General features: G+C 72.0%; 51 protein-coding genes. 35 read left to right on the top strand and 16 right to left on the bottom strand.

Annotated elements, in window-relative coordinates; genetic code table 11:
* Both AB0K05_RS43070 and AB0K05_RS43075 read right to left on the bottom strand, forming a co-directional pair.
* Positions 1-900: AAA family ATPase (locus AB0K05_RS43070; protein WP_364237420.1), on the bottom strand; the 900-nt coding region annotated here is incomplete at its 3' end.
* A gap of 179 nt (positions 901-1079) precedes the next feature.
* Positions 1080-2081, bottom strand: coding sequence for an LLM class F420-dependent oxidoreductase (locus tag AB0K05_RS43075; protein WP_148034354.1), 1002 nt, complete (start codon positions 2079-2081; stop codon positions 1080-1082).
* 81 nt (positions 2082-2162) lie between these two features.
* Here AB0K05_RS43075 and AB0K05_RS43080 point away from each other — a divergent pair, with 81 nt between their 5' ends.
* Positions 2163-3587, top strand: a complete 1425-nt coding sequence (locus AB0K05_RS43080; RefSeq protein ID WP_364237422.1) for a sulfatase — start codon at positions 2163-2165, stop codon at positions 3585-3587.
* Between the two features lie 3 nt (positions 3588-3590).
* Here the strand turns inward: AB0K05_RS43080 and AB0K05_RS43085 are convergent, their stop codons facing one another.
* The gene (locus AB0K05_RS43085; RefSeq protein WP_364237424.1) at positions 3591-4277 is read right to left on the bottom strand and encodes an FCD domain-containing protein; all 687 of its coding nucleotides are present in this window, start codon (positions 4275-4277) and stop codon (positions 3591-3593) included.
* 75 nt (positions 4278-4352) lie between these two features.
* On the opposite strand from AB0K05_RS43085, the gene AB0K05_RS43090 reads away from it, so the two are divergent.
* The 3 genes from AB0K05_RS43090 to AB0K05_RS43100 are packed head-to-tail and all read left to right on the top strand — an operon-like array spanning position 4353 to position 7052.
* Positions 4353-5084, top strand: a complete 732-nt coding sequence (locus AB0K05_RS43090; RefSeq protein ID WP_219552497.1) for a (Fe-S)-binding protein — start codon at positions 4353-4355, stop codon at positions 5082-5084.
* Complete coding sequence (locus AB0K05_RS43095; protein ID WP_364237426.1) at positions 5081-6481, top strand: lactate utilization protein B; 1401 nt, start codon at positions 5081-5083, stop codon at positions 6479-6481. Before AB0K05_RS43090 ends, AB0K05_RS43095 begins: the two co-directional genes overlap by 4 nt.
* Positions 6468-7052, top strand: coding sequence for an LUD domain-containing protein (locus AB0K05_RS43100; RefSeq protein WP_364237429.1), 585 nt, complete (start codon positions 6468-6470; stop codon positions 7050-7052). The genes AB0K05_RS43095 and AB0K05_RS43100 overlap by 14 nt, the downstream gene beginning before the upstream one ends.
* Here the strand turns inward: AB0K05_RS43100 and AB0K05_RS43105 are convergent.
* On the bottom strand, positions 7042-8052 hold the full coding sequence (locus AB0K05_RS43105; RefSeq protein WP_148029874.1) for a Vms1/Ankzf1 family peptidyl-tRNA hydrolase: 1011 nt from the start codon (positions 8050-8052) through the stop codon (positions 7042-7044). The genes AB0K05_RS43100 and AB0K05_RS43105 overlap by 11 nt on opposite strands.
* Before the next feature lie 6 nt (positions 8053-8058).
* Positions 8059-8436: a DUF2795 domain-containing protein gene (locus AB0K05_RS43110; RefSeq protein ID WP_148029875.1), complete on the bottom strand. Its 378-nt coding sequence runs from the start codon at positions 8434-8436 to the stop codon at positions 8059-8061.
* A gap of 70 nt (positions 8437-8506) precedes the next feature.
* Here AB0K05_RS43110 and AB0K05_RS43115 point away from each other — a divergent pair, with 70 nt between their 5' ends.
* The 14 genes from AB0K05_RS43115 to AB0K05_RS43180 all read left to right on the top strand — a co-directional run bounded on the left by AB0K05_RS43115 (position 8507) and on the right by AB0K05_RS43180 (position 26239).
* Positions 8507-9586, top strand: a complete 1080-nt coding sequence (locus AB0K05_RS43115; protein ID WP_219552507.1) for a GNAT family N-acetyltransferase — start codon at positions 8507-8509, stop codon at positions 9584-9586.
* Positions 9587-9649: 63 nt separating this feature from the next.
* Positions 9650-10825, top strand: a complete 1176-nt coding sequence (locus AB0K05_RS43120; RefSeq protein WP_364237433.1) for an SAM-dependent methyltransferase — start codon at positions 9650-9652, stop codon at positions 10823-10825.
* A gap of 68 nt (positions 10826-10893) precedes the next feature.
* Positions 10894-11742, top strand: a complete 849-nt coding sequence (locus tag AB0K05_RS43125) for a sirohydrochlorin chelatase (RefSeq protein ID WP_219546971.1) — start codon at positions 10894-10896, stop codon at positions 11740-11742.
* A 15-nt stretch (positions 11743-11757) separates the two neighbouring features.
* Positions 11758-12846, top strand: a complete 1089-nt coding sequence (cobT, locus tag AB0K05_RS43130) for a nicotinate-nucleotide--dimethylbenzimidazole phosphoribosyltransferase (RefSeq protein WP_148029879.1) — start codon at positions 11758-11760, stop codon at positions 12844-12846.
* A gap of 37 nt (positions 12847-12883) precedes the next feature.
* Positions 12884-13897 (top strand): agmatinase, encoded by a 1014-nt coding sequence (speB, locus tag AB0K05_RS43135; RefSeq protein WP_148029880.1) that lies wholly within the window; start codon positions 12884-12886, stop codon positions 13895-13897.
* Positions 13898-13981: 84 nt separating this feature from the next.
* The gene (cobA, locus tag AB0K05_RS43140; RefSeq protein WP_364237437.1) at positions 13982-15214 is read left to right on the top strand and encodes a uroporphyrinogen-III C-methyltransferase; all 1233 of its coding nucleotides are present in this window, start codon (positions 13982-13984) and stop codon (positions 15212-15214) included.
* A gap of 8 nt (positions 15215-15222) precedes the next feature.
* Positions 15223-17736 carry a dynamin family protein gene (locus AB0K05_RS43145; RefSeq protein WP_364237439.1) on the top strand — a complete coding sequence of 838 codons (2514 nt, stop codon included), beginning with the start codon at positions 15223-15225 and terminating at the stop codon, positions 17734-17736.
* Positions 17733-19358, top strand: coding sequence for a GTP-binding protein (locus AB0K05_RS43150; protein ID WP_148029882.1), 1626 nt, complete (start codon positions 17733-17735; stop codon positions 19356-19358). The genes AB0K05_RS43145 and AB0K05_RS43150 overlap by 4 nt, the downstream gene beginning before the upstream one ends.
* 129 nt (positions 19359-19487) lie before the next feature.
* Positions 19488-20057, top strand: a complete 570-nt coding sequence (locus tag AB0K05_RS43155; RefSeq protein WP_148029883.1) for a single-stranded DNA-binding protein — start codon at positions 19488-19490, stop codon at positions 20055-20057.
* Positions 20058-21079: 1022 nt separating this feature from the next.
* Positions 21080-22273, top strand: a complete 1194-nt coding sequence (locus tag AB0K05_RS43160) for a GGDEF domain-containing protein (RefSeq protein ID WP_246640523.1) — start codon at positions 21080-21082, stop codon at positions 22271-22273.
* 86 nt (positions 22274-22359) lie between these two features.
* On the top strand, positions 22360-24024 hold the full coding sequence (gene ettA / locus AB0K05_RS43165; RefSeq protein ID WP_219546977.1) for an energy-dependent translational throttle protein EttA: 1665 nt from the start codon (positions 22360-22362) through the stop codon (positions 24022-24024).
* 120 nt (positions 24025-24144) lie between these two features.
* Positions 24145-24654: a VOC family protein gene (locus AB0K05_RS43170; RefSeq protein ID WP_364237443.1), complete on the top strand. Its 510-nt coding sequence runs from the start codon at positions 24145-24147 to the stop codon at positions 24652-24654.
* A 56-nt stretch (positions 24655-24710) separates the two neighbouring features.
* Positions 24711-25112: a Zn-ribbon domain-containing OB-fold protein gene (locus AB0K05_RS43175; protein ID WP_148029887.1), complete on the top strand. Its 402-nt coding sequence runs from the start codon at positions 24711-24713 to the stop codon at positions 25110-25112.
* Positions 25109-26239 (top strand): thiolase, encoded by a 1131-nt coding sequence (locus AB0K05_RS43180; protein WP_148029888.1) that lies wholly within the window; start codon positions 25109-25111, stop codon positions 26237-26239. The genes AB0K05_RS43175 and AB0K05_RS43180 overlap by 4 nt, the downstream gene beginning before the upstream one ends.
* Positions 26240-26282: 43 nt before the next feature.
* Here the strand turns inward: AB0K05_RS43180 and AB0K05_RS43185 are convergent, their stop codons facing one another.
* Positions 26283-27437 (bottom strand): acyl-CoA dehydrogenase family protein, encoded by a 1155-nt coding sequence (locus AB0K05_RS43185; protein ID WP_148029889.1) that lies wholly within the window; start codon positions 27435-27437, stop codon positions 26283-26285.
* Between the two features lie 104 nt (positions 27438-27541).
* Here AB0K05_RS43185 and AB0K05_RS43190 point away from each other — a divergent pair, with 104 nt between their 5' ends.
* Positions 27542-28144, top strand: coding sequence for a TetR/AcrR family transcriptional regulator (locus tag AB0K05_RS43190; RefSeq protein ID WP_364237447.1), 603 nt, complete (start codon positions 27542-27544; stop codon positions 28142-28144).
* On the opposite strand, the gene AB0K05_RS43195 is transcribed toward AB0K05_RS43190, so the two are convergent.
* Entirely contained in the window at positions 28131-29036 is a 906-nt protein-coding gene (locus AB0K05_RS43195) for an SDR family oxidoreductase (protein WP_148029891.1), read from the bottom strand. The genes AB0K05_RS43190 and AB0K05_RS43195 overlap by 14 nt on opposite strands.
* 151 nt (positions 29037-29187) lie before the next feature.
* Between AB0K05_RS43195 and AB0K05_RS43200 the strand changes: the two genes are divergently transcribed.
* Positions 29188-29562 carry a thioesterase family protein gene (locus AB0K05_RS43200; RefSeq protein ID WP_246640532.1) on the top strand — a complete coding sequence of 125 codons (375 nt, stop codon included), beginning with the start codon at positions 29188-29190 and terminating at the stop codon, positions 29560-29562.
* Positions 29559-30740 (top strand): MFS transporter, encoded by a 1182-nt coding sequence (locus AB0K05_RS43205; protein WP_271278053.1) that lies wholly within the window; start codon positions 29559-29561, stop codon positions 30738-30740. Before AB0K05_RS43200 ends, AB0K05_RS43205 begins: the two co-directional genes overlap by 4 nt.
* Here AB0K05_RS43205 and AB0K05_RS43210 read toward each other — a convergent pair.
* From AB0K05_RS43210 to AB0K05_RS43225, 4 genes are all read right to left on the bottom strand, one after another.
* Entirely contained in the window at positions 30733-32253 is a 1521-nt protein-coding gene (locus tag AB0K05_RS43210) for a glycoside hydrolase family 13 protein (RefSeq protein ID WP_271278054.1), read from the bottom strand. The two genes, AB0K05_RS43205 and AB0K05_RS43210, sit on opposite strands and share 8 nt — an antisense overlap.
* Positions 32254-32258: 5 nt before the next feature.
* Positions 32259-32639, bottom strand: coding sequence for a globin (locus tag AB0K05_RS43215; protein ID WP_364237451.1), 381 nt, complete (start codon positions 32637-32639; stop codon positions 32259-32261).
* A 15-nt stretch (positions 32640-32654) separates the two neighbouring features.
* Positions 32655-33632 (bottom strand): mechanosensitive ion channel family protein, encoded by a 978-nt coding sequence (locus AB0K05_RS43220; protein ID WP_271278055.1) that lies wholly within the window; start codon positions 33630-33632, stop codon positions 32655-32657.
* Positions 33633-34037: 405 nt separating this feature from the next.
* Positions 34038-34316, bottom strand: a complete 279-nt coding sequence (locus AB0K05_RS43225; RefSeq protein ID WP_148029896.1) for a hypothetical protein — start codon at positions 34314-34316, stop codon at positions 34038-34040.
* A 306-nt stretch (positions 34317-34622) separates the two neighbouring features.
* Here AB0K05_RS43225 and AB0K05_RS43230 point away from each other — a divergent pair, with 306 nt between their 5' ends.
* The 4 genes from AB0K05_RS43230 (at position 34623) to AB0K05_RS43245 (ending at position 40043) form a co-directional block, all read left to right on the top strand.
* On the top strand, positions 34623-36164 hold the full coding sequence (locus AB0K05_RS43230; protein ID WP_271278057.1) for an XRE family transcriptional regulator: 1542 nt from the start codon (positions 34623-34625) through the stop codon (positions 36162-36164).
* Positions 36161-36640, top strand: coding sequence for a GNAT family N-acetyltransferase (locus AB0K05_RS43235; RefSeq protein WP_271278058.1), 480 nt, complete (start codon positions 36161-36163; stop codon positions 36638-36640). Before AB0K05_RS43230 ends, AB0K05_RS43235 begins: the two co-directional genes overlap by 4 nt.
* Positions 36641-36919: 279 nt before the next feature.
* Positions 36920-38143, top strand: coding sequence for a DMT family transporter (locus AB0K05_RS43240; protein WP_364237455.1), 1224 nt, complete (start codon positions 36920-36922; stop codon positions 38141-38143).
* A gap of 193 nt (positions 38144-38336) precedes the next feature.
* Positions 38337-40043, top strand: a complete 1707-nt coding sequence (locus tag AB0K05_RS43245; RefSeq protein ID WP_364237457.1) for a tetratricopeptide repeat protein — start codon at positions 38337-38339, stop codon at positions 40041-40043.
* A gap of 69 nt (positions 40044-40112) precedes the next feature.
* Here the strand turns inward: AB0K05_RS43245 and AB0K05_RS43250 are convergent, their stop codons facing one another.
* Complete coding sequence (locus AB0K05_RS43250; protein WP_364237460.1) at positions 40113-41057, bottom strand: zinc-binding dehydrogenase; 945 nt, start codon at positions 41055-41057, stop codon at positions 40113-40115.
* Positions 41058-41146: 89 nt separating this feature from the next.
* Here AB0K05_RS43250 and AB0K05_RS43255 point away from each other — a divergent pair, with 89 nt between their 5' ends.
* Positions 41147-41776 (top strand): TetR/AcrR family transcriptional regulator, encoded by a 630-nt coding sequence (locus AB0K05_RS43255; protein ID WP_271279710.1) that lies wholly within the window; start codon positions 41147-41149, stop codon positions 41774-41776.
* A 49-nt stretch (positions 41777-41825) separates the two neighbouring features.
* Complete coding sequence (locus AB0K05_RS43260) at positions 41826-42602, top strand: hypothetical protein (protein WP_148029901.1); 777 nt, start codon at positions 41826-41828, stop codon at positions 42600-42602.
* Between the two features lie 53 nt (positions 42603-42655).
* Here the strand turns inward: AB0K05_RS43260 and AB0K05_RS43265 are convergent, their stop codons facing one another.
* Positions 42656-43102, bottom strand: coding sequence for an NUDIX domain-containing protein (locus AB0K05_RS43265; RefSeq protein ID WP_271279711.1), 447 nt, complete (start codon positions 43100-43102; stop codon positions 42656-42658).
* Positions 43099-43452 carry a helix-turn-helix domain-containing protein gene (locus AB0K05_RS43270; protein WP_148029903.1) on the bottom strand — a complete coding sequence of 118 codons (354 nt, stop codon included), beginning with the start codon at positions 43450-43452 and terminating at the stop codon, positions 43099-43101. The genes AB0K05_RS43265 and AB0K05_RS43270 overlap by 4 nt, the downstream gene beginning before the upstream one ends.
* A 34-nt stretch (positions 43453-43486) precedes the next feature.
* On the opposite strand from AB0K05_RS43270, the gene AB0K05_RS43275 reads away from it, so the two are divergent.
* A complete protein-coding gene (locus AB0K05_RS43275; RefSeq protein WP_364237464.1) occupies positions 43487-44371 on the top strand; it encodes a TIGR03620 family F420-dependent LLM class oxidoreductase in 885 nt (294 codons plus the stop codon).
* Between the two features lie 61 nt (positions 44372-44432).
* Here the strand turns inward: AB0K05_RS43275 and AB0K05_RS43280 are convergent, their stop codons facing one another.
* Entirely contained in the window at positions 44433-45083 is a 651-nt protein-coding gene (locus AB0K05_RS43280) for a DUF47 family protein (protein ID WP_261808368.1), read from the bottom strand.
* Positions 45080-46024 (bottom strand): inorganic phosphate transporter, encoded by a 945-nt coding sequence (locus tag AB0K05_RS43285; RefSeq protein WP_364237467.1) that lies wholly within the window; start codon positions 46022-46024, stop codon positions 45080-45082. Before AB0K05_RS43285 ends, AB0K05_RS43280 begins: the two co-directional genes overlap by 4 nt.
* Before the next feature lie 133 nt (positions 46025-46157).
* Between AB0K05_RS43285 and purU the strand changes: the two genes are divergently transcribed.
* The 7 genes from purU (at position 46158) to AB0K05_RS43320 (ending at position 51539) form a co-directional block, all read left to right on the top strand.
* Positions 46158-47009 carry a formyltetrahydrofolate deformylase gene (gene purU / locus AB0K05_RS43290; protein ID WP_364237469.1) on the top strand — a complete coding sequence of 284 codons (852 nt, stop codon included), beginning with the start codon at positions 46158-46160 and terminating at the stop codon, positions 47007-47009.
* Between the two features lie 41 nt (positions 47010-47050).
* Positions 47051-47914 (top strand): SDR family oxidoreductase, encoded by an 864-nt coding sequence (locus AB0K05_RS43295; protein WP_148029907.1) that lies wholly within the window; start codon positions 47051-47053, stop codon positions 47912-47914.
* A 70-nt stretch (positions 47915-47984) separates the two neighbouring features.
* A complete protein-coding gene (locus AB0K05_RS43300) occupies positions 47985-48332 on the top strand; it encodes a hypothetical protein (protein ID WP_345483140.1) in 348 nt (115 codons plus the stop codon).
* Between the two features lie 12 nt (positions 48333-48344).
* On the top strand, positions 48345-49727 hold the full coding sequence (locus tag AB0K05_RS43305) for a HAMP domain-containing sensor histidine kinase (protein ID WP_364237472.1): 1383 nt from the start codon (positions 48345-48347) through the stop codon (positions 49725-49727).
* On the top strand, positions 49724-50398 hold the full coding sequence (locus AB0K05_RS43310) for a response regulator transcription factor (protein ID WP_271279716.1): 675 nt from the start codon (positions 49724-49726) through the stop codon (positions 50396-50398). Before AB0K05_RS43305 ends, AB0K05_RS43310 begins: the two co-directional genes overlap by 4 nt.
* Positions 50399-50493: 95 nt before the next feature.
* On the top strand, positions 50494-50958 hold the full coding sequence (locus AB0K05_RS43315; protein ID WP_364237477.1) for a hypothetical protein: 465 nt from the start codon (positions 50494-50496) through the stop codon (positions 50956-50958).
* Between the two features lie 2 nt (positions 50959-50960).
* Positions 50961-51539 carry a class F sortase gene (locus AB0K05_RS43320; protein ID WP_364237479.1) on the top strand — a complete coding sequence of 193 codons (579 nt, stop codon included), beginning with the start codon at positions 50961-50963 and terminating at the stop codon, positions 51537-51539.
* The last annotated feature ends 129 nt before the right edge of the window (positions 51540-51668 follow it).

Consider the following 51668-nt stretch of genomic DNA (forward strand, 5'->3'; position numbering starts at 1 on the left):
CAGCCCCAGGTCACGGACGTAGGACAGATCGTCGGACAAGGCGGAGTCGGTGTAGAGGTCGCCGGCCACGATCGGTTCCATCACCCGCTTGACCCAGGGCTCGTGCAACCGCGCGGCCAGGGAGTCCAGGTGGACGGCGCGCGCCCTGATCAACCGTTCCTTGGCCTCGTCCACCTGCCCGGCGGTGACGGCGCCGGTCACCCCCATCTCGAAGATGATCTCGTGGGCCACGGCATTCACCAGCCACGGCTGACCCTGCGTCAGCTCGAACACCCGCTCCACCGCGTCCTTGGTGAACTCCTGACCGGTCGCCTCGGTGTGCTGGCCGTACAGCTCGCCGATCTGGCCGGCGGTGAAGTCGCCCAGGCGCAGCGACTTGGTGACGATGTTGAACGGGCTGGTGGGGTTGCACCGGCCCGGGTCGGCGCCCACGGCGGTCTTGTAGTCGCGGACGTCGCGCAGCCCGCACAGGATCACGGACGCGGGGAACGGGTGCCCGTCCGGGCGGGCGTTGTGACCGTCCCTGAGCTGGCAGAGGAAGCTGACCAGGCTGCTGCCCTGCAGGGCGTCGATCTCGTCGAAGAACAGCACCACCCGGCGCGGACTGCGGCGGCACCACGCGCTCAGGCCCGTACCGAATCGGGTGCCCGGCGTAGCCTCCGGCCAGGGGTCCGGCGGGAGCAGTTTCTTCGGCCAGCCCGATCGCTCGGCGGCCTCGCGGATGGATTGCAGCAGGATCGACTCCGCGGCCGCGTAGTCGTCACCGGCCACCTTGGCGCGCTCGCAGGAGAACGCCAGGGCCGCGATGTCCCTCTCGGCCGTCAACTCCGACGCCAGGGTGCGCAGACCCGTCGTCTTGCCGGTCTGCCGAGGCGCGTGGACCACGAAGTAGCGATCCATGTCGATCAGCGTCCGAGCCTCGGGAAGCCGGGGCGTGGGCGGGATCATGTAGTGGAGCCGGGGGTCACACGGGCCCGCGGTATTGAAAGATTTCGCTCGGGGTGCGCGCATAATCACATACTGTCATCACTCCTGTGTTGAGCGATGACGATTCAGCCCGCTGCGGTGGGGTCCTCCGCTCAGCCGAGCACCAGGTCGCGGATGGTCCGTAGGGACGGCTCGTCGCGCGGGCCCATCACGAGCAGCGACGTGACCGGCGACTTGTGCCACGGCTCCAGGCGTTCCTTGATCCGCCCCGGCGGGCCGACCAGGGAGATGCCGTCGGCCAGCTCGTCCGGGATGGCGCGGAACGCCTCGTCCTTGCGGCCCGCCAGGTAGAGGGCCTGGATGTGCTCAGCGGCCTCGGCGTAGCCCATCCGGCCGATGATGTCGGCGTGGAAGTTGCGGTGCCTGGCCCCCATGCCGCCGATGTACAGGGTCAGCATCATCTTGACCCCGTCGAGCGCGGCCCGCACGTCGTCGGAGATGATCACCATGACCATGGCCGCGATGTCGAAGTCGGGGTCGCGCGAGGCGAGCGCGTCGCCGTACATCTCCTCGATCTTGGAAGGGAACGCGAAGAGCGGGAGCCAGCCCTGGGCGACCTCGGCGGCGAGTGCGACGTTCTTCGGGCCCTCGGCGCCCAGGTAGACGGGGATGTCCTCGCGCAGCGGGTGGGTGATGAGCTTGAGCGGCTTGCCCAGGCCGCCGGGCAGGGGGAGCGGGTAGTGCGGGCCGTCGCTGGTCACGGGCTCCTCGCGGCGCCACACCTTCCGCATGATCTCGACGTACTCGCGCGTACGGGCCAGCGGTTTCGCGAACGGCTGGCCGTACCAGCCCTCGACCACCTGCGGCCCGGACGCGCCCACGCCGAGCAGCAGCCGGCCGCCCGTCAGGTGGTCGAGGGTCATGGCGGTCATGGCCGTGGTGACCGGCGGGCGGGCGGAGAGCTGGGCGACGGAGGTGCCCAGCTTGATCCGCGACGTGCGCGCCCCGTACCAGGCCAGCGGCGTGAACACGTCGGTGCCGTACGCCTCCGCGGTCCACACCGAGTCGTAGCCGAGCCGTTCGGCGGCCAGCACCGACTCAGTCGCGTCGTCGGCGTGGCGCTGCCAGTAACCGACGTTCAGGCCGAGCTTCATCGACACCTCCGGAATCTAGTTCTATTACCCCCGGCCGCGGCGGGGGTGTCAATGCGTCGTCGGCAGGGGAAGCCTGACCCTGTGCTCCTGCGCTGTCTGGCCTGCGTCCTGCTCCTGCTGTCGCTCGCGGCCGAGCCCACGGGCGCCTCCCGGAGGTCGCCGAACATCGTGGTCATCATGGCCGACGACCTGGAGGCCGGGACCCTCGCGCACTTTCCCCAGATCACCCGCCATCTGGTGCGGCAGGGCATGTCGTTCGACCGGTTCTTCACGGCCGACTCCTGGTGCTGCCCGTCGCGCTCGTCCATCCTGCGCTCCCAGTACGTCCACAGCCATGGCGTATGGACGAACACCGCCCCGGAAGGGGGATTTGAGCGCTTCAACGGCTTGGGTCTGGAACGTTCCACTATCGGGACTTGGATGCAGGATGCCGGGTATCGCACCGCGTACATGGGCAAGTACCTCAACCACTACCCAGGCCCGATGCCCGAGACGTACGTGCCGCCCGGCTGGGACACCTGGCACGTGCCCGTGCGCGGCCTCTACAACGAGTACGGCTACCGGCTCAACAGCGACGGCCGGCCGGTCGAGTACGGCTGGGGCGAGCATGACCACCTCGCCGACGTGCTGGCCGGCAAGGCGAGCGACTTCATCGCCGCGGACGGGCGGCCGTTCTTCCTCTTCCTGGCGCCGGTCGCGCCCCACCTGCCGGCCAACCCTCCGGTACGGCACGCGGAGGCGTTCACCGAGGCCACGGCGCCCAGGCCGCCGTCGTTCAACCAGGAGGACGTGAGCAAGGAGCCCGCCTGGCTGCGCGACCGGCCCCCGCTGAGCCAGAGCGAGATGGACAGGGCCGACCAGCTGTACCGCACCAGGCTGCGGGCCATGCTGGGGGTGGACGACCTCGTGGGCTCGGTGATGGACGCGCTGGCGAAGACGGGCCGGCTGCGTGACACGTACGTGTTCTTCACCTCCGACAACGGGTTCCACCTGGGCACGCACCGGTTGGCCCAGGGCAAGACCACGCCGTTCGAGGAGGCGATCCGGGTGCCGCTGGTGGTGCGCGGGCCCGGCGTGCCGGCCGGGGCGTCGGCCGGGGAGCTCAGCGCCACCGTCGACCTGGCCCCCACCATCGCGGAGCTGGGCGGGGCGCGGGTGCCGTCGTTCGCCGAAGGCCGGTCGATGACGCCGCTGTTGCGCGGCGGGCGGCCGGCCGGGTGGCGGGAGAACGTGCTCGTCGAGTTCGCCAGACCGGCCAACCGCCGGTCGGCCGCGCAGACGCCGGTGCCCGGCTACCGTGCCGTGCGGACCCGCCGCCACCTCTACGTCGCGTACGAGACGGGGGAGGAGCAGCTCTACGACCTGCGCAAGGACCCCTACGAGCTGCACAACCTCGCCGCCTGCGCGAAGCCCGGGCTGCTGAAGGACCTGCGGGCACGGCTGGACGCGATGCGTTCCTGCTCGGGCGCGGCCTGCCGGGTCGCCGACACCCTGACCCCCGGCTGACTGTCAGAACAGCGACGGGTAGGCGTCCGCCAGGTGGTCGGCGACCGCGCGGGCCGCTTCCTCCGGGTCGGCCGCGCGGATCGCGGCGAGGATGCGCACGTGCCCGGCGCGCAGCACCGTCGTGTCGCCCAGCTGTTCGACGGCTTCCACCGCGTGCCGCCGCATGGAGTCGCGCAGCGAGCGCATGAACGCGGCGATCAGCCGGTTGCCGGACGCGTCCGCGATCGCGCAGTGGAAGGCGGTGTCGTGCTCGACGAACTCCTCCGCCGACCGCGCCGCGTCCATCCCCGCCAGCGCGACGGCGAGCGCGGTGGTGTCCGCGCCGGCCGAGGCGGCGCGGGCGGCCGCCCAGCGCTCGATCATCAGCCGGGTGTCGATCACCTCGCGCGGCTCCAGGCTGGCCAGCCCGAGGTGCAGCCTCAGCAGGTCGGTCAGCGTGTGGTCGGGCCGGGAGATCAGCACCGCGCCCGCGTCCGGCCCCCGCCCGACCTGGGACGTCACCACGCCGAGCGTCTCCAGCACGCGCATCGCCTCGCGCACCGACGAGCGGCTCACGCCGAGCTCCTCGGCGAGCTGCCGCTCCGCGGGCAGCCGGTCGCCCGCGGTCAGCCCGTCGTCCGCGATCCGGCGCTCCAGCTGGGCGAGCACGTCCTCGAACGTGCGGGTCCGCTTCGGGCGGGTATCAGACAACGGGACCTCCTTCGAGGATTGCGTTCCTCTATGGTCCGACCATACTGTGGTCAGACCATACCCGGAAGGAGAAGCGTGCGAGTCGCCCTGTTTCTCACGTGCGTGAACGACACGCTCTTCCCCGGCACCGGCAAGGCCGTCGTGTCGCTGCTGCGCCGGCTGGGCTGCGAGGTCGACTTCCCGGCCGCGCAGACCTGCTGCGGGCAGATGCACCTCAACACCGGCTACCCGCAGGAGGGCGTGCGGCTGGCGCGCCACTTCACCGAGGTCTTCGCCGGCTACGAGGCGGTGGTCGTCCCCTCCGGGTCCTGCGCCGCGATGATCCGGGAGCAGTACCCCAAGCTGGTCAAGCCCGGCAGCAAGGGAGCGGCGGCCGTCGGGCGGGTGGTGCCGCGGGTGCACGAGCTGACCGAGTTCCTGCTGGACGTGCTGAAGGTCGAGGACGTGGGGGCCTACTTCCCGCACCGGGTGACCTACCACCCGACCTGCCACTCGCTGCGCGGGCTCCATCTCGGCGACCGCCCCGTGCGGCTGCTGGGCCGGGTGCGCGGGCTGGAGCTGGTCCAGCTCCCGGGCGCCGAGGAGTGCTGCGGCTTCGGCGGCACGTTCGCGATGAAGAACGCGGCCGTCTCCGCAGCCATGGGCGCCGACAAGGCGCGCAACGTGCTGGGCACCGGCGCCGAGGTGCTGTGCGCGGCCGACAACTCCTGCCTGATGCACATCGGCGGCACGCTGGCCCGCCAGAAGACGGGGGTACGGGTGATGCACATCGCGGAGATCCTTGCCGCCACGGAGGCGGGCGGATGAGCGCCACGTTCCTCGGCATGCCCGGGAGTTTCCCGAAAAACGCCGAAAAAGCCGTACAGAACTCGCAGCTTCGCTACAACCTGCGCAAAGCCACCCACACGATCCGAGGCAGGCGCGCGAGCGTCGTCGGCGAACTGCCCGACTGGCAGGAGCTGCGCGCGGCCGGCAAGGCCATCAAGGACGAGACGCTGCGCCACCTCGACCGCTACCTCCTCCAGCTGGAGGAGGCCGTCACGGAGGCGGGCGGCCACGTGCACTGGGCGCGCGACGCCGCCGAGGCCAACCGCATCGTCACCGATCTGGTCAAGGCCACCGGCGAGACCGAGGTCGTCAAGGTCAAGTCGATGGCCACCCAGGAGATCGGCCTGAACGAGGCGCTGGCCGAGCACGGCATCGCCGCCTACGAGACCGACCTGGCCGAGCTGATCGTCCAGCTCGGCGACGACTTCCCCAGCCACATCCTGGTGCCGGCGATCCACCGCAACCGGGCCGAGATCCGCGAGATCTTCCTGGACCGGATGGGCGACGCCCCCGAAGGGCTCACCGACGAGCCCGCCGCGCTGACCGAGGCCGCCCGCCTCCACCTGCGCGAACGGTTCCTCAGGAGCAAGGTCGCCATCTCCGGCGCCAACTTCATGGTCGCCGAGACCGGCACGCTCGTGGTGCTGGAGTCCGAGGGCAACGGCCGCATGTGCCTGAGCCTGCCCGAGACGCTCATCAGCGTCGTCGGCATCGAGAAGCTGGTGCCGTCCTGGCGCGACCTCGAGGTGTTCCTGCAACTGCTGCCGCGCAGCTCCACCGGCGAGCGGATGAACCCTTACACCAGCACCTGGACGGGCTCGGCCGAGGGCCAGGAGTTCCACCTGGTGCTGCTCGACAACGGCCGCACCGGCGTGCTCGCCGACGAGGTGGGCCGCCAGGCGCTGCGCTGCATCCGCTGCTCGGCCTGCCTGAACGTGTGTCCCGTGTACGAGCGGGCGGGCGGTCACGCCTACGGCTCGGTCTACCCGGGCCCGATCGGCGCCATCCTCACCCCGCAGCTGCGCGGCATGGGCTCCGACCTGGACGCCTCGCTCCCGTACGCGTCCAGCCTGTGCGGCGCCTGCTTCGAGGCCTGCCCGGTGGCGATCGACATCCCCGAGGTGCTCGTCCACCTGCGTGCCGAGGCACCGCACGGGGCCGCGGAGCGCGCGGGCATGCGGCTGGCCGGCTGGGTGTTCGGCGACCGGGCCCGCCTGGCAGGGGTCCAGCGCCTGGCCTCGCGGCTGCGCAAGCTGGTGCCGAAGAGGCTGCCCGGCCCGCTGTCGGCCTGGACCGACACCCGCGACCTGCCGGACATCCCGGAAGAACCGTTCAGGGACTGGTGGGAAAGAGAGGAGCGGCATGGGCGCCCGTGAGGAGATACTCGGCCGGATCCGGCAGGCCGTGCGCGGCGCGCCCGAGGTGGAGATCCCGCGCGGCTACCGCACCGCGCCGCCGGTGGACGACCTGGCCGGCCTGTTCGCCGAGCGGGTGCGCGACTACCGCGCCATCGTGCACGTGCTGCCCGCCGCCGAGGTGCCCGCCGCGATCAACGAGCTGGTACGGGGGCGCCGCATGGTGATCCCCGACGGACTCCCGCCCGAGTGGTCGGAAGGCGCCGAGCCCGCCGGCGGGTCGCTGGCCGAACTGGACGCCGCCGACGGCGTGGTGACCGGCTGCGCGGTCGCCATCGCCGAGACCGGCACCATCGTCCTCGACACCGGCCCCGGCCAGGGCACCCGCGCGCAGACGCTGGTGCCCGACTACCACCTGTGCGTGGTGCTGGCCGGCCAGATCGTGGCGGGCGTCCCCGAGGCGGTGGCCCGGCTGGACCCGTCCCGCCCTCTCACCTGGATCAGCGGCCCGTCCGCCACCAGCGACATCGAGCTGAACCGGGTCGAAGGCGTGCACGGCCCCAGGACCCTGGAAGTGATCGTCAGTACCTGAGCACCGCCGCGACGTCCTCCACCTGGTCGGTGAACCAGATCTCGGCGTCGGTCATCGCCGCCGCCCTGACGAGGGCCGAGTCGGCGCGCTCCTGCACCGGGTGCTCCACCCCCCACGTGCGGAGCTCCCCGGCGTCGCGCGACACCTGCGTGGCGCCCTCGCCGATCCAGACGGTGCGCGGCAGCTCGCCGGGCATCAGCAGCGCGTGCACCCGGCCCTCGCGCAGCGCCTGCGCCACCCGGGCCACCCCGGTCGGGCCGTCCTGCTCGCCGTGGCGGTTCAGCAGCTCGGCCCTGCGGTCGTCCAGCCAGCCGCCGAGCGCGGTCTCCACGTCCTGCTCGAACCCGCCGGTCGCGTTGCGGTGGCCGCGCTCCAGCATCTGGATGCGGCCGGTGGACCGGGGGCCGAGATGGTCGCAGAGCAGCGAGCGCGAATGCGGCTCCCCCGCCACCAGCACGAGCTGGGCGTCGGTGCGCCGCACCTGCTCGTCGACCTCCTGGGCGACGGCCACGGCGTTCTTCTCCCAGGTCTCCTCCACCGCCTTCTCGTAGTGCCGCTGGGAGAAGCCGCCCTGCGCGGTCTTCTGCAGCGGCCACTCCTCGGCCTCGACGGTCGTCTTGCGCGGCGAGCCGTTCCCGTGCACCGAGACGTCCGCGCCGGCGTGGTCGATGATCACCCGCAGGTGCGGCACGCTCTCGCCCCGCTGCATCAGCATCGGGGTGACGAGCGGCAGCGGCGAGAACGCCGCCAGCGGGCGGGGCGCCTCCGGCAGCGGCTCCGACAGCACCACGTCGCCGTGCACGGCGAACACCGCCCGTCCCGGTCCCGGGCTCAGCACCTCCTCACGCAGCGCCTCGGACTCGGTGCCGCCGGCCCGCTCCAGCTCGTCACACAGGCTCGTCCACAGGGCGGACCGGTCCCGCGCGGTGAGCCCGCCCACGTACACCGACGCGTACGGCCCCGGGCGCTCGTAGAGCGGCCGGATGAAGTCGAGTCGCACGTGTCATCACCTCCGCCTTGCCGCGCCGGGTCCCACGGCCCGGCACACCTCGGGCACGGTCATGTAGCGACGGGCCGGCAGCGCGCGCAGCAACGTGACCACCTCGTCGGGGGCGCCCATCCGCTCGGCGTGCCGCATCAGGTCGTAAGGGGTGGCGGGGAAGTCGGCGTCGCTCAGCCACGCGGCCAGGTCGCCGCGGACGCCTGCGGGGCCTCCCTGCCCGGGCGTGTAGCGGTGCACGCGCTCCAGCTGGCCCGGCTCGGGCTCCCGCCACTCCTCGGCGGGCACCGTCCCGACGCCGCGTGGGTTGCCGTCGGGACCGTCGAACCCGTCCGGCTCGTGCCTTCGCTGCTCGTCCATGCGAGGGCTGTGCTCTTTCATCATCGCTCCTCCCGTTGCGCCCCCCTACCCCCGCTTTCGTGGGCAAACATGGCTGATTGTGTACGCTGCCGACGTGTTCGATCCCCGGCTGACCATCACCACCGAGCGGCTCGTTCTGCGCCCGTTCGGCCTCTCGGACGTGGACCGGATCAGATCCGTCGTCGAGTCGGGCGTCCGGTTCCTGCCTCCCGGCGCCCCGGGTCACCTGGCGTCCGTCTCCCAGTGGCTCGCCAACGGCGTGCACGAGCTCCAGCGCTCAGGCCAGGGCATCCACCTGGCGATGACGGACGGGAACGGGCTGATCGTCGGCGCCATCAGCCTGTTCAAGACCGCGTGGGGCGCCGGCACCACCGAGGTCGGCTACGGCGTGCACCCGCTCCACCGGGGGCGCGGGTTCGCCACCGAGGCGCTGCGCGGGCTGGTGGCGTACGTCTTCGCCGAGACCACGCTGCGCCGCGTCGACCTGACAGCCAACCTGGACAACCTGCCGTCCCTGCACGTGGCCAGGAAAGCGGGCTTCACCTGGGAAGGCGTGCTGCGTGCCGCGGTGCTCGAAGACGACGGGCCGCACGATCTGGTGATCTTCGGGATGCTCCGCGACGACGGCCGGACCCCTGGCGAGACCCTGCCCAGGGCCGAGCTGCGCACCGAACGGCTGCTCATCCGCCCGCCCGCCGAGAAGGACGTGCCGGACCTGGCCGCCACCGGCGCCGACCCGCTCACCCAGGCCATGACCGGGGTGCCGCGCCGCTACGGCCAGGCCCACGCCCGCGCCTTCGTCGCCACCTCCGAGCGGATGCGGCTGCGCGGCGACGGCATCGCCTGGGCCGTGGAAGAGCTGGCCGGCGGCCGGTTCGCGGCCAACGTCGACCTCAGGGACGTGGACTGGGCCAACCGGTCGTGCGAGATCGGCTACATGGCCGCGCCGTGGGCGCGCGGCCGGGGCTACACCACCGAGGCCGTCGCCGCCATCGCCCGCTGGCTGCTGCGCGAGCAGCGCTTCCAGCGGCTCAAGCTGCGGGCCGCGGTGTCCAACCCCGCCTCCCAGCGGGTCGCGGAGAAGGCGGGCTTCGTCCGCGAGGGCGTCGAACGCAACGCGCTGCGCGGCGAGGACCTCGTCGTCTTCAGCCTGATCCCGTCCGACCTTTCCTGAGCGGGACCTCTTGGTGAAACGGTGGTGCAACCGTCAATCTGGTGGGTGAGGACGGTGAGGCCCATGATCACGGTTGTCGGGTGGGACGGTTCGGGACTGTCGGCCAAGGCGGTCGACCGGCTGAAGGCCGCCAGGCTGGTCATCGGCCCCGACCACCTGACCCGGCGGCTCGCCCCGTCCGCCGCCACGGCCTCTCCCGGCGGCCTGCTCGACGCCCTCGACGCCCACATGGAGCGGGGCGAGGGCCCGGCCGTCGTGATCGCCGAGGGCGACCCCGGCTTCTTCGGCGTGGTGCGCACGCTGCGCGGCCACGGGCTGGAGCCCCACGTGCTGCCCGCCACCTCGATCGTCACCCGCGCCTTCGCCTGCGCCGGGCTCGACTGGGACGACGCCCTCGTGGTCGCCCCGGCCGGCCCGCACCAGCTCGCCCGCGTGGTCAACGCCTGCCGGGCGCACCCCAAGGTCGCGCTGCTCGTCACCCCCGGCGTCGGCCCCGGCGAGATCGCCAGGGAGCTCGCGCCCACCACCCCGCGCGCGCTCGTCGTGTGCGAGGACCTCGGCGGGCCCGACGAGCGCGTCACCCACAGCCGCATGGGCGAGGCCACCACCCGGCCGTGGAAGGACCCGGACGTGGTGCTCGTGATCGACCCGCTGCACCGCCGGAAGGAGCCCGGCTGGGTGGCGGGCGCCCAGCCGGGACCGGCCGGATGGGCGCTGCCGCTGGAGTCCAGGCTGCCCGCCGAGGTGCGCGCGTACGTGCTCGCCAAGCTCGGGCCCCGGCTCGGCGACCTGGTCTGGGACGTGGGCGCGGGCAACGGCGAGATCGCGGTGGAGTGCGCCAGGTTCGGCGCCGCGGTGATGGCCGTCGAGCGCGACGCCGACGCCTGCGCCCGGCTGCGCGAGAACGTCCTGAGCCACGGCGTCAAGGTGGCGCTCACCCGGGGGCAGGCGCCGCCCGCGCTCGAACCGCTGCCCGACCCCGACGCCGTCTTCGTCGGCGGCGGCGGCCCCGACGTGATCGTCGCCTGCGCCGCCCGCCGGCCCCGCTCGCTGGTGTGCGCGCTGAAGACCGTCGAACGCGTGTCCGCCGTGCTCGACCTGCTGCGCGAGCACGGCTACCGCGCCGAAGGCACCCAGATCCTGGCCTCCGGGCTCGTCATCGGCCCCGACGGCGCGCACAGCCTGAGCTCCGCCGACCCGGTCTTCGTCGTGCACGCGACACCCGCGCGCACTTCCTGACCTGTCGCTCAGCGCCGCACATCGGTTATCCTCGCGTGTCCTCTTCTACGCACCGGAGAACCTTCCCCATGAAGCCGCCGCTCCTGCTTGTCGGGCAGGGCTCCAACGACGACGCCGATTCCGCCGAGTTCGGCAGGTTCGTGCACCGGCTCCGCTGCCGGCTCGACCAGACCGCCGCCGACGTGTCGGGCGGCTACCTCGAGCGGGCCACGCCCCTGCTGAGCGAGTCCGTCGCCTCCCTGGTCGCCCGCGGCCACCACCGCCTGGTGGCGCTGCCGCTGACCCTGAGCCGGACCAACGGCGAACTCCCCGCCGCCCTGGCCCTGGAGCAGCAGCGGCACCCCACCCTCGTGTACGACCACGGCCGGCCGGTCGGCCCCGACCCGCGCGTGCTCGCGCTGCTCGCCGAGCGGCTCAACGACGCCGCCACCGAGATGCCGAGGCCGCGCCCGCTGGAGCTGGTCGGCGCCCGTCCCCGGCTGCGCGCCGTCGACGGCGCCGCGTCCGACGGCGTCCCGCCGCACGTCGAGCCGGGTGAGACCGCCGTCGTGCTGGTCGGTGACGGCTCCACCGACCCGGCCGCCAACGCCGACGTGCACCGCGTGTCCCGGCTGTTCTGGGAGACGCACGCGTACGACTTCATGACCGTGGAGACCGCGTTCGTCTCCCTCACCCCGCCCGGTGTGCCCGGCGGGCTGGAGCGCTGCCGCCGTCTCGGCGCCAAGCGCGTCATCGTCGTGCCCTACCTGCTGTTCGCGGGCGGCACGCTGGAGCGCGTGTGGGCGCAGGCGCTCGCGTACGGCGCCGGCCACCCCGAGCTCGACATCCGCTGCGCCGAGGTGATCGGCGACTGTGAGACGCTGGCCGACGTGGTCATCGACCGCTACGAGGAAGCCCTCCAGCAGCTGGTCCCCTGAACCCCCGGAGGTTCCGTGCTCGCCGAGACACTCGCCGCGCTCCGCCCCGCCGACCCCCGCGCGATCGCCGACGCGCGTGCCCACCAGGACCGGCTCACCAAGCCGCGCGGGTCCCTCGGCGCGCTGGAGGAGGTCGCCGTGCGGCTCGCCGGGGCGGCCGGGGTCAGCCCGCCGCCCATGCCGGAGCCGGCCGCGCTGGCCATCTTCGCCGCCGACCACGGCGTGCACGCCCGCGGCGTCACCCCGTGGCCGCAGGAGGTCACGGTGCAGATGGTGCACAACTTCCTGGCGGAAGGGGCGGTGGCCAACGCCTTCGCCGCCCAGATCGGGGCGTCGGTCACCGTGGTGGACGTCGGCGTCGCCGCCGACCTGCCCGACGACGCCCGCCTGGTCAAGCGGAAGATCGCGTACGGCACCGCCGATCTGTCGCGGGGCCCCGCGATGACCGGCGAGGAGGCTGTACGCGCGCTGGAGGCGGGCATCGGCGTGGCCCGCGACCTGGTGGCGTCCGGCGCCCGGTGCCTGATCACGGGAGACATGGGCATCGCCAACACGACGGCCTCGGCGGCGCTGATCGCGGCCTTCACCGGCCGCGACCCCGCCGCGGTGACCGGCCTCGGCACCGGCGTCACGGAGGAGACCCACGCCCGCAAGATCGCCGTCGTCCGCGAGGCGCTCCAGGTCAACGGCATCCTCATGGAGGGCCGGCCGGATCCGCACGGGCTCAAGCTGCAGGAGGCGTCGCGGGTGCTGGCCGCCGTCGGCGGGTTCGAGCACGCCGCCATCGCCGGCTTCATCCTGGGCGGGGCCGCGGCGCGGGTGCCGGTGATCCTCGACGGCGTGATCGCCGGGGCCGCCGCGCTGGCCGCCGCCGCGCTCTCACCCGCCGCCGTCGACCACTGCGTCGCGGGCCACCGCTCCGCCGAGCCGGGTCATTCCGCCGCGTTGGAGCACCTCGGCCTGCGCCCTTTGGTGGACCTGGAGCTGCGGCTCGGCGAGGGCACCGGCGGGCTGCTGGCCCACCCGCTCGTCTGCGCCGCCGTCCGCGTCATGCACGAGGTCGCCACGTTCGACTCGGCCGGAGTCACCGAGAAGCACATGTGATGATGAAAGGGACAGGAACCACCAGATGAGGTGACCAGTGCCCAGATACGGACCGATGTACGGCCCGGACCTCACCTTCCTCGGCGTCGAACGCTGCGACGTCGACGACCCCGCGAGCTACGCGGACGCGGACGTCGTCATCCTCGGCGCCCCCTTCGACGGCGGGACCTCCCACCGCCCCGGCGCCAGGTTCGGCCCGATGGCCCTGCGCCAGGCCTGCTACCTGCCGCAGGACGGCTCCAGGCCCAGCCTCGCGCTGCGCGTGGACGCCCTGCGCGACCTGCGGGTGCTCGACGCCGGCGACGTCGAGTGCTACTCGGGCGACGTGGAGGGCTCACTGGAGGCCATCGAGTCGGCGGTGCACCGGATCGCCGCCTCCGGCGCCGTCCCGGTGGTGCTCGGCGGCGACCACACGGTGGCGCTGCCGGACGCCCGCGGCACCGCCCGCGCGCACGCTCCCGGCCGCACCTCGATGATCCACTTCGACGCGCACGCCGACACCGGGAACATCTCCTTCGGCCACCTGTACGGGCACGGCCAGCCGATGCGCCGGCTGATCGAGTCCGGCGCGATCCGCGGTGACCGGTTCCTGCAGATCGGGCTGCGCGGCTACTGGCCGGAGCCGGAGACGCTGGAGTGGATGGCCCGGCAGGACATGCGCTCCTACGAGATGACCGAGATCGTCGCCCGCGGCCTGGAGGAGTGCCTCACGGAGGCGTTCCGCATCGCCCTGGACGAGTGCGACCAGATCTTCCTGTCCATCGACATCGACGTGTGCGACCCCGGCCACGCGCCCGGCACCGGCACCCCCGAGCCGGGCGGGCTCACGGCCCGGCAACTGCTCGACGCGGTGCGGCGCATCTGCTACGAGCTGCCCGTCGCGGGCATGGAGATCGTCGAGGTCGCGCCCCCGTACGACCACGCCGACATCACGGCGCTCCTCGGCAACAGGGTCGTCCTGGAGGCGCTCTCGGCGATGGCCAGACGGCGCGCCGACGAAGCGGGCGGAGAGCGCTGGGACCCCCGCCGGCCTCTGCTTGACGGCCGTTGACCCCTGCGCAACAAATGACGCGTTGGGAGCCGGTAGGTTTATCCACCTAGCACACAACGTTCGCGAACGGGAGATTCACCCACCATGGGCCCCTACCTCCTCGGCCTGCGGCTTTCCGGTCGCCGGGTCCTCGTCGTGGGTGGCGGGAGAGTCGCTCAGCGGCGGGTGCCCGCGCTGCTCGACGCCGGCGCGGAAGTGACCGTGGTCTCGCCGTCCGTCACCCCCGCTCTGGACGACCTCATCGCCGCGGGCCGGGTCACCTGGCACGCCCGGCCCTACCAGGTGGGCGACTGCGACGGCGCCTGGCTCGTCCAGGCGTGCACCGACGACCGGCCGGTCAACACCGCGGTGGCCGCCGAGGCCGAGGCCAAGCGCATCTGGTGCGTGCGCGCCGACGACAAGGACGCCTCCGCCGCCTGGACCCCGGCCTCCGGCCGGGTCGACGAGATCAGCGTGGCCGTCACCGCGGGCGGCGACCCGCGCAGGGCGGCCGGCATCCGCGACGCCGTGGTGGGCGCGCTGCGCGACGGCACCGTCGACGCCCGGCGCAACCGCACCAAGCCGGTGGGGGTGGCGCTCGTCGGCGGCGGGCCCGGCGACCCCGGGCTGATCACCGTACGCGGCCGCCAGCTCCTCGCGCAGGCCGACGTGGTCGTCGCCGACCGGCTGGCGCCCCGCGCCCTGCTCGACGAGCTGGCCCCCGACGTCGAGCTGGTCGACGCCGCCAAGGTGCCCTACGGCCGGTCCCTCTCCCAGGAGAAGATCAACGAGCTGCTGGTGGAGCGCGCCAGAGAGGGCAAGTTCGTGGTCCGGCTCAAGGGCGGCGACCCGTTCGTGTTCGGGCGCGGCGGCGAGGAGATGATCGCCTGCGCCCGGGCCGGCATCCCCGTGCTGGTCGTGCCCGGCATCACCAGCGCCGTCGCGGTCCCCGCCGCGGCCGGTGTCCCCGTCACGCACCGCGGGGTGAGCCAGGAGTTCCACGTCATTTCGGTGCATGTCGCGCCGGACGACCCCCGGTCCACCGTCGACTGGCCCGGCCTGGCGCGTTCCCGTGGCACCCTGGTGCTCATGATGGCCGTCGAGCGGCTGCCCGCGGTCGCCGAGGCCCTCATCCGAGACGGACGTCCACCGGAGACTCCCGTAATGGTGGTGCAGGACGGTACCCTTCCGACCCAGCGGGCGGTCACCGCTTCGCTTTCCACCGTGGCCGAACGCGTGTCCGCGGCTGGGATACGGCCACCGGCGATCATCGTCGTCGGCGATGTCGTCGAGGTCGGCCAGGAGGTCGAGATGGTTCGAGCGGAGCGCCTGCCTTGAACACCGCCATGGATGACGGGCGCGGAGAGCGGCCAGGGGAGCAGACCCTGAGCCTCCCCGCCATTACCGACGCGCCCCCGGGCCCCCCGGCGGACCTACCCGCCGAGCCAAAGCGGGCTGCGGGCCGCCCGCCAGGCGCGAAGCCGGAACGCGAAGCCACCGGCCCGCCGGAGAGCTCCGCCGCCCGACCCGGGCGGGACTCTCCTGCCGGGAGCCGGGCCGGCGAGCGCTCCGAGCCGGAGTCTCCCGCCGGGAGGCGTGAGCCGGGTGTCGCCGAGCGCTCCGAGCCCGAGTTCGATGCCTTCACGCCGTTCGCCTCCGGGGACTCGAAGCCGGGTCCCGAGGCGCCCGCTGAGCCCCAGCTCGACGCCTTCGGCCCGGTCGTCAGAGGCTCCGGGGCCGCGGCCGCCGAGCCGGAGCCCGCGACCGGGGAGGAGACGGACCAGGCTCCGGAGGGAACTCCTGCGGCCAAGCGCGAACCGGTCGCCGTCGAGGACTCCGAGCCGGAGGCGCCCGCCGAGTCCGACGCATCCGAGGCCGCCGAGTCCGGCCTTCCGGCCGAAGCACCCGGGGACAGCGCTGACGAGAAGGCCGTCGCCGACGAAGACGAGGCGGACTCCGTACCGGAGGAGCCCGAGGCGAAGTCCGTACCGGAGGACTTCGGCGACGAGCCGGACTCCGTACGGGAGAGTCCCGAGACCGAGGCGGACTCCGTGCCGGAGGAGACCGAGACCGAGACGGACTCCGTACCGGAGGAGACCGAGACCGAGACGGACTCCGTATCCGAGGGGCCCGAGGCGGATTCTGTACCTGACAAGCCTGAGGCCGAGGCGGAGTCCGTATCCGAGGGGCCCGAGGCGGAGGGCGTACGTGAGGAGGAGTTGCCGCCTGAGACCGTGAAGGCGATGGCGGCGGCGCTCGGGGCGCTGCGCGAGAGTGTGGCGTCGCTGCGGTTCGGGCTCGACCTGCCGGGCGCCGGCGAGGCGCGCAAGGCGAGCGGCGAGCTGCTCGCCCAGCTTGAGGACTACGTGCTGCCGAGGGTGCGGATGAACACCGCGCCCGCCCTGATCGTGGTCGCGGGCTCGACCGGCGCGGGCAAGTCCACGCTGGTCAACTCCCTCGCCGAGAAGAACGTTTCGCGCACCGGCGTGCGGCGGCCGACCACCGGCGTGCCCGTCCTGGTCTGCCATCCCGACGACCGCCAGTGGTTCGCCGAGGGCGAGCTGCTGGGCGGCCTGCGACGGTTCGACCAGGCCAGGCCCGAGGCGGGCCAGCGCGGCATCGTGATCAGCGCCACGGAGAAGCTGCCCCAGGGCGTGGCGCTGCTCGACACCCCCGACATCGACTCGGTCGTCGAGGAGCACCACGAGATCGCCCACCGCATGCTCGACGCCGCCGACCTGTGGATCTTCGTCACCACCGCCGCCCGCTACGCCGACGCCCCCGCCTGGAACCTCCTCCGCCTGGCCAAGGAGCGCGGCGCCAGGCTGGCCATCGTGCTCTCCCGCGTCCAGGACAGGGCCCGCGAGGTGGTGCTCAAGCACTTCGTCCGGATGCTCACCGAGTACGGCCTGGGCGAGATCGACCGGTTCGTCATCAGCGAGTCGAAGGTCGCCGACGGTCGGCTGCCCGACAGCGAGGTGACCGAGCTGCGGCTGTGGCTCGCCGAGCTGTCCGTCGACGGGGCCCGCCGCGCCCAGGCGGTCAGGGAGACGCTCAACGGCGTGCTCGACAGCTTCCGCACCCGCGTGCCGGCGCTGGCCAAGCACCTGGAGGCGCAGGTCGCCTTCCGCGGTGAGCTGCGCGGCGACGTGGAGGCCGCCTACCTCGGCGCCCTCACGGACCTCGACAAGGCGTTCAGGAGCGGCGCGCTGATCCACGGCGAGGTGCTCGCCCGCTGGCAGGACTTCGCCGGCTCCGGCGACCTGATGCGCTCGCTCCAGCTGCGCAAGCGCGCCAGGAGCGGCAGGCAGACGCCCGAGCGGATCATCGCGTTCAGGGCGGCGCTGCGGGCCGGCCTGGAGTCCGTGATCGTGGCCGCCGCCACCCGCGCGGCTGAGGAGGTGACCGCCCGCTGGCGGCACCGCGCCGAGGTCGGGGCGGCGCTCGCCGACGGCCTGGAGCGGCCTTCCGACGACCTCGTACGGCACGCCGGCCGGGCTGTCGCGGCCTGGCAGGAACACGTCACCGAGCTGGTCCGCACCGAGGGCGTGGCCAAGCGGACGGTGTCGAAGCTGGTGTCGTTCGACGCCGACTCGCTGTCGCTGATCTTCATGGTCGCCATGTTCAGCGGCGGCCATGTCGAGGGGGTGCCGCACCGGCTGGTCAAGGCGCTGCTGGGCGCCGAGTCGCTGCGCGGCATCGGCGCCAAGGCGCTGAGCGACCTGCGGGCCAGGATCAGCATGCTGTTCGACGAGGAGTCCATGCGATACGTGCAAGCGCTCGACTCGGCCGGCATCCCCGACGAGTCCGCCGCGACGCGGCTCTACCAGGCCACGTACAACCTTGAGGTCGCACGATGACCACCGTCACCACGCCCAGGCCGGGGCTCTCGTCCCGGCTGTCCGCGCTGTCCAAGGTCGTGGAGCTCGGCCCCGGACGGCTCGACCCCAAGCTGATGTCGGAGGCCGAGTCGCTGCTGCTGCGCGCCGGTGACCGGCTCAAGCTGTCGTCGGAGCACACCGTGGTCGCCCTCGCGGGCGGCACGGGCAGCGGCAAGTCGTCGCTGTTCAACGCCGTCTCGGGGCTGGAGCTGTCGCCGACCGGCGTGCGGCGGCCCACCACCGCCCGCACCCACGCCTGCGTGTGGGGGCTCGAAGGCGCGGCGCCGCTGCTCGACTGGCTGCAGATCCAGTGGCGCCACCGGTTCGCCCGGGCCAGCGCGCTGGACAAGGGCGAGAGCCAGCTGCACGGGCTCATCCTGCTCGACCTGCCCGACCACGACTCGATCAGGGCGCTCAACGACAACGAGGCCGACCGGCTCATCGGGCTGGCCGACCTGGTGGTGTGGGTGCTCGACCCGCAGAAGTACGCCGACGCCTCCACCCACCGCCGCTACGTCACCGAGCTGGCGGGCCACGAGGCGGTGACCGTGTTCGCGCTCAACCAGGCCGACCGGCTCTCCACCGAGGAACTGGCCGAGCTGGTCATCGACCTCAACGACCTGCTCCGCCGCGAAGGCGTCGAGCACCCGACGGTCGTGCCGACCTCGGCCGTCACCGGCCGCGGCGTCGAGAGCCTCAAGAGCGTCGTCGCGGCGGCCGTCTCCCGTCGCCGGGCCGCGATCCAGAGGCTGGAGGCCGACCTCCGCAAGCTGGAGCAGCGGATGACGGCCGCCATGCCGGTCGGGGAGGCGCTGGCCATCCCCGCCGCGGTGGACGAGGCCCGCAAGATGGGCCTGGTGGACGCGCTCTGCGACGCCGTCGGCGTGCCGGCCGTGGGCGAGGCCATGGAGAACATCTACGTCGAGCGCTCCAACCGGTGGGTGGGCTGGCCGTTCCCGCGCTGGGCCGACCGGTTCCGCCCCGACCCGATCAAGAGCCTCCGCCTGGAGGACGTCAGCGACGAGATCAAGGGCATCGCCGCCGGCACCGTGACCGCGCAGGCGGCCGAGGTCACCAACGCCGTCCAGGCGCTGGCCGAAGGGCTGTCGGGCACCATGCACCCGGTGTGGCGGTCGTCGCTCCACCACGCGGCCCGCTCCCGGCTGGGCAAGGTGCCGTCGGCGCTCACCGAGGACCTCACCCAGGTCGCGCCCCAGCTCGACCGGGTGCCCGCCTGGTGGCGGCTGCTCAAGGCGTGGCAGTACGCCCTGGTGGCGGCGTTCGGGTGCGGCGTGCTCTGGCTCCTGCTGGGGCTGCTCATACCGGGCGCGCTGCCGCCGGCGCTGGAACTGATGGGCGACACCGCAGCGCTGCCGTGGGCGGCGCTGATGACGGTGTCGGTGCTCGGGCTGGGCGCCCTGTCGGGCATCGCCTCACGCAACTTCGTCGAGCTGGGCGCCTCGCGCGAGCGGGAGCGGCTGGAGCGGGAGATGCGGCGGCGGGTGGCGGCGATCGCGGAGAAGATGGTGGTGGAGCCGGTGGAGCGCGAACTCGCCCGCCACCACGCCTTCTACACCGCCATGCGCGGCCTGTCGAGCTGACCTTCCACAGCCTCCGTTCCCGCCGGGCGGCCATCCCCAGAACACCGCTCGGCGGCTTCGCGGGCGGGCCGTGGTCGGCACCGTGGTCCCAGGTCGCGGGCGTCCGGCCCGCCACAGGGGAGGCAACGGATGAACGACATCTACGTCACGCTCACCGGCAACGTCGCGGCGGAGCCGCGTCAATACACCTTCGACGACGGTTCCAAGGTCACCTCGCTCCGGGTGCTCACCGCCCATCGCTACTTCGACAGGAAGTCGGGCCAGTGGGCCGACGGCGAGAAGGTCTGCTTCGCGGTGCGCTGCTGGCGCGCGCTGGGCGACAACGTCGCCCAGTCCGTACGGGTCGGGCAGCCGGTGGTGGTGTCGGGCAAGCTCCGCATCCGCGAGTTCGGCCCTGAGGGCGACCGGCGTTTCATGCCCGAGGTCGAGGCCTCGGCCGTGGGCCACGACCTGCGCTGGGGCACCGGCACCTTCGTCAAGCCCGAGCGGGCGGGCGGCGGCCCAGTGAGCAGGGAGATGCGCGACCGCCTCGACGAGGAGACCCAGGACTGGGCGATGGGCGCCGCCCGCAAGGGGCCCGGCATGGTGGTCAGGGAGATCCCGGCGGACGAGGCCGCGGTGCGCATCATCGGCGCCGACGACAACGAGAAGGAGTCCGAAGACGCCGAGTGGCCACAGGAAGAGCGAGCCGCAGCCTGATGCCCCGTCCATGGCGGCGCGCCATTTCCGGCGTCCGGCCAGGTGGTCCGGTGCCGGCGGTGGCGCGCCGACCGTGGCGTTCGGTCAGGTGGTCCGGTGCTGGCGGTGGCGCGCCGATCCTGGCGTCCGGTCAGGTGATCCGGCGCTGGAAGTGGCGCGCCGATCCTGGCGTCCGGTCAGGTGGTCCGGCGTTGGCGGTGGCGCGCCGTCTCTGGCGTTCGGTCGGGTGGTCCGGTGCTGGCGGTGGCGCGCCGGCCCCGGCGTCCCGCCAGGAGGGTCCGCGCCGGAAACGGCGTGCCGGCTCCGGCGTCCGGCCAGGTGGTCCGGTGGTGGAAGTGGCGCGCCGATCCCGGCGTCCCGTCAGGAGGTCCGGCCGCTGGCGGTGGTGCGCCGCCTCTGGCGTCCCGCCAGGAGGTCCCGCGCCGGAAACGGCGCGCCGATGTCGCGTAGCCGGTGGCGGGCGTCCGGCCGGGATCTCCCCGGTTCTCCGCAGGCTCTCCGGGGTGACGGCGGGATGAGCGGGCCGGGGGCATGCCTCACGGTGCCTAGCCCGGGGGTTTCCCGAAGAGGTCGATGAGATGACCTCGGCGTTGGCGAGAGGTCGCGCGGGTGATGCTGGAACACGAGGGATGCGGGAAGACGAACCGGGCCCCGGGAAGGTGGGGGGAGGGGGCATCGGTGGCGCGCTGAGTGGTGAGCGCCGGGGCCGATGGGTCGCCCGCGTGGAGGGCAAGGGCGGTCGTCAAGTCCAGATGACGCCCCGCATCATGATGTGCTCCCTTCGCAGTGGCTTGTTCGCGGAAGCGAACCGTGTCCACATCTAGCCAACCACATAAGCTCTGCGGTTTCTCTGGCAAAGCTATCGTTTCCCATCGCGCACCGCACACTCCGCAACTATTGTGTTACACATCGTTAGTGGGAGGGGAGACCACATGGCGGCGGCCAGTCACACCTCGATAAAGCGACGTGACGGTCTGTCCGCATTGGTCTCCCGATGGCCATTTCTCGGCCAACGCCGGGCCTTGGTCGCCTACATCAGCGTGATCGTCGTCGCCGACCTGGCCGCGATCGCCGCGACGGCCCTCACCACCCCCTTCCACTGGCGCAGCCTGATGGTCTTCGCGGCGCTGATGGGCTGCGGCGCGGTCTGCATCGAGGCCACCCGACGGCTCGGCATGCCGGCGGGGGTGTCGCGTGACCTGCTGTCGGCCTGGTGGCTGCCCGTCGCGCTGCTGCTGCCGCCGGTGTACGCGCTGCTCGCGCCGATCGTGCTGCAGACGCTGCTGCAGCTGCGGGTCCGGGCGGCGGTGCTGCACCGGCGGGTGTTCAGCGCGGCCGCGATCGGCCTGGCCGGGTGCGCGGCGTCCCTGCTGTTCCACGGGCTGGCCCCGGAAGCCTGGCCGCTCTCGGGGAGCGACAGCGCCACCATCATGCTGGCTATCCTGGCCGCCGTGGTGTTCGCGCTCATCAACACCGCCCTGATCGCGATCGCCGCCCACACCGCCAACCCCGACCTCGGCTGGCGCGCGGTGCTCTGGGACCGGGAGAGCTTCACGCTGGACGTGGTGGAGCTGTGCCTCGGCGTCACGGTGACCGTCGGGTGCGGCCTGCACCCCATCCTGCTGCTGCTCGCCCTCCCCCCGGTCGTGCTGCTCCAGCGCAGCCTCCTGCACGCCCAGCTGCAGGCGGCGGCCCGCACCGACGCGAAGACCGGCCTGCTCAACGCCGCCGCCTGGCAGCGGGAGGCCGACACCGAGATCGTCCGCGCGCGCCGTACGGGAGAGACGCTCGCGCTCCTGATCATCGACATCGACCACTTCAAACGGGTCAACGACGCCCACGGGCATCTGGCCGGAGACCTGGTGCTGGTCAACGTGGCGGACGTGCTCCGCGGCCAGTTGCGCGACTACGACCTGGTGGGGCGCTTCGGCGGCGAGGAGTTCGTCGTGCTGCTGCCGGGGGCCGACCTGCACGAGGCCCGCCGGGTCGCCGAGCGTCTGCGTGCCCGGATCGGCCGCATGTCCGTCCCCGCCGACGAGGCGGTCATCTCGGTCACGGTCTCGGCGGGCGTCGCCCTGATGTCCGAGCACGGCGACGACCTCATCGAGCTCCTGGCGGCCGCCGACCTGGCCCTCTACCGGGCCAAGGAGCTGGGCAGAAACCGCGTCTGCGTCCCCGCCGTCCCGCCCCGTCTCCAGGGCGACCCGGCCGGCTGACCTCGCGGCTCCCCGGCAGGCCCGGCCAGGAAGGCCCTTCGCCGTCCCGTTCGGAAGCTCGGGCGGGAGCCCCTAAGCTAGATACCATGCCGGAGTACATCTATACGCTTCAGCGCGTGCGCAAGGCGCATGGCGACAAGGTTGTCCTTGACGACGTCACCCTGTCGTTCCTGCCAGGGGCCAAGATCGGTGTCCTGGGGCCCAACGGCACGGGCAAGTCGACGCTGCTCCGGATGATGGCCGGTCTGGAGCAGCCGTCCAACGGCGAGGCGCGGCTGATGCCGGGCTTCACCGTGGGCATGCTCCAGCAGGAGCCGCCTCTCAACGAGGAGAAGACCGTGCTCGGCAACGTCCAGGAGGGCGTCGCCGAGACGATGAGGATGCTCGAGCGCTACAACGAGATCGCCGAGCAGATGGCCACCGACTACAGCGACGAGCTGCTCGACGAGATGGGCAAGCTGCAGGAGCAGCTTGAGCATCGCAACGCCTGGGATCTCGACAGCCAGCTGGAGCAGGCGATGGACGCCCTGCGCTGCCCGCCGCCCGACGCCGACGTGACGACGCTGTCCGGTGGCGAGCGCCGCCGCGTGGCCCTCTGCAAGCTGCTGCTGGAGGCGCCCGACCTGCTGCTGCTCGACGAGCCGACCAACCACCTCGACGCCGAGAGCGTCCAGTGGCTGGAGCAGCACCTGGAGAAGTACGCCGGCACCGTCCTGGCCGTCACCCACGACCGCTACTTCCTCGACAACGTCGCGACCTGGATCCTCGAGCTCGACCGCGGCCGTGCCTACGCCTACGAGGGCAACTACTCGACCTACCTCGAGGCCAAGGCGGCCCGGCTCAGGGTCGAGGGCCAGAAGGACGTCAAGCGCAAGAAGCGCCTCGAAGACGAGCTGGAGTGGGTCCGGTCCAACCCGAAGGCCCGCCAGACCAAGAGCAAGGCCCGGCTCCAGCGCTACGAGGAGATGGCGGCCGAGGCCGACAAGCACCGCAAGCTCGACTTCGACGAGATCCAGATCCCGCCGGGCCCGCGCCTCGGCACCACGGTGATCAGGGCGGAGGATCTCACCAAGGGCTTCGACGACCGCCTGCTGATGGAGAAGCTCACCTTCGACCTGCCGCGTAACGGCATCGTCGGCATCATCGGCCCCAACGGCGTCGGCAAGACCACGCTCTTCCGCATGATCACGGGCGACGAGCAGCCCGACGGCGGCGCCATCACCGTCGGCGACACCGTCAAGATCTCGTACGCCGACCAGAGCCGGGGCGGCATCGACCCCAACAAGAACGTGTGGGAGGTCGTCTCCGACGGGCTCGACCACATCAAGGTCGGCAACGTCGAGATGCCGTCGCGCGCCTACATCGCCGCGTTCGGGTTCAGAGGGCCCGACCAGCAGAAGAAGGCGGGCGTGCTGTCCGGCGGCGAGCGCAACCGGCTCAACCTGGCGCTGACCCTCAAGCAGGGCGGCAACGTGCTGCTGCTCGACGAGCCCACCAACGACCTCGACACCGAGACGCTGTCCTCGCTGGAGAACGCGCTGCTGGAGTTCCCTGGCTGCGCCGTCATCACCTCCCACGACCGGTGGTTCCTCGACCGGATCGCCACGCACATCCTGGCGTGGGAGGAAGGGTCCAACTGGTTCTGGTTCGAGGGCAACTTCGCCGACTACGAGAAGAACAAGATCGATCGGCTGGGCGCCGACGCGGCCCGCCCGCACCGGGTGACCTACCGCAAGCTGCACCGCGACTGATCACGTGGTTCCACCCCGGATCCCGCACGGAGACCGTCTCCGTGCGGGATCTCGCGTTTCCTGGGTGCACGAGGGATGTCTAGAATCAGATTCTAGATTCGCTGAGGGGAAGGAGTCCGGGTGGAGCTCGAACTGGACGGCGTCGAGGTGGCCTTCGACCACACGGCCGTGGCCGCGCCGCGCATCAGGGACCTGCTGCCCATCTACCGCGACCTGCTCGGTGGGCGGCACCTCGGGGGCGGGGGCGACAACCGGCAGGCCGGATACCGGACCCTGCAGCTCACCTACACCAACGGGAGCAAGATCGAACTGATGGAGCCGCTGCCCGGCTCGACGTTCTTCGACAGCTTCTTCGAGCTGACCCGGGGCAGGGGCGGCGTGCACCATCTCAACTTCCACGTGAGCGACATCGACGCGGCCGTGGCCGGACTGAGGGGGAAGGGCTACCGGCTGCACGGGCTGAACCTGTCGGATCCCCGCTGGCGGGAGGTGTTTCTGCATCCGAAGGAGGCGCACGGGGTGCTGATCCAGCTCGCCCAGGTGGGTCCGCGCCCGGACGGGCCGAGGGCGACGCTGGAGGAGGTGCTGGCCGGCGAGGGCAGGAACGGGAACGGGATCCCGAGCCCTTGAGCAAACGCAGAAGAAAAATCTAGAGTGGGGTTCTAAAACCGAGAGGCGGGAGCCCCATGAAGCCCGTACCACGCCCCACTCCCGACACCCAGCCCTTCTGGGACGGGACGGCGGCCGGAGAGCTCAGGATCCAGCGCTGCCTGGCCTGCGAGCGTCACTACTTCTATCCCCGGCCGAGCTGCCCCCGCTGCGGCTCCGGCTCCGTCGAGTGGGTGCGGGCCAGCGGCAGGGCCACGCTCTACTCGTACGTGATCAACCACCGGCCGGCGCCCGGGTTCGAGGGGCCGTACGCGATCGCGGTGGTGGAGCTGGAGGAGGGGGTGCGGATGATGACGAACCTGGTCGGCGTCGAGCCCGCGCCCGAGAACCTGGAGCTCGACATGCCGCTGCGGGTGACGTTCGAGGAACGTGGCGAGGTGCACGTGCCCCTCTTCGAGCCGGCGGGCGGTGCCCAGTGAACCCGGTGATCGCGGGCGCCGCCGAGACCGACGCGGTCGGCAGGCTGCCCGGCCACTCGACGATGGAGCTCCACCTGGAGGCCGCGCGCAACGCGCTGGCCGACGCGGGCATGACCAAGGACGACATCGACGGCATCGCCACCGTCGGCACCCCGGGCCCCATCCAGGTCGCCCACGCGCTGGGCATCACCCCGTCCTGGCTCGACGGCACCGGGGTCGGCGGCTCGTCGTTCCTGTTCCACGTGCGCCACGCGGCCGCCGCCATCCGGGCGGGGCTCTGCCGTACGGTGCTGATCACGCACGGCGAGTCGGGCCGGTCCCGGATCGGGGCGCCGCGGTTCTCGATGGCGCCCGACTCGCTGATGGGCCAGTTCGAGATGCCGTACGGGGTGATGGGCCCGACGACCACGTTCACGCTGACGGCGCTGCGCTACATGAAGGAGTTCGGCCTCACCCACGAGCAGCTCGCCGAGGTCGCGGTGGCGCAGCGGCGCTGGGCGCACCTGAACCCGCGGGCGATGCACCGCGACCTGATCACGGTGGACGACGTGCTGGCCTCGCGGATCGTCGCCTACCCGTTCCACCTGCTGGAGTGCTGCCTGGTGACCGACGGCGGCGGCGCGCTGGTCGTCACGAGCGCGGACCTGGCCCGGCGTGACGACCCGGTCTACCTGCTGGGCTCGGGCGAGGCGATGGACTCGCCGATGATCTCGCAGATGGAGGACTTCACCACGGCCAAGGGGTTCCGCCTGTCGGGGGAGGCCGCGTTCGCCGAGGCGGGCATCTCGCACGACGACGTGGACCACCTGATGGTGTACGACGCCTTCGCGCACGTGCCGATCTACGGGCTGGAGGACCTGGGGTTCGTCAAGCGGGGCGAGGCCGGCGCGTTCATCGCCGAGGGTCACACCTCACCCGGCGGCCGGCTGCCCCTGAACACGAACGGCGGCGGCCTGTCGTACACGCATACCGGGATGTACGGGATGTTCGCCATCCAGGAGGCGGTGCGGCAGCTGCGCGGTGAGGCGGCCGCGCAGGTGCCGGGGGTGGAGGTGAGCGTCGTGCTGGGGAACGGCGGCATGTTCGCCTCGGCCGCCACGCTGGTGCTGTCGAACCGGCTGCCGTGAGGCTTCAGGAAGCGGTGGTACACCGCCGCTTCCTGAGCCGGGGTCATTCCCCGATCGTGCCGAGCCGGGCGTGGCCCTTGATCAGGTTGCGCGCGATCGTGCGGCGCTGGATCTCGTCGGTGCCCTCGAAGATGCGCAGCAGCCGCAGCTCGCGGTACCACCGCTCGATCGGCAGCTCCTTGGTGTAGCCCATGCCGCCGTGGATCTGCAGCACCCGGTCGACCACCTGGTTCGCCATGACCGCGCCGTTGAGCTTGGCGATCGAGGAGGCGTGCCGGGCGTCCATGCCCTGCTGGACGCGCCAGGCCGCGTAGAGCGTCAGCCACTTGGCCGCCTCGATCTCCACCTGCGAGTCGGCGATCATCCACTGGATCGCCTGGTATCCGGCGATCGCCTGGCCCATGGACTTGCGGATCTTCGCGTACTCGACGGCCATGCCCAGCATCCGCTCGGCCGAGCCGATGGCCCTGGCGGGGATCATGTAACGGCCCTGGCCGATCCACTGCATGGCCAGCTCGAAGCCCTTGCCCAGCTCGCCCAGGATGTTCTCCTCCGGCACCCGGACGTCCTGGAACACCAGCGACGCGGGCCCCCACTCGCCCATCGTGGGGATCGGCTCGGACGTCCAGCCCATGTCGCGGTCGACGAGGAAGCAGGTGACCCCGTACGGCTCGGCGACGGCGAACACCATGACGAAGTCGGCCTCGCTGCCGCCGGTGATGAACGTCTTCTCACCGTTGATGACCCACTCGGCGCCGTCGCGTACGGCCCTGGCGCTGATGTTGCGGGCGTCGGAGCCCGCGCCCGGCTCGGTGATGGCGAAGCAGGAGCGGCGCTCGCCCTCGATGGTGGGGATCAGGTAGCGGCGCTTCTGCTCGTCGGTGCCGGCGTACAGGATGTTGTCGGCGCTGCCGCCGAAGGTGAACGGCACGAACGTGCGGCCCACCTCCATGGCGATGATCGCCGACATGATGGGGCCGAGCGCGGCGCCGCCGTACTCCTCGGGGGTGTTGATGCCCCACAGGCCGGTCTTGCGCGCCTTGTCCCGCAGCTCCTGGGTGACGCCGGGGTCGAGCGCGGGGTGGCCGGCGCGCTCGTTGCGCAGCACGTCCGGCTCCAGCGGCATGATCTCCTTCTCCACGAAGGCCCGGACGGTGTCCCTGATCTGCCGTTCCTCGGTGCTGAGCGAGAAGTCCACGGCCGCCTCACTTCCTAGAACAAACCTCTAGGAGAAGGTTCGGCTCTCGTGCGGCAGGCTGTCAAGAATATGATTCTAGAATTTCTCGCCTCTAAGATGTTCGCATGGCACGCAAGACCTCGTGGGAATGGAGCCGTACGGCGCAGACCCGCAAGAGCATGCTCCAGGCGGCGCGGGAGGTGTTCGGCGAGCACGGCTTCGCCGAGGCCGGGGTCTCCGAGGTCGTCGCCCGCGCCGGCTCCAGCGTCGGCAGCCTCTACCACCACTTCGGCGGCAAGACCGAGCTGTTCCTCGCCCTCTACGAGGACCATCAGGCGGCCCACGAGCAGGCCGCGGGCGCCAGCGTGGCGCGGGCCAAGCAGGAGGGCGTCACCGACCCGGTCGAGCTGCTCATCGCCGGCGCCCGCGCCTACCTCGACGGCGCGTGGGAGCGGCGCGACCTGGTCCGGCTGTTCATCGACGGCGACGGGCCGCCCGGCTTCGAGCTGATCCGCCGCACGCGCAACCGCGAGTGGGTACGGCAGAACGCCGTGCTGCTCGGCTCCGGCGGCGACCCGCTCGACCGGTTAACCGTGACGGTGCTGACCAGCATCATCGGCGAGGCCGCCCGCGAGGTGGCCACCAGCGACTCCGAGGAGGACGCGCGCGAGGTGGCCGAGGCGGCGATGACGCTGATCCGCCGCCTCGACCCGCTCAGGATCCGCTAGCCTCCCGGCCGGGGATCTTCCCGTTGGTCAGCGCGTTCGGCGCGGCCTTGTCCACCAGCGCCGGGATCACCGCGCCCAGCTCCGCCGGGTCCCAGCGGGAGCCCTTGTCCACCTCCGGGCCCGCGTGCCAGCCCTCGGCCACGCTGATCCGCCCGGCCCGCACGTTGAACACCCGGCCAGTGACGCCGCGCGACTCGGCGCTGCCCAGCCAGACCACGAGCGGCGCCACGTCGTCGGGGTCCGCGTCGGCGTCGCCCGGGATGATCCCGTCGGTCATCCGGGTCAGCGCGGTCGGCGCGATGGCGTTGACCGTGACGCCGTAGCGCTCCAGCTCCCTGGCGGCGATCACGGTCAGGCCCGCGATGCCCGCCTTGGCCGCGCCGTAGTTGCCCTGGCCGGGGTTGCCGTAGATGCCGGAGGACGAGGTGGTGTTGATGATCCGGGCGTCGACGGGCCGACCGGCCTTGGCCTGCTCGCGCCAGTAGGCGGCGGCGTGGCGCAGCGGGGCGAACGTGCCGCCCAGGTGCACCCGGACCACCGCGTCCCACTCCTCGGCGCTCATGTTGAACAGCATCCGGTCGCGCAGGATCCCGGCGTTGTTGACCAGCACGTGCAGGTCGCCGAAGCGCTCGACGGCGGCCTCGACCAGCCGCCTGGCGCCGTCGAAGTCGGCGACGTCCTCGCCGTTGACGATCGCCTCCCCGCCCATGGCCTCGATCTCCGCGACGACCTCCGCCGCCGCCCCGGACGAGCCAGTGCCGTCCACCTCGGCGCCCAGGTCGTTCACCACCACCTTGGCGCCCTGCCGGGCGAACTCCAGCGCGTGCCCCCGGCCGATGCCCCTGGCCGCGCCCGTGACGATCACCACGCGGCCCTCGGCGATCCCGCTCATCTCGACACCTCGATCCCTCGGCTGACTGATGCGAACAAAATTCTAGTAAGCAAATCTAGAAATGGTAGGCCCTGTCGGGGTCTTGACGGCGAACCGGTACCGTTGCCTCGTGGTTGAACACTCCCTGGCGCAACGGCACGTCTTTCTCCGAATGGTGCGATTCGCGGACATCGACTCGCAAGGACATGTGAACAACGTCCGCTTCTTCGACTACCTTGAGGACGCCCGCTGGGGAATGCTCCACGTCGATCCGTACAAGGCGGGCGAACCCCCCTTCAAGGGCCTGGTCGTGACCCGCCACGAGATCGACTACCTGCGGCCGCTCGGCCTCCGCGCGGAGCCGGTCCGGGTCGAGTCGTGGGTGACCGAGATCAGCCCGGTGCGCTTCACGCTGAAGTACGAGATCCTCGACGACGACGAGCTGTACGTCACGGCCACCTCCAAGCTGGTGGCCTACGACGCCGAGCGGGCGGCACCGCGCCGGCTCACCGAGGACGAGATGGCGTACCTCAAACGCTTCGCGTGAGCGCCCCGCACCGACGGCGCTGGCTCATGCTGGCCCTCGGGGTCAACGCGCACGCCGGCGTCACCCTCGGCCTGGCCGGGCTGCCTCTGGTCATCCCCGACATCCAGCGTCACTTCGGCGTCTCCCTGCCGGTGGCCGGGATCATCGCCAACGCGCCCGGCATCGGCATCCTGCTCGCCCTGGTCGCCTGGGGCGCGCTGGCCGACCGGTACGGCGAGCGGCTGATCCTCGGCCTGGGCGTCGGCGGTGCCGCCCTGCTCTTAGCCGCAGCCTCCTTCGCGGGGAACGCCTGGGCGGTGGTCGCGCTGCTCGCCGGGGCCGGGGCGGCGGGCTGCGCCGCGATGGTGGGCGGCGGACGCATCGTGCTGCGCTGGTTCGAGCCGCCCGAGCGCGGCGTGGCCATGGGAGTGCGGCAGGTCTCGTACACGCTCGGCATGGCCGTGGCCGGGTTCACGCTGCCGCCCGTGGCGCGGGCGTACGGCATCTCCGGCGTCATGCTGGTCTGCGCGGGCGTGAGCCTGCTGGCCGCCGTGCTGGCGGGCGTGTTCCTGGCCGAACCGCCGCACGCCGTCGCCGGGGCCGCCAGGAAGCCCGCCGGGTCCCCGTACCGGCAGCCCGCGCTCTGGCGCGTGCACGCCACGAGCGGGCTGCACGTGGTGCCGCAGGTCGTCGTCGGCACGTACGGGGTCGCCTGCCTGGTCGAGGTGTACGGGTGGGACGGCGTGGCGGCCGGGCAGCTGTTCGCGGGGGCGGCCGTCGCCGGGGCCGCCACGCGGGTCGCGGCGGGCCGCTGGTCCGACGTGACCGGACTGCGGATGGCGCCGCTGCGGCTGCTCACCCTCACCGCGCTCGCCGCCCTCGCCCTGCTGGTGCTCGGCACGTACGCGGGATCCGGGCTGGGCGTGGCCATGCTGGCGCTGGCCGCGGTGATCACCGTGGCCGGGAACGGGCTGGCCTACCTCGCCGCCGGCGAGCTGGCCGGGCCCGCGGCGGCCGGCCGGGTGCTCGGCGTCCACAACACGGTGCAGAACACGGTGGCGCTGGCCGTCACCCCCCTCGCCGGACTGCTGATCACCCAGTCGGGCTACTGGGCGGCCTTCGCCGCGGGTCTGGCGTGCGCGCTGGTCTCGCTACCGGTCATCCCGGTCCGCGACGAGCGCGCCACCCGGGCTAGCTGACGGCGCGCCGGAGCCACACGGCCGTGTCGGGCGGCAGGCTGCCGCCGACCGGGCCGCTGGACAGCAGCACGCTCTCGTGCGGCGGCAGCGGCGCCGGCTCGGTGCCGCAGTTGATCGCGCACACCAGCGGCCCGCGCGCGAACACGAGCACGTCCTCGGACGACTCCAGCCATTCCAGCCCGTACGGTACGGTCCGGGCCAGCTCCCGCCGGCAGGCCAGGGCGCGCCGGTAGAACTCCAGCATCGAACCGGGATCGCCGGTCTGCCGGGCCACGCTCAGCTCGGCGAACTCGTCGGGCTGCGGCAGCCACGGCTTCACCCCCTCGGGCGAGAACCCGTACGAGTCGCCCCGAGCGGACCACGGGATCGGCACGCGGCAGCCGTCGCGGCCCGGCAGCTCGCCCTTCGAGCGCTTGAAGACCGGGTCCTGCCGCGCCTCCGGAGGAAGATTCTCTACCTCAGGGAGTCCGAGTTCCTCCCCTTGGTAGAGATATGCCGACCCGGGGAGGGCAAGTGTCGCCAGGAGAGCGGCCCGCGCCCGCGCCATGCCGGTGCCGGGGTCGGCCGTGCCGTAACGGGTGCGGTGGCGTACCACGTCGTGGTTGGACAGCACCCAGGTGGCGAACGGGACCGTCGCCACCGTGTCGTCGATCACCTTCCTGAACGCGGTCGCCGACCAGGGCGCCTGCAGCCAGGCGAAGTTGAAGCTCTGGTGGAGCTCGTCCGGGCGCACGTACAGCGCCAGGTCCTCCAGCGTGTCGGTCCACACCTCGCCCACCGCCATCCGCTCGTCCGGGTAGGTGTCGAGCAGCGCCCGCCAGTCGCGGTAGACGTCGTGGACCTCCGGCTGACCCCAGACCGGGGACTTGGACATGAACGACTGGTCGCGCACGTCCGGCAGGTCCTCCGCCTTGAACAGCCCCATCGCCACGTCGATGCGGAACCCGTCGACGCCCTTGTCCAGCCAGAACCGCAGGATGTCCAGGAACTCCTCCCGGACCTCGGGGTTGCGCCAGTTGAAGTCCGGCTGCTCGGGCGCGAACAGGTGGAGGTACCACGACCCGTCGTCCACCTGGGTCCAGGCCGGGCCGCTGAAGGTGGACTGCCAGTTGTTGGGCCGGTCGCGGAAGATGTAACGGTCGCGGCCCTCGCCCCGCAGCGCGGCCTGGAACCAGGGATGCTCGGAGGAGCTGTGGTTGGGCACGACGTCCACCAGCACCCGCAGGCCGAGCGCGTGCGCGTCGGCCACCAGCGCGTCGAAGTCGGCCAGCGTGCCGAACAGCGGGTCGACGCCGCGGTAGTCGGCCACGTCGTAGCCGCCGTCGGCCATGGGGGAGGGGTAGAAGGGGGTCAGCCAGACGGCGTCGACCCCCAGGTCTCTCAGGTAGGGCAGGCGTTCACGTATCCCCGCGAGATCGCCGACGCCGTCTCCGGAGGCGTCGGCGAAGCTGCGGACGTAGATCTCATAGACGACGGCATCACGCCACCAGGGGATGTCCATGTGGCGTGTCATGCCCGCTACGTCGGAGAGTTCACCAGGCTGTGGGCGGCGTTGACCAGATAGGTCCAGAGCCGGCTCTCCTGCTCCTCGGTCAGGCCGAGGTCGTCGACGGCGTCACGCATGTGCTTGAGCCAGGCGTCGCGCTCCTGCCGGCCGATCACGAACGGCACGTGGCGCATCCGCAGCCTCGGGTGCCCGCGCTGCTGGCTGTAGGTGCCGGGACCGCCCCAGTATTGGACGAGGAACATGCGCAGCCGCTCCTCCGCGCCGGCGAGGTCGGCCTCGGGATACATCGGGCGCAGCAGGGGATCTTCCGCCACCCCTTCGTAGAAACGGCGCACGAGCCGCCGGAACGTCTCCTCGCCCCCGACGGCCTCGTAGAAGGAGGTTTCAGTCACGACCCCAGCCTATGCTCAGCCGACCATCGCAATGTCCGCCGCGTCGAGCGCCGCCTTGACCCGCAGCCGCAGCTCCCGCGCCACCTCTTCCTGCCTGGCCGGCAGCGTCTTGGCCGACAGGCGGAAGACCATGCTGCTGTCGGAGAGCTGCTCCACGCCGAACACCTGCGGCGGCTCCACGACGGCCGCCTCGCGCAGCTCGGCGTCGGCCCACATCTCCTCGGCGACGTTCTCCAGCACCACCCGCACGGTGGTGATGTCGCTGTCGTAGGGGACCGGCACGTCCACGTAGGCGCGCGACCAGCCCTGCGACTCGTTGCCGACGCGGGTGATGGTGCCGTTGCGCACGTACCACACCCGGCCGTCCTCGTCGCGCAGCCGGGTGACGCGCAGGGTGACCGCCTCGACGGTGCCTATGGCGGCGCCCGCGTCGATCACGTCACCCACCCCGTACTGGTCCTCCAGCAGCATGAACATGCCCGCGATGAAGTCCTTGACCAGCTCCTGGGCGCCGAAGCCGATGGCCACGCCGAGGATGCCGACGCTGGTGAGCAGCGGCGCGATGGGGATCGTCAGCCGGTCCAGCACGGTCAGCAGGGTCGTGCCGATGATGACGATGGTGGCGATGTGCCTGAGCACCGAGCCCATGGTCTCGGCCCGCTGCTTGCGGCGCTCGTGCAGCAGGGCGTCCACGCCGGCCGTGACCGTGCCCTTGCGGAAGCGTCCGACCGGGCGGGTCGCGGCCCGGTTGATGACCCGCGTGATGACGCGGTTGACGACGTTGCGGACCAGGAAGCCGATGATCAAAATCAGCACGATCGTGATCATGCTGGCCACCAGCGGCGCCCAGCTCGCGTTGTCCATCCAGCCGGCCAGCACTGAGCAGAGGAGTGTGTCCCCCTCGCAGATCTCCGCCATCTTGGTGCCCACCTTGTCGAGGTCCGGGACCATGGACGTGGTCGGTTCGGGCGATGGCGGCGACAGCAGGAACACTGAAGGGTCCTCCTCCGGAAAACGATTCGACCGGCGGTACGGGGCCGGATACGCCCCAAATTTACCGCCGGTCGAACCGGCCGCCGTCACATCACGCCGGGGAAGACGGGGTCATCAGGCCCTGGGCCGCGGAGGGAGGAACCTGACGCTCCGATGACGGTCGGCTCGGACGGGTCACGCACCCGGAAGCGTGTCCCGTGCCGTTTCCGGGGAGGGGTCCCCGAGCGCTTTCCGGCGAGGCCGAAAAGCGGGTCTCGATGGTTACGCAGAGTGACGGGAACCGGCGGGACGGCCAGAGTCCGCGCTGGCGCGCGGCTCTCCGCACCGGCCGTCCCGCCGGCTCCGTGGAGCCGCGGTGATGACGGTGAGCCGCGGTGGCTGCGCTCCACCCGGTTCACCGCCCGGTCACTCTCCCACCGCGGCGAGCACGCGGGCGACCTTGGTCGCCGCACCGGCCGGGTCGTCGACGGTGTGCAGCCGTTCCCCCCAGGACCAGCAGTACCACCAGTCGGGAATGTCGGTCGCGACGCGACAGGTGACGTTCTCGGACAGGCTCGTCGCCTTCGGATTGATGACCCTGACGAAGACCCTGCCACTCTGGGTCCGGACCACTCGCGCGAGCAACCCGCGGGCGTCGAGCTCCGACACCAGGCGCTCAAGATGCCCGAAGTTGTCGTCCCCCACCTTTCGTCCTCCCTCGAATCGTTGCGGTGGGCCAAAGATGACTCATGTCGGCTGGTTGCGCAACGCGACATACATGCTCACAGGGAGTCGCCTTGTCACTCCCGGAATGTAAGAAACAGTCCGCCGGAGGACGATCCTTATCCCTAGCCTTCAAGGAGGCGTTTTCAACACGCCATCATTAATCCATAGTCGAGGCTAGGCGGACTGCAACCTGGACGCTACTCTCAGTGACTAGGGTGATGAGCCGGTCGGGACACATGCGTGAGAGGGGCCGGGATGTCCGGCAGACAGCACAGGGAAACGGAAATGGCTCGCCGGATCAGGGCCAAGGGCCTTGCCGTCGGCCGCACCGCTGCCCAGATCGCTGAAGAGATCCACGAGGCCTGTGGCGCGCAGTTCGGCACAACCAAGATCAAGTGTCACCGCCTGGCCTACGGCATCGCGCTCGCCGACGTCATCGAACAGGTCAGAGCGCTGTTCGAACGCGACGAGAAGCCGGCCCCGGGCATCGGGGAGACCCTGCTGTCGGCGTACGAGAGCGGGCTGAAACGCCCCGGCCCCGAATACCTCCACTACCTGTGCACCGTCTACCGCGTCGAGCCCCCCTCGCTCGGCTACGACGGGCCGTGCATCTGCGGCCACGGCCACCGGATGCCCGGCGTCCTCGCGGGCGGCGCCGACGTGAACGGCCGTCACGGCGCGGCCCTGCCCGAGCCGACCGAGCTGCGCACCCCGTCGCTGCATCCCGACAAGAACGTCGACAGCGAGGAGGACGAGAACATCCTCCGGCGCGCACTCCTCAACCTGCTCAACAACGACGCCGGGGCGACCAAGCTCACCGGCCCGGTGCTGGGCGCCTGCGAGGGCATCCGCCGGCGGATGGACTACACGCTCGTGTCGTCCAGCGTCTCTCCCGCCATGCTCGACCAGTGGGAGGAGGCCACGCTCGCGTTCGGCCGGCAGTACACGACCACGGCGCCGCTCCGGCTGCTCTGCGACGTGCTGCTGGAGCTGAGCGCGGTACGCAACGCGATGACCCGGCGCCAGCCCATCGACCTGCAGGAGCGGCTGTGCCGGATGGCCGCCCAGCTCTCCGGGCTGAGCGGCATGATCATGATCAACCTGGGCGACCACCGGCTCGCCCGGTCGTTCTTCCGCACCGGCCGCACCGCCGCCGACGAGACCGGCGACCGGGCCCTGCGCGCGTGGGTGACCGCGCGCGAGGCGCTCGTCCCGCTCTACTACGGCGACGCCCGCGAGGCGCTCAACCTCGCCAAGAAGAGCCGCGACCTGGCGGGCCAGACGCCGTGCGCGGCGCAGGCCATGGCTCCCGTCGTCGAGGCCAGGGCGCTGGCCATGCTCTCGGGCACAGACAGCCGCAAGGAGGTCGTCGACCAGGCCAAGCGCGCTCTAGCGCGGGCGCGCAGCGCCTTCTCCCACATCAAGGGGAAGGAGCGCGAGGACATGGCCTTCGGCTACACGGAGAAGCAGCTCTACTTCTACCAGGGTGACGTGCTGACCAAGCTGGGGCAGACACTGGAGGCCGACCTGGTGCTCGATCAGGCGCTCCACCAGTACCAGGACCACATCCTGGACCAGACGCTGATCAGGCTGGACCAGGCGCAGTGCAGGCTGATCGAGGGCGAGTCGGGCGAGGCGCTGCGGATCGGCACCGAGGCGCTGCGCCTGCTCGGCCCCGAATACCGCACCGACTTCATCATGCGTCCGGCCCTCGCGCTGGCGCAGGCGATCCGGGCCCGTGAGCCCGCCCACCCGGGCCTGGCCGCCTACGAGGAGCAGTTGCGGCCCCCGCAGCCCGTCGGGGGAGAAGGGGCCGGCGGTGCATGAGGATCCGCCGCTACCGGTGGTCTGACCTCGACACCATCCTCACCCTCCATCAGATCTGCCTCGCCGAGGTGGGGCTGGTGCCGGGCGACGGGGTCTACTACGACGACGACTTCCCCCGCATCCAGGAGATCTACCTGGCGTGCGGGGGCGACTTCCTGGTCGGCGAGACCGGCGGGAGGGTCGTCGCCATGGGCGGGCTGAAACCGGTCGACAGCGCGACCGCCGAGGTGTGCCGGCTGCGCGTGCACCCGGCGTTCCAGGGGCGCGGCTTTGGCTCCGCCATGCTTTCCGCGCTCGAACAGCGCGCGGCCGAGCTGGGTTTCCGCCGGCTGAGCGGTGACACCACGCTCAACCAGGGGGCCGCGCTGGTGCTGTACGAGCGGCACGGGTGGCGGGAGGTCGCGCGGGAGCAGGTGGGCGAGCTCACTGTCGTCTACGGGGAGAAGCGACTGTCACCCGCACCTGCTGAAATTTAAGGATATGTCGGAGAAGGCGCCCGTTTCGGGCGCTTTCTCCTTTTGATGTGCGCCCTGGGCGGTTGGCAGATACGGCCGAAGAGGGGGTGGCGGTATGTGGGGAATTGCCGGATCTCCGGATTTGGAGGATAAGGATGTCCGGTCCCTTGGGTGAGGGTCTTCACTCCCGGTGGTAGAGGAACATCACCGCAGACCATCGGCGATCCGGCTGCCGTGATCCGTAGTGAGATGCTTCCGTGCATGGCAGTCGTGCCCGCTCCCCGACCCCTTATGGGAGCCGTGCTTCTGTTGTTCGTCAGCGCCGCATGGGGGTCGGCCTTCCCGCTGATGCAGGATCTCATCCACCGCTTACCGGTCGAGGATCTGCTCGCCGAGCGCTACACGCTGGCGGCTCTGACACTGCTCCTCATCCGGCCCAGGTGCCTGAGAGGGCTGTCGCGGCGGACGTGGATCAACGGGCTCATCCTGGGGGCCATGTTCGGCGTGGGGCAGAGCGCGCAGGCCGTGGCACTCTACAGCCTGCCCGCGGCTGTCTCGGGGTTCGCCGTCGGGTGCAGTGTCGTGATCACACCGGTCATGGCGCTGGCGCTGTTCAAGGCCAAGGTGCCCTACCGGGTGTGGATCGGGGTGGTGCTGGCGATGGCCGGCATGACCGTGTTCACGCTGCTGCGCGGTATCGAGGGCGGGGGCTTCTCGTTGCTGGCCCTCGGTGTGACGCTCTGCGCCGCGGCGCTGTACTCGGGTCACACGCTGCTGCTGGGCCGCCTGTCCAGGAAGGGTGAGCAGTTCGACGCGTACGCGCTGACGGTCATCCAGCTCGGGGTCATCGGCCTGCTGACCGGCGGGCTGGCCGTGCGCGACGGGATCACGCTGCCGGGCACCGCGTCCGACTGGGTGGTGCTCGGCCACCTGTCCGTCGTGTCGTGCGCGCTCGGCTTCCTGGCTCGCTCGTACGGGCAGGCGTACGTGTCCGCGGTGCCCAGCGCCGTGCTGATGTCGTCGCAGCCCTTCTGGGTGGCGGCCATCGCGGTGATCTGGTTCGGCGAGCAGCTGGGCTGGAGCATGCTGCTCGGCGGCGGGCTGATGGCGGCGGCGATGCTGCTGGCGGTGCCGTCGCCCGGGGCCGCGCTGGACGAGCCCCAGTCGCGCCGCCGTGACCTGCTCATGGTCTCGCGGCGGGCGTCCTGGGTGCTGGGCGAGCTGAAGGTCAAGCGCGGGGACCCGCTGATGCTGAACGGCAAGGTGCCGCCGGCGCTCCCGCCCGGTCCGTGCGCGGGCGCCGACGCGTGCCTGTGGCCTGGCCGTGCGGCCAAGGGGACGGGGGAGCCGAGCCTGGAGCGGCTCATCGAGCGGGCCAGCCGCATCGTCCGGGCCAGGAACGAGAACGCGGAGGGGTGCTGCGATTCGGTGCCGCGGCTGGGCCGTTGCCTGTGTGAGCTCATGAACGAACCCGGCGGCAAAAGATCGGGGGCGACGTACCCCTGCCGGTTTCGGTCACAATAGGGCTATAGGCGGGAGAAATAATGAACGCTTCTCAGTAATTATACTCTGACTTATTGGGTATATATCTTGATATTCGCTGGAGTGTCCGAATAATGAATATTACTCCAGTGAAGAGGTGCATGATGAAGCGCATCGTCGTCCGCAAGCCCGGAACCGCGCGGCTCGGTGGGACCTCCAGCGTCATTCACAAGGGGTGACAGAGGAACGGTCCCACCTCAGAGCTCCGGGCGGTCCGCCCGTACGGTTCGGGAACGCGCGGCTGCTGATGCCCGTGATCGACGGTCATCGGCAGCCGCTCGGCCCCTACACCGTCGGCGCGGCGCTCCTGAGGGGACTGGTGCCGGAGGCCCTCGACCGGCGCCCCGAGCTGGTGGCCGAGCACGACATCGAGATCAGGGCCGTCGCGCCCGCGCTGGCGGATCTCGTGCCCGCCAGGCGGGTGACCCTCGACGCGCGGCTGTCCGACGAGGAGCGCATCCTCGTCCCCGCGCCCCGCCGCACGCTCCGGCTGGCCAACGGGATCGCCGAGTTCGTCCGGCAGGTCGTGCAGCCCGGCCTCGCCCTGGCCGTCTGCAACGGGGACCACGCCGACCCCACCGACACCGAGCTGCTCGACGTGCTCATGCGCAGGATCCCGCCGGCCGTCCTGGCGATCACCGTGTACGCGGACGGTCCGGAGCCGCCGCCGGACACCCGGGACGCCGCCGAGCTGTGGACGCTCGTGGACCGGTGCGTACGGGAGGGTTTCCTGCACGCGGTGGCCGAGCTGGGGCAGCGCGCGCTGACGCTGGCCGGGCCCGGCGGCGAGCCGTGGTGGCGCCTCGCCCAGCGCACCGCGACCGCGCTCGGCGGCCTCGACCGGCGGGCCGAGGCGCGCGTCGTGTGGGAGGGGGCGCGCCGGTCCAGTCAGGACCCGGCCGTGCACGCCGCGACCGCGTACGGGCTGGCCATGCTGGACGCCCGCGACCCCGACCGGGCGCGGCGCGACCTGGGCAGGGCGCGCGGGTGGATCAACCAGGCGATCGCCATCTCGACGCTGCTGCCCGACCCCGGGCAGCGGGCGTTCAAGCTCGGCTTCGACCGCAACGGGCTGGCGCTCGTCGAGCTGCGCGAGGGCCGCCTGTCCGAGGCGCTGGCGCTGGTCGAGTCGGCCATCGAGCTGGCCGGGGAGCTCGGGGAGCGGCACCCGGTGCACCGGATGGTGCTGCTGGCCAACCGGGCCCAGCTGCTGGCCGGGCTGGGGCGGACCAAGGAGGCGCTGGAGGACTTCTCCGCCGCCATCGCCGTCGACCCGATGTTCCCCGACTACTACGTGGACCGCGGCAACCTGCTGTTCAAGCTGGGCCGGCACGCCGAGGCGCTGGCGGACTACGAGTCGGCGCTGGCGGCCGGGCCGCCGCTGCCCGAGGCGCACTACAACCGGGCGGAGCTCCGCATCGCCCAGGACGACGTGACGGGCGCGCTGGCCGACCTGGCCAGGGTGATCGAGCTCGATCCCGCCTACGTGGACGCGTACATCAACCGGGCCGGGCTGCTCGCCGCGCTGGAGCGGGACGCGGAGGCGCGGGCGGACGTCGAGGCCGGGCTCGCCTGCGCGCCCGGGAACCCGCACCTGCTCACGGTGCTCGGCCAGCTGGAGACCGCGGCGGGACGGCTGCGGGAGGCGCGCCGGGCGCTGGACCTGGCGATCGACCGGGCGCCCTCGCTGGTGGCCGCCTGGGGCAACCGGGGAGTCCTCCGGTACGAGGCCGGCGATCCGGCCGGGGCGGTCGCCGACCTGACCCGGGCGATCGAGCTGGGCCCCCAGCCCGACCTGTACGCCAACCGGGCGGTCGCCCTGCGCGCACTCGGCCGCACCGAAGAGGCCGAAGCCGACGAAACCCGCGCGACCCACCACTGACCCAACCCCGGCTCCACTGCCACGTCCCCTCGCCGAGGGAAAGCGTCCCCCGGTTGCCCGCCGCGTTGGTCAGGCGTCGGCGGAGGGTGCGGGGGTGAGGAGGGTTTTGCCGGTTACCTGGCGGGCCTCGATGGCGGCGTGTGCTTCGGCGGCTGACTCCAGCGGGAGCACCAGGCCGATCGTGGGGCGGAGCCGACCCGCCGCGGCCTCCTCCAGCGCGGCCCTGGACAGCTCGCGCAGGTCGGTGGCGGGCCAGGGGACCGCCGTCACGCGCGGGCCCGGAGTGGTCATCGGGCCGCCCGCCATGCCGTAGACGCTCATCCGGCCGCCGTCGCGCAGCAGCGTCTCGGCGGTGGCGCCGATCTCGCCGCCCACCCCGTCGAAGACCACGTCCAGCGCACCGGCCGCGTCGCGGACCCGGTCGGCCCAGCCCGGCTCGGTGTAGTCCACGGTCAGCTCGGCGCCCAGCTCGGCGGCGAGCCCGCGCTTGGCCGCGCTGCTCGCCGCACCGATCACCCGGGCGCCGGCGGCCACCGCGAGCTGGACCAGGAGGCTGCCGACGCCGCCGCCCGCCGCCTCCACCAGCACCCACTCGCCCGGCTTCGGCCCGGCGGCGCGGGCCAGGCCGATGGCGGTGCGGCCGTCGGCCAGCAACGCCACCGCGTGCTCCGGCGAGACGCCGCCGGGGATCGGGATCACGTCGCCGGCGCCCGCCACGGCCAGCTCCGCGTAACCGCCGTAGCCGCCCAGCGTGCTCACCACCCGGGCGCCCACCAGCGACCCCGCCACGCCTTCGCCCACCGCCTTCACGGTGCCGGCCACGCCGTTGCCGAGGATCGCGGGCAGCTCGGCGGTGCGCGGCCCCCGGTCGGCCCGTACCTGCGTCTCCACGAACGTCACACCGGCGACCGCCACCTCGATCAGCGCCTGCCCGGGCCCGGGCACCGGATCGGGCACCTCCTCGGCGACCAGCGCCTCCGGGCCGCCGAACTTCCTCAACATCACCGCACGCATGACACACCTCTCCTCAACCGGAGCGTTCCGCTCCGATCGCGACGGTATATCGGAGCGCTGCGCTCCGCAAGGCGGCTATCCTGTACGGCATGAGCAGGCGCGGCAGGCAGGCCGAGGCGGCGCGCAACGACCTGCGGCTGCTGCGGGCCGCGCACGAGGTGTTCACCACCCAGGGCTTCGACGCCCCCGTGTCGGCCATCGCCAAGCGCGCCGGGCTGGGCATGGGCAGCCTCTACCGCCGCTACCGCACCAAGGAGGAGCTGCTGCAGCGGCTGTGCCTGATCGCCATGGAGCGGGTGGTGGAGGCGGCCTCGGCCGGGCTCGCGGAGGACGACCCGTGGGAGGGGTTCGCCGGGTACGTGCGGGCCTGCGTGGGTTTCGGGTCCGGGGCGCTGGCGCCGGTGGCGGGCACCATCGAGGTCACCGGCGAGATGTCGCGCACCGCGAGACAGGCCACCGAGCTGGCCGGCCGGCTCGTCGCGCGGGCCCGCGAGGCCGGGGCGCTGCGGGCTGACGTGACGGAGCTGGACGTGTCGCTGCTGATCGAGCAGTTCAGCAGGCCGGCTCCCGGGCCACCGGACGAGCTGCAGGACCGGTTCAAGCAGCGGCTCCTGGCCATCGCGCTCGACGGCCTGCGCGCCCCCGGCGCCACGCCCCTGCCCGGCGACCCGCCGTCACTCGACTGGTACGAAGGCCGCTGGACCCCCGACACTTCGTGAGGCATCGGAATGCCCTGCCCGGACGGGCCTTGGGGACTACCGTGGGTGCGTGGGCTTCAACGAGCTGCTACGCGATCTCCAGCCGGGCGCGAGCGCGCAGACGGCGGGCATCAGCCGAGGGCACGGCGGCCCGCCCGCCCGGACCCTCGCCGTCCGCTCCGGCCCGCACCGGCTGCGCTGCGCTTCCCTGCTCAAGCCGCTGTACGCGTGGGTCACCGCGGGTCGCATCCCCGACGCCGAGCGGTGGCGACGCCACGCCGAGCCGGCCGTGGTCATCTCGTCCAACGCCGACACCCGCAGCCTGTGGCTGGCCGTCGGGCCGCTGGTCATCCTGGACGACATCTACCAGCGCACCGGGGTCTCCTGGCCGATGCACAACGGCGACCCCTCCAGGTTCGGGTCCATCGAGGTGGCCGCCGACGAGGTGGCCACCGCGTACGCGGCCCTCGCCCAGGCGGCGCTGGCCGGCGACCCGGTGGCCGGCGACGTGCTGGAGTGGATGCGGCAGGTGGAGGGTCAGCAGGCGTTCGGCGTCAGGGAGGCGCTGGCCGCGCCCGGGTCGGGGGTGAAGTGCGGGTGGTTCGGCGAGCCCGACGAGACCTGCCTGCGCACCCACGCCGTGGCGGTGCTGCCGTCGGAGGACACCCGCGCGACGGTGGTGGTCGCGCTGACCGCGCAGCCCTACGCGGACGCGGGCGAACGTGACGCCTACCGCGCCGACGTGCTGGCCGGGTTGTCCGTCGAGGCCGAGCACGAGCGCGTGGCGGGGCCCCTGCTGCGCTCGCTCCTGACCATGTCGCTGACCGAACTGGGCTACCAGGCGTGACCGTCCGGACGGTCGCACCGCCCGAACCCGTGCCGGCGGTGAGCTGTGGGCCCTCAGCGGGGCCGGACGCCGGTGAGCTCGCCGATCACCTCCGCCAGGTTCGGCGGTTGCACGCTGTCCGGCAGGTCTTCCGCCCAGACGCAGCCCAGGTAGGCCTCGCGCTCCTCCTCCGTGAGCTCGCCGGGGTCCACCGGCGGGCGGGCCTCGGGGAAGCGGGCGAGGTAGAACCGCTCGCTCTTGACGTAACGTACGCCCAGCCACGGGAAGTCGCGGTCGACGGCGACCCAGCGGTCCTCGACGGCCGAGCCCGGCAGGCCCGTCTCCTCGGTCAGCTCGCGCCGGGCGGCCTGCAGGGGCGTCTCACCGGGGTCGAGGCCGCCGCCCGGCGGCTCCCACAGGTCGGCGCCGCTGACCTTGTCGTGCCAATGGAGCAGCAGCACCCTGCCGTCGCGGTCGAGGCAGACGACCCTGGCGGCCGGGCGGGCGCTGACGGCCGTCACGTCTCATCCTCGTCGAGGACCAGGGCCAGGAGGCCGGGGAAGCGGGCGTCGAACTCGGGCCGGCGCAATCGGTTGAGCCGGCGCGCGCCCTGTTCGCGCTGCTCCAGCAGCCCCACGCCGCGCAGCACCGCGAAGTGGTGGCTGAGCGTGGACTTGGCGACCGGCAGGTGGTGGAAGGCGGCGCAGGCGCGGCTCCAGTCGGGCACCCCGGCCAGCTCGCGGACGATGCGACGGCGGACGGGGTCGCCGAGTGCGTCGAGGGCGGCCTGGAGGGTCGCCTCGGCGGGGGAGACGTGGACGGGGCCGCGTGTCGTGTTCGATGGGGATCGAACGTCGGTGTAGTGTTCCATCTCGATCGAACATCTTAGTCGCGAGGAGCGCGCGGTGAACATCGGACATGTCGGGGTCTGGCATCCCCTCTTCGGCAACGCGCCGGGCGAGACCGGCGGCCGGGCGGCCGCCCGGGCCGAGGAGCTCGGGTACGGGTCCGTCTGGGTGGGCGAGGGCCCAGGCAGCAAGGACCCGCTCGTGTCCGCGGCGATCCTCCTGGCGGCCACCCGCCGGATCGCCGTCGGCACCGGCATCGCGAGCATCTGGTCGCGCGACGCGGCGGCCATGGCGGGCAGCAGGTTCGCGCTGGGCGAAGCCTTCCCCGGCCGCTTCATCGCCGGGCTCGGCGTCAGCCACGCGCCGCTGGTCAACGCGCGCGGCCACGACTACGCCAAGCCGCTCACCGCGATGCGCCGCTATCTGGACGGCATGGACGAGACGGCGAAGCACCACCGGGAGGTCGACGCGCCCCGGCTGCTCGCCGCGCTCCGCCCCGGCATGCTGGAGCTGGCCAGAGACCGCGCCGACGGCGCCCACCCCTACTTCGTGCCGCCCGAGCACAGCGAGCGGGCCAGGGAGATCCTGGGGCCGGGCAAGCTGCTCATGCCCGAGCAGGCGGTGCTCGTCGAGACCGATCCCACGCGGGCCCGCGAGACCGCCCGCGACCACATGTCCGTCTACCTCTCCCTGCCCAACTACCTCAACAACCTGCGCGATCTCGGCTACACCGACGACGACTTCGCCGGCGGCGGCAGCGACCGGCTGGTGGACGCGATCGTGGGCTGGGGGAGCCCGGACGCGGTGGCCGAGCGGGTGCGGGCGCACCTCGGCGCGGGCGCCGACCACGTGGCGATCCAGCCGCTGTCGCCCGGCGGCCCCGACCTCGACGACGCCCTGCGCCAGCTGGAGCTCCTCGCCCCCGCGCTCGGCCTGCGGTGAGGGACCTGTGACGTCCTGAAGACGGTCCGGGGAGCGTGGGCGCCGGGCGGCCCGGCATGACTCAGCGTTTCATCGCGCCGTCGGCGATCGCGTCGGCCGCCTCGCCGATGGCGATGCCCACGATCTCCAGACGGCGCACGAGCTCGCGCTCCTTCATGCGGTCGTTCGTGAGCTCCCCGGAGAAGATGCGCGAGATCTCATACTGGTACATCCGCCGGATCGCGCTGCCGGCCTTCTTGGCCTCCAGCGCGTCGTGCGGCACGGCCGACGGGCTGGAGACGAGGTCACGGACGGCGGTCTCCAGCGCGTCGATGCCGACGATCACCTGGTCGAGCAGCGGGGTGAAGCGGATCTGGTCGGGCACGCGATAGAGGTGCGACTCGCGGACGAAGTCGCGCAGCGAGTCCAGCACGTCGTCGATCGACCGCGACAGCCTGAACAGGTCCTCCCGGTCGATGGGCGTGATCAGGGCCGACTCCAGCTCCTCGACGAGCTGGCGGCGCTCCTCGTCGCCGAGGTGCTCGATGGTGCGCATCTGCTCGTGCGCGCCCGTCCTGCCCACCTCGCCGCCGATCATCGCCATGGCCAGCCACGCGCCCTCCTTGGTGGCCTTCAACTGCCCGAGCAGCGCGTCCGACAGCGCGGTGTCCATGTGCCCCGTCAGCAGGTCACGGATCCTGCGCAGCCGCCTCACCAGCCTGCCGCCCTTCACATCATCACTCCCTTTCCGGCGTAGGCCGCCACCGCGCCCAGCACGCCGCTGGCCGGCAGCGTCAGCAGCCAGGCGACCACGATCTTCACGGCCGCGTACCAGCGGACCCGTCCGCTGCCGCGCACCACCCCCGCGCCGATCAGCCCGCCGGCGATCGCCTGCGTCATGCTGACCGGCATGCCCACGGCGGAGCAGCCGAGCACGGCCGACCCGGCCGACAGCTCCGCCGCGACGCCGTGCAGCGGGCGGAAGGCGATGATCTCGCGGCTGAGCGTGCGGCCCGCCTTCGGGAGCCCGTACATCGCTCCGAGCCCGAACAGCACGGCCGTCAGGGTCGTGTACGGCAGCGGCGCGTCGGAGAAGCTCAGCGCGATCATGAAGATGGCGAGCATCTTCTGTCCGTCGTTGGCAGCGTACGCGACGATCTGCACCACGAACCCGGCGCGGTGCAGGCCGCTCAGCCGGTCGGCGCTGGCGAACCGCACCACCAGCGTCGTCACCGCCCACGCCACCAGGCCGCCCACGATCGGCGCGGCCAGGCCGAAGGCCAGCACCAGCGCCACGTACGGCCCCGAGACGGGCAGGCCCCAGCCCAGGCCCGCCCCGGTGAGCCCGCCGACGAGGGCCAGCGTGAGGCTGGTCGGGCGGCCCTTCATGGTCAGGAAGGTGACCACGGCCATCGCGCTCAGCACGGCGATCGAGGTCGCCGCCCGCCCGCCGGGCCCGTCGAAGGAGGCCAGCCGGTTCACGAACGTCAGCGCCACCTGGTGGGTGGCCAGCGGAACCAGCGCGATCATCACGACCATGGCGAGGATCCCGGTCACCGGTCGCATCGCCGGCAGCTTGAGCCCGGTCGCCAGGAGCGCCCCGCCGTCGTTCATGCCGGACACGATCGCGAACAGCCCTGCGACCGCGACGAGCACGACGACGTCCGCGGGCATGGGCAACCTCCTGCAAAAGCTGTGTATAGCGGATATCTACCCAAGATCGGGCGCATAAGGCAGGGGAGACCGCGCTTCCCGGGGGCGGTAACCTCGATGGATTCAGTCGCGCAGACCTCACCGAGAGCGATCCATGAGCGTTGCCGAGTACGTCCTCACGTTGTCCTGTCCCGACCGGCCCGGAGTCGTGGCCGCCGTGTCGAGCCTGCTGTCCAGGCACGGCTGCAACATCACCGAGAGCCAGCAGTTCGGTGACCGCGAGAGCGAGCGGTTCTTCATGCGGGTGCAGTTCACCTCGCCGGTCGGCGAGGACGAGGTGCGGGCCGCCTTCGCCGCCCTGGCTTCCGACCTCCGCATGGAGTTCCAGCTCCGCGACCTGGCGAGGAAGCCCAAGGTGCTCATCATGGTGAGCCGGTTCGACCACTGTCTCAACGACCTGCTCTACCGCGTCCGCAGCGGCGCGCTCGACCTCGAGGTCGTCGCGGTCGTCTCCAACCATCCCGACCTGCGCCCGCTCACCCAGTCCCACGGCATCGACTACCACCACCTGCCGGTGACGCCCGAGACCAAGCCGAAGCAGGAGGCCGAGGTGCTGGCGCTGGTCGAGCGCTACCAGGTCGACCTGGTCGTGCTGGCCCGCTACATGCAGGTGCTGTCCGAGGAGCTGTGCGCGAAGCTGAGCGGGCGGGCGATCAACATCCACCACTCGTTCCTGCCGTCCTTCAAGGGCGCCAAGCCCTATCACCAGGCCCACGACCGCGGCGTCAAGCTGATCGGCGCGACCGCCCACTACGTGACGTCCCACCTGGACGAGGGGCCGATCATCGAGCAGGAGGTCGCCCGGGTCAACCACAGCCACTCACCCGAAGACCTGGCCGCCATCGGGCGCGACGTCGAGAGCCTGACCCTGGCCAGGGCGGTCAAATGGCACACCGAGCAGCGGGTCCTGCTCGACGGCCACAAGACCGTCGTGTTCCCCCGCTGACCCCGGTGTTAGCCGTGCCCCAGCCGGGGCACGCGCTGGACATGCCTGAAGAACCGAACTCCACACCACCGCCGCAGACCCAGCAGTACCCGGGCGGCACCGGCGAGATGGCTCCGGAGCCACGCGACGAGATGCGCCGCTACGAGGGCCGGGGCCTGCTGTCCGGCAAACGGGCGCTCGTCACCGGCGGCGACTCCGGCATCGGGCGCGCCGTCTCCGTCGCCTTCGCCAAGGAGGGCGCCGACGTCGCGATCGCCTATCTGAGCGAGCACGACGACGCCGACCACACCAGGAAGCTGGTGGAGGCCGAAGGGCGGCGCTGCGTGCTGCTCCCCGGCGACCTGGCGGACCGCGACCACTGCGTCCAGGTCGTCGAGCGCGCCGTCTCCGAGCTGGGCGGCCTGGACGTCGTCGTGAACAACGTCGCCTACCAGCAGCCGGTCGACTCGCTGGAGGAGCTGACCGACGAGCAGTGGGAGCACACGTTCGCGGTCAACATCCACAGCTACTACCGCGTCACCAAGGCCGCGCTGCCCCACCTCGGGGAGGGCTCGGCCATCGTCAACACCTCCTCGATCAACGGCCTGCGCGGCAACAAGACACTCCTCGACTACTCCGCGACGAAGGGCGCGATCAACGCCTTCACCTACGCGATGGCGCAGAACCTGGTCGACCGGGGCATCAGGGTCAACGCGGTGGCGCCTGGGCCGGTCTGGACACCGCTCATCCCCGCCACCTTCCCCGAGGAGAAGGTCGAGCAGTTCGGCAAGCAGGTGCCGATGAAGCGGGCGGCCGACCCCGACGAGATCGCTCCTTCGTACGTGTTCTTCGCCTCGGACCTGATGTCGTCGTACTACACGGGCGAGGTGCTGGCCCCGATCGGCGGGGAGACGCTGCCCGGCTGACCACGTCAGATGAGAGTTCTCTCATCTCAGACTCAGGTCTCTCTCCTCATCTCCCGGCATGCTGGAGCGTATGAAGAGCCGAGCACCTCTCCTCGCCATCCTGGCCGGGCTGCTCGTGGCCGTGGCCGTGACGATCGGGTTCATGCGGGTCGCGGCCGGCGGCCCCGAGCTCGGCGGGCCCGTCGTGGTCTCGAACGAGCCGCCGGGGGGCACGGAGACCGGGGACGGCGCCGCGACGCCGGACGCCGGGACCGAGACGTCCGCCGCCGCTGAGACGGCCACGCCCGCCACCGCCGAGAAGACGCCGTCAGCGTCTCCGTCGCCGCGCGAGACGAAAGCCGAGCCGGTCAGGCCCCCGTCGCCCAGGCCGGGCGGCGACGACGATGACGACGACGATGATGACGATGACGACGACTGACGGCTCGCCGGCATGCGGGTGACCGCCCGCGGCCGGATCGTCGGCTGGATGCTCGCGGTCGTCTCCCTCGCCCTGTTCATCGCGATCTTCGCGACCTGGGCGATCCTCGACCGCCTGATCGACGACCGGATCGACGCCGAGTTCGGCAACGAGGCGGAGAAGCTGCGCCGCTACGCCGCGACCGCTGTCGACGTCCGGGACGTGGACACCCTGCTCAGCGGATACCTCTCCTACAACCCGCCCGACGAATGGGAGACGTTCTTCACGATACTCGACGACCGGCCGCACAAGATCACCGGGATTCCGCCGCTGGCCCGGCTCGACACCGACGACGCGCTGGTGGCGCGTCTGGGGCAGGTCACCGAGCCGGCGAGCGGCGAGACCGAGAGCGCCGCCGGCACCGTCCGCTACGCCGTCATCCCGGTCCAGGTGAACGGCGACGCCCGCCGGGGCCAGCTGGTCATCGCCGTCTTCTACGACCATTACCGCGACGAGGTGCTGAACGCCATCCGCGTGCTCGCCCTCGCCTCGCTGGCCGCGCTCGCGCTGGCCGGCGCGGCCGGCTGGTTCGTGGCGGGGCGGGTGCTGGCGCCGATCCGGCTGGTGGGGCAGACCGCCGAACGGATCAGCGGCTCCTCCGACCTCACCAGACGGCTCGACGTGCCGGGCGACGACGACGTGTCCGAGCTGGCCGGCACCTTCAACCGGATGCTCGACCGGCTGGAGCACGCCTTCGCCGTGCAGCGGGACTTCGTCGACGACGCCGGTCACGAGCTGCGCACCCCCATCACGGTGATCCGCGGCCACCTGGAGCTGATGGGCGACGACCCCGACGACAGGGCCGAGACCCTCGCCCTGGTCACCGACGAGCTGGACCGGATGAACCGCATGGTCGACGACCTGCTCACGCTCGCCAAGGCCGAACAGCCCGGCTTCCTCGACATCGACGAGGTCGAGCTGGCCGACCTGACCGTCAGCGTCGTCGCCAAGGCGCGGGCGCTCGGCGAACGGCGCTGGCGGGTCGACGAGGTCGCCGAGGCGCGCATCCCCGCCGACCGGCAGCGGCTCACGCAGGCGCTCATGCAGCTCGCGGCCAACGCCGTGCGCCACACCGCCGACGACGGCCAGATCGCCGTCGGCTCCGCCGTCCAGGACGGCTTCGTACGGCTGTGGGTGCGCGACGACGGGCCGGGAGTGCCGCCGGCCGACCGGGAGCGGATCTTCCGGCGGTTCATGCGCGCCGGCGAGCGTACCGGTACGCACGAGGGCGCCGGGCTCGGCCTGGCCATCGTCAGGTCCATCGCCGGGGCCCACGGCGGCACCGTCCAGGTGGAGGACGCCCCCGGAGGCGGGGCGTGCTTCGTGATGACCATTCCGATGCGGGAGTTGCGGTGAACCGGATCCTGATCGCCGAGGACGAGGCGCGGATCGCCTCCTTCGTGGAGAAAGGGCTGCGCGGCAACGGCTTCGTCACCGCCGTGGTCAGCGACGGCCTGGCCGCCTACGACATGGCGGGAAGCGGCGCGTTCGACCTGCTCATCCTGGACATCGGGCTGCCGCTGAGCGACGGGTTCACGGTGCTGCGGCGGCTCAGGGAGTCCAAGGTCGGCATCCCCGTGATCATCCTGACGGCCCGTGACAGCGTCACCGACAAGGTGGCGGGGCTGGAGGGCGGGGCCGACGACTACATCGCCAAGCCGTTCGCCTTCGAGGAGCTGCTGGCGCGGGTGCGGCTGCGGCTGCGCGCCGACCGCAGCCCCGAGGTGACCGTGCTGCGGGTCGCCGACCTCGCGCTCGACCTGCGGACCCGGCGCGCGTACGTGGGGGAGCGGTCGGTGGATCTGTCGACGCGGGAGTTCGCGCTCGCGGAGGTGTTCTGCCGCCATCCCGACCAGGTGCTGACGCGGGAGCAGCTGCTCAGCCACGTGTGGGGGTTCGACTTCGACCCGGGCTCGAACGTGGTGGACGTGTACGTGCGCTACCTGCGCCGCAAGCTCGGCGCCGACCGCATCGAGACGGTACGGGGGACCGGCTACCGGCTGAAGGCCGAGGGCGCCCCTAGGTGAAGGGACTCTCATCACGTGCTCACGGGGGGCCAACCGGTGGATCCCAGGCTTGGAGTCGTCCGCACGGGGAGTGCGGAGGAATCCAGGAGGACGAGATGAGCCAGGAACTGCGGCGCGCGCTCGCGGCCATCGGGATCGTGCTGGGCATGGGCGTCACCGCCACCACCCTCGCCACCCCGGCGACCGCCACCACCCCGTCAACCGTCACAACGACCGCCGACGATGACGACCGTCCGAAGGGTGGGGTGGAGACGGGGGTCGGTGGGGCGGCCGACGACGATGATGATGATCGTCCGAGGGGTGGGGTGGATACCGGGGTCGGTGGCGTGGCCGACGACGATGACGATCGTCCGAAGGGCCGAGTGGACACCGGCGCCGGAGGGGCGGCCGACGATGATGACGATCGGCCGACCGGTGGGGTCGAGACCGGGGCCGGTGGGGCGGCGCTGGTGATGGGTGGGGAGGAGGGGGCGGCGTTGCCGCTCGCGCTCGCCTCGGGCGCGGGAGCGGTGCTGATCGCCGGTGGCGCGTGGGCCGGCCGCAGGCTGGTCAGGCGGTGAGCGTGCGGCGCCGGAGTCTCGCCCTGGTGGCGGGTGCTCTCGTTGCGACGGTCGCGTGCGCCCCCGGCGCCCCGCGAGCGGCGGGTGCCCTGGCCGGTGCGGCTGCCCCACAGGTGGCGGGTGCCCTTGACGGTGCGGTCGTCCCGCAGGCGGCGAACCCCGTGCGGTTGCGGATCCCGTCCATCGGCGTCTCGACCAAGGTGATCCCGCTCAAACTGGACAAGGCGGGCCGCCTGATCGCACCCGAGCCGTTCGACCGGGTGGGATGGCACGAGGGCGGCCCCGAGCCCGGGGAGCGGGGCGTGGCCGTCATCGCCGGCCACGTCGACTCCAGGACGGGCCCCGCCGTGTTCTTCCGCCTGCGCGACCTGCGCAAGGGCGCCCGCGTGCACGTGGACAGGGCGGACGGCAGCACCGTCACCTTCACCGTGTCACGCCTGGCCCGCTACCCCAAAAACCGCGTGCCCGACGAGGTGTACGGCTCGGGCGAGGGCGCCCAGCTCCGCCTCATCACCTGCGGCGGCACGTTCGACCGCGCCCGCCGCAGCTACCGCGACAACGTCGTGGTGTTCGCCCGCTGATAACGGAAGTGGCGCCGGGCCCCCCGCGGCACGACTTATAATAGAAAATACACAACATAGGGGAACAAGCGCGTGAACGCCCGGCGGGTCCGAGGTGAATAAAGCCAAAAACCCGCGGGGAACACAGTA

The sequence above is a fragment of the Nonomuraea sp. NPDC049486 genome (assembly GCF_040676925.1).
GTDB lineage: Bacteria > Actinomycetota > Actinomycetes > Streptosporangiales > Streptosporangiaceae > Nonomuraea > Nonomuraea ferruginea.

Excerpts from the sequence above, each read along its gene's own strand:
- AB0K05_RS43300 (WP_345483140.1), top strand. The coding sequence starts at position 47,985 with ATGAAGAGCCGAGCACCTCTCCTCGCCATCCTGGCCGGGCTGCTCGTG.
- AB0K05_RS43120 (WP_364237433.1), top strand. The coding sequence starts at position 9,650 with ATGATCACGGTTGTCGGGTGGGACGGTTCGGGACTGTCGGCCAAGGCG.
- AB0K05_RS43235 (WP_271278058.1), top strand. The coding sequence starts at position 36,161 with ATGAGGATCCGCCGCTACCGGTGGTCTGACCTCGACACCATCCTCACC.
- AB0K05_RS43110 (WP_148029875.1), bottom strand. The coding sequence starts at position 8,436 with ATGATGAAAGAGCACAGCCCTCGCATGGACGAGCAGCGAAGGCACGAG.
- AB0K05_RS43210 (WP_271278054.1), bottom strand. The coding sequence starts at position 32,253 with ATGACACGCCACATGGACATCCCCTGGTGGCGTGATGCCGTCGTCTAT.
- AB0K05_RS43125 (WP_219546971.1), top strand. The coding sequence starts at position 10,894 with ATGAAGCCGCCGCTCCTGCTTGTCGGGCAGGGCTCCAACGACGACGCC.
- AB0K05_RS43285 (WP_364237467.1), bottom strand. The coding sequence starts at position 46,024 with ATGCCCGCGGACGTCGTCGTGCTCGTCGCGGTCGCAGGGCTGTTCGCG.
- purU (WP_364237469.1), top strand. The coding sequence starts at position 46,158 with ATGAGCGTTGCCGAGTACGTCCTCACGTTGTCCTGTCCCGACCGGCCC.
- AB0K05_RS43200 (WP_246640532.1), top strand. The coding sequence starts at position 29,188 with ATGGTGCGATTCGCGGACATCGACTCGCAAGGACATGTGAACAACGTC.
- AB0K05_RS43255 (WP_271279710.1), top strand. The coding sequence starts at position 41,147 with ATGAGCAGGCGCGGCAGGCAGGCCGAGGCGGCGCGCAACGACCTGCGG.
- AB0K05_RS43305 (WP_364237472.1), top strand. The coding sequence starts at position 48,345 with ATGCGGGTGACCGCCCGCGGCCGGATCGTCGGCTGGATGCTCGCGGTC.
- AB0K05_RS43315 (WP_364237477.1), top strand. The coding sequence starts at position 50,494 with ATGAGCCAGGAACTGCGGCGCGCGCTCGCGGCCATCGGGATCGTGCTG.
- AB0K05_RS43150 (WP_148029882.1), top strand. The coding sequence starts at position 17,733 with ATGACCACCGTCACCACGCCCAGGCCGGGGCTCTCGTCCCGGCTGTCC.
- AB0K05_RS43195 (WP_148029891.1), bottom strand. The coding sequence starts at position 29,036 with ATGAGCGGGATCGCCGAGGGCCGCGTGGTGATCGTCACGGGCGCGGCC.
- AB0K05_RS43145 (WP_364237439.1), top strand. The coding sequence starts at position 15,223 with ATGGATGACGGGCGCGGAGAGCGGCCAGGGGAGCAGACCCTGAGCCTC.
- ettA (WP_219546977.1), top strand. The coding sequence starts at position 22,360 with ATGCCGGAGTACATCTATACGCTTCAGCGCGTGCGCAAGGCGCATGGC.
- AB0K05_RS43230 (WP_271278057.1), top strand. The coding sequence starts at position 34,623 with ATGGCTCGCCGGATCAGGGCCAAGGGCCTTGCCGTCGGCCGCACCGCT.
- AB0K05_RS43190 (WP_364237447.1), top strand. The coding sequence starts at position 27,542 with ATGGCACGCAAGACCTCGTGGGAATGGAGCCGTACGGCGCAGACCCGC.
- AB0K05_RS43100 (WP_364237429.1), top strand. The coding sequence starts at position 6,468 with ATGGGCGCCCGTGAGGAGATACTCGGCCGGATCCGGCAGGCCGTGCGC.
- AB0K05_RS43175 (WP_148029887.1), top strand. The coding sequence starts at position 24,711 with ATGAAGCCCGTACCACGCCCCACTCCCGACACCCAGCCCTTCTGGGAC.
- AB0K05_RS43295 (WP_148029907.1), top strand. The coding sequence starts at position 47,051 with ATGCCTGAAGAACCGAACTCCACACCACCGCCGCAGACCCAGCAGTAC.
- AB0K05_RS43095 (WP_364237426.1), top strand. The coding sequence starts at position 5,081 with ATGAGCGCCACGTTCCTCGGCATGCCCGGGAGTTTCCCGAAAAACGCC.
- AB0K05_RS43075 (WP_148034354.1), bottom strand. The coding sequence starts at position 2,081 with ATGAAGCTCGGCCTGAACGTCGGTTACTGGCAGCGCCACGCCGACGAC.
- cobA (WP_364237437.1), top strand. The coding sequence starts at position 13,982 with ATGGGCCCCTACCTCCTCGGCCTGCGGCTTTCCGGTCGCCGGGTCCTC.
- AB0K05_RS43155 (WP_148029883.1), top strand. The coding sequence starts at position 19,488 with ATGAACGACATCTACGTCACGCTCACCGGCAACGTCGCGGCGGAGCCG.
- AB0K05_RS43270 (WP_148029903.1), bottom strand. The coding sequence starts at position 43,452 with ATGGAACACTACACCGACGTTCGATCCCCATCGAACACGACACGCGGC.
- AB0K05_RS43250 (WP_364237460.1), bottom strand. The coding sequence starts at position 41,057 with ATGCGTGCGGTGATGTTGAGGAAGTTCGGCGGCCCGGAGGCGCTGGTC.